The following is a 56,191-nucleotide window of genomic DNA, read 5'->3' as shown; positions in this document are numbered from 1 at the left end:
CGTACTGCAGCGACGTGCCGTGCAGCGTGTCGCGCACCAGGAAGACCTCGACGACGTTGGTCGCCTCGCCGACGACGATGTAGGCCATCAGCGTCATGAAGACCGGCCACAGCAGGACGTCGGCCTTCACGACCCGCAGCCCGTCCAGCAGGTGGGGGCGGACGTCGTCCGTGCGCGTCGCGACGTCGTGCCGTCCCGCGCGGCGCGTGCGGACGGCGAACCCGGCCACCACCAGCAGGGCGAAGCTCGTGGCGTCGGCCAGCAGGGGCAGCCGCTGGCCGCCGAGGCCGCTGAGCAGCCCGCCGAGCGGGGCACCCGCCACGGCGGCCAGGGTGCTGAGCGCCTGGGTGGCGCCGATCGCGCGGCCGACCTCGGCCTCGCCGACGATGCGCGGCACCAGGGCCTGCCAGGTCGGGTTGGCGACGGCCTGCCCGGCCTGCAGCGCCACGACGAGCGCGTAGACCAGCCACAGCGGGCCGGCGAAGGCCAGCGCCACGCAGACCAGGGCCTGCACGGCCGCCGACGACACGACGAGCACGCGCGAGTCGACCCGGTCGGCCAGCCGCCCGGCCCACGGCGCGAGCAGGAACGTCGGCAGCGCGGCGGCCACGAGCAGCGTCGTGATGCCGCGAGCGCCCCCGCCGAGGTCGTGCACGTGCAGCAGCAGGGCGATCAGCGCGATCTCGTCGCCGAGGACGCTGAGCGCTCGTCCGGGACCGGCGATGCGCAGGTCGCGGTGCCGCCACACCGAGGTGCGGAGCGAGTTCTGAAATATGTGCTTCACAAATCGTGAAGGTACTCTTTCAGATCTGTCGCCGCAACCCCTACGCTGGTGTCGTGCCCACCCGCCGCCCGCTGCCGCACCCGGACGACGACCACCTGGTCCTCACCGACCCCCACGCCCTGCGCGCGCTGGCCCACCCGGCGCGCGCCGCCGTGGTCGACGAGCTCTACCAGGGCAAGGTGCGCACCTCGAGCCAGCTGGCCGAGCTCACCGGGCTGACGCCCAGCGCGATGAGCTACCACCTGCGGGCGCTCGAGAAGTGGGGCATCGTCGCGCGGGCCGACTCGGTCGACGGCCGCGAGCGTCCGTGGAAGGCCGCCGCGCGCGGCTTCTCGTGGGCCGGGCGCGACCGCGGCAGCTCGGCGTCCGACGTCGTGATGGACCTCTACCTCGACCGGCTCGGTCGCGACCTCGCGGCCTGGCGCCGCGCCGAGCCCGACGAGGGCGACGCGTGGCACGACGTCTCGACCGTGCACCGCGGGTTCCCGTTCCTCACCGCCGATGAGCTGCGCGAGCTCAACGAGGGCGTCTACGACCTGGTTAAGCGGCTGGTCGGACGGCGCGACGAGTCCGACCACCCGGACGACGCCCGCCGCGTCGCGTTCTTCTTCGCCTCGGCCCCCCTGGTCGACGACGCCCCGGACCCCTCCGCGTGAGCGAGTGGCTCAGCCAGCTGCTGCACCCCGACCTGGCGCACCTCACGGCAGGCGGGATCTACACCGTGCTGTTCGTGCTGGTGTTCGTCGAGTCCGGGCTGCTGGTGGGCTTCTTCCTGCCCGGCGACACCGTGCTGTTCACGGCTGGACTGCTCGCGGCCCGGCCGTCGTCCACTCTGTCGCTGCCCCTGCTGGCGGGCGGCGTCGCGGTGGCCGCGGTGGCCGGCGACGCGGTCGGCTACTGGTGCGGACGTCGGCTCGGCCGGCCCTGGGTTGAGCGGCGGGCCGCGCGGATGGCGGCGCACCTGCCACGCGCCGAGGAGTTCTTCGAGCGGTGGGGCTGGGGCGCGGTCGTCGTCGCGCGGTTCGTCCCGTGGCTGCGCACCTTCACGCCGATCGTCGCCGGCACCGCTGCCATGCCGTACCCGCGGTTCTTGTCGGCGAACGTCGTGGGCGCGCTGGGCTGGGGCACCGGGCTGGTGCTCGTCGGCTACGTGGCGTACTCGGTGCCGTGGGTGCGGTACGCGGCGTACGCGGTGGCCGGGGTGTCGGTGCTGGCGACGTTGGTCGGGCCGGTGGTCGCGCGGGTGCGCTCCCGCCGCCGCTCGCGCTCCTGAGCCTGCGGCGCCTCCACCGACGGTGCTCTCCAACGGTTGCGAGTGCTTGTCACGGGTTGCAGCCCTTGGAGAGCAGGGCTACCCCTGCACTACGTGATCAACTGCTGGGCGGGGTGTCCTGGGGGGCCGGCGGGGCCTGGGGCGCGGGGGGTGCCGGCGGAGCCGGAGCCGCCGGAGCGGCCGGGGCGGCGGGCGGCGGCGGGGTGGCGGCCGACGTCCCGAACGAGACGGACGGCGCCTCGCGGACGGCGGGGTCGTCGGCCTCGAAGTACTCGGCCGTCTTGATGCCGAACATGCCGGCGACGACGTTGGACGGCACCGTCTCGACCTTGGTGTTCAGCGCTCGCACGTTGGCGTTGTAGAAGCGACGGGCGGCGGCGACGCGGTCCTCGGTGTCGGTGAGGTCGCGCTGCAGCTGCAGGAAGTTCTGGTTCGCCTTGAGGTCGGGGTAGGCCTCGGCCACGGCGAAGAGCCGGCCCAGCGCGGCGGTCAGCACGTTCTCCTGCTGCGCCTGCTCGGCGGGCGAGGCGCCCGGCGAGGCGGCGGCGGCGCGGGCGTTGGTGACCGCCTGCAGCGTCTCGCGCTCGTGGGCCGCGTAGCCCTTGACCGTCTCGACCAGGTTGGGGATCAGGTCGTGCCGGCGGTGCAGCTCGACGTCGATCTGGCGCCACGACTCCTGCACGACGTTGCGCAGCTTGACCAGGCCGTTGTAGAGCCCGACCCCGACCAGCAGGAGCAGGACGACGACCACGACGAGCACGAGGACAGCGACGATGCCACCGGACATGAGATCCCCTTCCGAGGGTGCAGCGTGGATGCTACCGGTCGTCCGACGAGCGAGCGGCCCCCTCGGTTCCGCCGCAGCCGGCTGCAGTTGATCACGTCATGCAGGTGTAGGCACGCTTTCCCAGGGCTGCAGCCCTTGGAAAGCACACGCAACCCTCGACAAGCTCGCCGACGAGGGCGCCCCCGCCCCTTCCCCGCCGGCGCGCCGCGTGCCACGGTGGGCCATGGCCGAACCGCCGCCCCCGAGCTCGAGCCCGCTGCGCGACCTGGCCGAGGCCGCCGCCCGCGAGCTGTCGTCCGCCGCCGGGAAGCTCGAGCAGATCTACCGCGACGCGTTCGTCGACACGGCCTCGAGCACCGTGCACGGCGTGCGGCGCGGCACCGTCGTCGAGGCGGTCGACCCGTTGCTGCGCGGCCGAGTCCTGGTGCTCGTGCCGACGGTGTCGACCAACCCGACGTGGGCCGAACGACCGCTCGCACCCGACGGCTCGCTCCCGGCCGCGCTCGCACCGGGCGCCGGGGTCTGGGTCGCGTTCGAGGACGGCGACCCCGCGCTGCCCGTCGTCCTCGGTGGGACGGCGGGCTGACGGGTCACATCTGCGGGAACCCCTTGAACGACGCTCGCAGGGTGGTGCGCAGCAGTCTCCCCTTCTGCCGCAACCTCTCTCGCGCCTCCGGGTCGAGCTCGGCCTCGGCGTCGGGGGCGGCGGCCACGGCGTCCTCGATGGCCTGCTGGAAGGCGAAGTACGCGTCGCGCGAGGTGTCGGACAGGAACATCCCGCCCTCGCTGAAGTACCAGTGCCGCAACGCGATCGAGAGCGCCGTCATCGAGGCGTAGGTCTGCCGTTCGGTCGCGCTGAACCCGTAGCGGGCCAACGGTTCCGACAGCGCCCAGAGCTTCTTGAACGCGGCCAGCCGCTGGCTGCGCAGCTCGACCTCGAGCTCGCGCCGCTGCTGCCAGCGCGCCGACCGGTAGCCGAGCAGGCCGGTCACGACCGCGACGACGACCCCGGTGCCGGCCGTGACCAGCGTGGCCACGAGCGCGTCGGACATGGCGGCTCCTGTCAGAGGTCGAGCTCGGCCTTCCCGTAGGCGAACCGGTACTCCAGGCCCGCCTCGCGGACCTTCTCGGCCGCGCCGGTGTCGCGGTCGACGATGACGGCCACGGCGACGACGTCCGCGCCGGCCGCGCGCAGCGCCTCGACGGCGGTGAGCGCCGAGCCACCGGTGGTGGAGGTGTCCTCGACGGCCAGCACCCGACGTCCGGCGACGTCCGGCCCCTCGATCTGGCGCTGCAGGCCGTGCGCCTTGCCCTCCTTGCGCACCACGAACGCGTCGAGCTCGCGCCCGCGCGCGGCCGCGGCGTGCAGCATGGCCGTGCCGACCGGGTCGGCGCCCATGGTCAGGCCGCCGACGGCGTCGAAGTCGAGGTCGTCGACGAGGTCGAGCATGACCTGGCCGACCAGCGGCGCCGCGGCGCCGTCGAGGGTGATGCGGCGCAGGTCGACGTAGTAGTCGGCCTCCTTGCCGCTCGAGAGCGTGACCTTGCCGCGCACGACCGCGGACTCGGTGATGTGGTCGAGCAGGGCGGCGCGGACGTCGGTCACGACGCCGAGGTTAGCGGACCGCGCGCGGGCTCCGTCAGACCTGGGTGCGGCGGCGGTGGACCGCCCCGGAGGCCTTGCGCACCAACGACCGCGGCGCGTGCCGCGACAGCGCCACGACCGTCTTGAACCGCTTGCTCGGCACGCTGACGACCTTGCCCCGGGCGAGGTCGGCGAGCGCGTCGCGCACGACGTCGTCGGCGTCCAGCCACCCGGCGTCCGGCAGGGCCGACATGTTGATCCGGCCGCGCGCGTGGAACTCCGTGCGCACGAAACCGGGGCACAGCGCCATGACGTGCACGCCGTGCGGCGCGAGCTCGACCGCCACCGCCTCGCTGAACGCCGTCGACCACGCCTTGGCCGCCGAGTACGTGCCCATCGTCGCGAAGCCGGCCACCGACGAGACGTTGACGACCGACCCGGAGCCGCGCTCGCGCATCGGGCCGGCGGCGGCGTGCGTCAGCACGAGCACCGCGCGGCAGTGGATGTCGACGAGCCGCTCCTGGTCGGACACCTCGCTGGCCAGGAACCCGCGGCCGAGCCCGAAGCCCGCGTTGTTGACCAGCAGCTCGACCGGGCGGGAGCGGTCGGCCAGGCGGTCGGCGACGCGCTGCAGCTGGTCGCGCTCGACCAGGTCGGCCGAGATCGTCTCGACCTCGCGGCCGTAGGCGGTGCGCAGCTCGTCGGCGACCTGCGCCAGCCGTTCGGCGCCCCGGGCGACCAGCACCAGGTCGTGGCCGTCGGCCGCCAGGTGACGCGCGAACGACAGCCCCAGCCCGGACGTCGCGCCGGTGACGAGTGCGGTGCTCATGGACGCCGACCCTAGCCGCCGGCCACCCGGGGGCGGACGGCCCTGTCGGCAGCGGCGGGTAGGTTCGGCCCGTGCGCATCGCGACCTGGAACGTCAACTCCGCCCGTGCCCGGCTCGACCGCGTGCTCGCCTGGGTCGAGCGCAGCGACGTCGACGTCGTCGCGCTGCAGGAGACCAAGTGCAAGGACGACCAGTTCCCCACCGACCGGTTCGAGGCGCTCGGCTACGAGGTGGCCCACCACGGCCTGTCGCAGTGGAACGGCGTGGCCGTGCTCTCGCGCGTCGGCCTGGCGGACGTCGAGGTGGGCTTTCCCGGCCAGCCGGGCTGGGGCGAGCCCCTGGCCGCCGAGGCGCGGGCGCTCGGCGCGACGTGCGGCGGGGTGCGGGTGTGGAGCCTGTACGTCCCGAACGGCCGCCAGCTCGGCGACCCGCACCTGGACTACAAGATCGACTGGCTGGGGCGGCTGCGCGACGCCGGTGCCGGCTGGCTCGAGGAGGACCCGCAGGCGCAGGTGGCCCTGGTGGGCGACTGGAACGTCGCCCCGCAGGACGACGATGTGTGGGACATGGCGGTCTTCCAGCACTCCACGCACGTCTCGCCGCCCGAGCGCGCGGCCTTCCAGGCCGTCGTCGACGCGGGGTTCGCGGACGTCGTCCGGCCCTACACCGAGGGCCAGTTCACCTACTGGGACTACACGCAGCTGCGCTTCCCCAAGAAGCAGGGCATGCGGATCGACTTCGTGCTCGCCTCCCCTGCGCTGGCCGCGCGCGTGTCTGGCGCGATGATCGACCGCGAGGAGCGCAAGGGCAAGGGCGCCAGCGACCACGCCCCGGTGGTCGTCGACCTCAGCTGACGTCGGGCGCGTGCTGCGCAGGCTGCTGGGCCGCCTCGGCCTCCGTGCGCAGGATGCAGAACTCGTTGCCCTCGGGGTCCGCGAGCACCATCCACCCACTGCCCGGACCCCACGTGCCGCGGGTGTCGAGCACCTCGGTGGCCCCGTGCTCGAGCAGCCGGGCCAGCTCCTCGTCGCGCGTGCCCTCGCGCGGTCGCAGGTCGAGGTGCACGCGGTTCTTGACCTGCTTGACGTCGGGCACCTCGATGAACAGCAGCCGGTGGCCGGTCTCGGGGTCGCGGATCATGCACTCCTCGTGCCCCGGCAGGTTGGGGTCGCCGTCGATGTCGACGTAGCCGAGCACCGGCTTCCACCACTCGGAGAGCTCGTAGGCGTTCGCGCAGTCGATCGTGGTGTGCGAGACGAAGGAGGTCATGGGGCCAGTCCACCGCGCGCGGGCGGCCGGGGTCCACCGAGTTTGGGGCCGCGGGACGAGGCCTCAGCCGGACGACGGCGCGAGCAGCCCGGGCCACAGGGCCTCGAGCACGACCTGCGCAGCGCGGTCGGCGCTGAGCGGCTCGTCCAGGCCGGAACGCCAGACGGCGACCCGCTCGCACGCACCCGTGACCATCTCGGCCCGCAGCTGCAGCTCGAGCGCCCCCACGCCCCGGGCGCCCGGCATGCTCGCGAGCAGCGCCTGGGTGTAGTCGCTCTGCTGGCGGCGGATCTCCTCGATCTCGCCGGCGCCGGGACCCGTGGTGAGCATCGCCTCGCTCTGCAGCACCGACCAGGCGGCGGCGTGGTCGTCGACGAACCCGAAGAACGCCCGCACCGCTCGCAACATCACCTCGCGCGGCTCGCCGCCCGCCTGCACCGCCGCGACCGTGGCGTCGTGCAGCTGCTGCCGGGCCCGGCCGAGGCACGCCCGCAGCAGGCCGTCCTTGCTGCCGAAGTACTCGTAGAGCATCGGCTTGGTCACGCCGACCCTTGCCGCGATCTCGTCCATGGACGTCGCCTGGTACCCGCGCTCGGCGAAGACCTCCTCGGCGGCCTCGAGCATCTGCCGCTCGCGCTCGGCCCTCGGGACCCGGGTGCGGGGACGGGTGGGGGTCTTCACAGCGACACCCTACCTCGGGTAACTTACTGCGGGTAAGTTCTTCCCCCGCCCCAGGAGCCCGCGTGACCACCACCCGTCCGGACGTCGTCCCGCCCCACCGGCTGACCGTGCTCGCGCCGGACGGCGCCCGGCTGGCCACCTGGGTGAGCGAGCCGCCGCCGTCCGCCCCGGGCAGCGCGCCGTCGGCTCCTCCGGTGACCGTGGTGCTCGCCCACGGCTGGACGCTGACCCACGACGCGTGGGCCAGCGTGCTGCCGCTGGTGCAGGCCCAGACCGCGGTGCGCCTGGTGACGTACGACCAGCGGGGGCACGGCAGCTCGTCGTCCGGACGTCGGCACCGCCCGAGCGTCCGCGCGCTGGGCGACGACCTGGCGGCCGTCGTCGAGGCCGTCGCCCCGACCGGGCCGCTCGTCCTGGGCGGCCACTCGATGGGCGGCATGACGGTCATGGCGTTCGCGGGCACGCACGCCGCCGCCGTGCGCGAGCGGGTGCGCGGCGTCCTGCTGGTCAGCACCTCGGCCGGCGAGCTGAACCGCGGCCGACCGCGCGGAGAGACCCTGATGATGCGCGCGATCTCGCGCGTCCCCGGGCTGCGCGCCGGGCGCGCCATCACGTCGTCCGGGCAGCGGGCGCTGCTGTTCGGGCTGGACGCCAACCCCGCCGACGTCGACGCGACGCGCACGATGGTGCGCGGCACGCGGCTGCGCACCATCGGCGGCTACTACGCCGCGCTGGGCCGTCACGACGAGGCCGAGGCGCTCGCCCACCTCGCCGACGTGCCGACCCGGGTGGTCGTCGGGTCGCTCGACCGGCTCACCCCGGTGGAGCACGCCCGGCGGCTCGCCGAGCTCGTCCCGCACGCCCGGCTGGACGTGCGCCCGGGCAAGGGGCACATGCTGGGGTTCGAAGCACCCCAGGTGGTCGCCGACCACCTGGTCGCCCTCGTCGAGGAGGCAGCATGACCGCGACCGCTCCCGAGGCCGTCCACGAGGCGGTCGTCGTCGGCACCGGCTTCGGCGGGCTGGCCGCCGCGATCGAGCTCGCCCGCCAGGGCGTCCGCGACGTCGTGCTGCTCGAGAAGGCCGACGACCTCGGCGGCACCTGGCGCGACAACCGCTACCCGGGCTGCGCCTGCGACGTGCCGTCGCACCTGTACTCCTTCTCGTTCGCGCCGTCGGCCCGCTGGTCTCGGGCCTTCGCGCAGCAGCCCGAGATCTGGGACTACCTGCGCCGGGTGGCCGACGAGTTCGGTGTGGCGCAACGGATCCGGTACAGCGAGGAGCTCGTCGATGCGACCTACGACGACGGCACCTGGTCGCTCGCGACCGCGCGCGGCACGCGGCTGCGCGCGCGCTCGCTGGTGCTCGCCACCGGCGCGCTGAGCGAGCCGTCGATCCCGGACGTCGAGGGGCTGGACTCGTTCTCCGGCACCGTGTTCCACACCGCGCAGTGGCCGGACGACGACGCCGCCGCGATCGACGGACGGCAGGTCGTGGTGATGGGCACCGGCGCCAGCGCGGTGCAGGCCGTGCCGCAGCTCGCACCCCGCGCCGAGCACCTGACGGTGCTGCAGCGCACGCCGTCCTGGATCATCCCCAAGGGCGACCGCGAGATCGGCCGGCGCGAGCAGGACTGGCTCGAGCGCGTGCCGCTCCTCAACCGGCTCGTGCGCGCGGGCGTCTACTGGCGCAACGAGTCTCGGGTGCTGGCGTTCACGTCCAAGCCCGGGATGATGAAGGCGCTCGAGGCGTTCAGCCGCTGGCACGTCCGCCGCCAGGTCACCGACCCGGCGACCCGCAAGGCCCTCACGCCGACGTACCGCATGGGCTGCAAGCGGATCCTCATCTCCAACGACTACCTGCCGACGTTCAACCGTCCGGACGTCACCCTCGTGACCGACCCGGTCGTGCGGGTCGAGCCGGACGCCGTCGTGACGGCCGACGGACGACGGCACCGCGCCGACACCATCGTCATGAGCACCGGCTTCAAGGTGACCGACCCCTACGAGCGCCTCACGGTGCGCGGGCTCGGCGGCCGCACGCTGCGCGAGGCGTGGGCCGAGGGCATGAAGGCGCACCTCGGCGTGACGGTCGCCGGCTTCCCGAACCTGTTCTTCGTCGTCGGCCCGAACTCCGGGCTCGGCCACAACTCGATGGTCTTCATGATCGAGGCGCAGAGCCGCTACCTGGCGCAGTGCGTCGCGCTGCGCGACGAGGCAGGCGCCCGGTCGGTGCAGGTGCCCCAGCACGTGCAGGACGCCTTCAACGCCGAGCTCGAGGAGCGCAGCCGCCACACGGTGTGGGCCAGCGGCTGCCGCAGCTGGTACCTCGACAAGTTCGGCAACAACCGCACGCTGTGGCCGTCGTCCACGGTCGACTTCTGGCGGCGCACCCGGCGCGTCGACCCGGCGCACGTGGCGCTCGACGCCGACGCGCTCGCGACGCCAGCCGGCTCCGAGCGGGTGCCGGCGTGAAGCGGCAGGTCGCGCTCGTCACGGGCGGCGCCTCGGGGATCGGGCGCTCGATCGTGGCCGCGCTGTCGCGGCGCGGTCATGTCGTCGTCGTGGCCGACGTCGACGAGGGGGCCGCGAAGGACGCCGCAGCCGAGCTCGGGGCGGCTGCGGCGTCCGCCGGCGGCGTGGTCGAGGCCGTGCACCTCGACGTCACCGACCGGGCGGCGTTCGCGGCGGTGGCGCAGCAGGTGGCGCGCGACCACGGCTCGCTCGACCTGCTGTTCAACAACGCCGGCATCGGGGTGGGCGGGCTGGTCGACGAGCTCGGCGACGAGCACTGGGACCGCACGCTGGCCGTCAACCTGCACGGGGTCGTGCACGGCGTCCAGGCCGTCACGCCGATCATGACGGCGCAGGGGTCGGGCCACATCGTCAACACGGCCTCGATGGCCGGGCTCATGACCGTGCCGATGATGCTGCCGTACACGACGACCAAGCACGCGGTGGTCGCCCTGAGCCGCGCGCTGCGGGCCGAGCTCAAGCCGGTGGGCGTGAAGGTCACGGCGGTGTGCCCGGCGTTCATCTCGACGCCGCTGCTCGACAACCTCAACCCCGGCATGGCGCCCACGGACGCCACGACCGGCGTGCGCCAGATGGCCTCGCACCTGCAGCCCCGCGGGCTGCCCGGCCCGGACGAGCTGGCGGAGCACGTGCTGCGCGGCATCGCGGCGAACAAGGCGCTGGTGGTGTTCCCGCGCTACCAGTGGCTCGTCGTCCTGGCGCAGCGCTGGGCGCCGTCGCTGGTGCACGCGGTCATCGACCGCGAGGTCGTCGCCTACCGCGCCACGCGCCGCACCCCCTGACGTTTCCGCCACCAGAGCCGCTTTGCGCCATCAGGTGGCGGCTCCGGTGGCGCAAAGCGGTCTGGGTGGCGGAAGGGGTCAGGCGCGGGTGACGGTGAGGCCGTCGGCGTCAGGGGCGTCCGGGCGGTCGACCCGCACGGTGTCGCCGTCGCGCACCTCGCCGCCGAGCAGCGCCCGGGCGAGCCGGTCGCCGATCTCCTTGGCCACCAGGCGTCGCAGCGGTCGCGCCCCGTACGCCGGGTCGTACCCGGTGAGCGCCAACCACTCCCGCGCTGCGGGCGAGACGTCGAGCGTGAGCCGACGCTCGGCCAGCCGGGCGCCCAGCCGCGCGACCTGCAGGTCGACGATGTGCGTCAGCTCGTCGATCGACAGGGCGTCGAAGACCACGACGTCGTCGAGCCGGTTGAGGAACTCGGGCTTGAACGCCGCCTGCACCGCACCCATCACCGCGTCGTGCTTGGCCCGGTCGTCGAGGTTCGGGTCGACCAGGTAGGCCGACCCGAGGTTCGACGTCAGCACCAGGATCACGTTGCGGAAGTCGACGGTGCGGCCCTGGCCGTCGGTGAGCCGGCCGTCGTCCAGCACCTGCAGCAGCACGTCGAACACGTCGGGGTGCGCCTTCTCGACCTCGTCGAGCAGCACGACCGAGTACGGACGACGGCGCACGGCCTCGGTCAGCTGGCCGCCCTCGTCGTAGCCGACGTAGCCGGGCGGGGCGCCCACCAGCCGCGAGACGGTGTGCTTCTCGCCGTACTCGCTCATGTCGATGCGCACCATGGCGCGCTCGTCGTCGAACAGGAAGTCCGCGAGCGCCTTGGCCAGCTCGGTCTTGCCCACGCCGGTGGGGCCGAGGAACAGGAACGAGCCGGTCGGCCGGTCGGGGTCGCTGATACCCGCGCGCGAACGGCGGACGGCGTCGCTGACGGCCTCGACCGCGGCGCGCTGGCCGATCAGCCGCGCGCCGAGCACCTCCTCCATCCGCAGCAGCTTCTCGGTCTCGCCCTCGAGCAGCCGGCCGGCGGGGATGCCGGTCCAGGCCGCGACGACGTCGGCGACGTCGTCCGGGCCGACCTCGTCCTTGACCATCGGGTCGACCGCCCCGGCGTCGGCCTCGGCGGCCTGCGCCTGCGCGAGCTCGCGCTCGATCTCGGGGATCCGCCCGTACATCAGGGCCGACGCCGCGCCGAGGTCGCCCTCGCGCTGCAGCCGCTCGGCCTGCGACCGGACGTCGTCGAGCTGGCTCTTGAGGTCGCCGACCCGGTTGAGACCGGCCTTCTCGTGCTCCCACCGCGCGGTGAGGGCGGCGAGCTGCTCGCTGCGGTCGGCGAGGTCCTTGCGCAGCCGGGCCAGGCGCTCCTGCGAGGCGGCGTCGTCCTCGCGCTCGAGGGCGAGCTCCTCCATGCGCAGCCGGTCGACCGCGCGGCGCAGCTCGTCGATCTCGACCGGCGAGGAGTCGATCTCCATGCGCAGCCGCGAGGCCGCCTCGTCGACGAGATCGATCGCCTTGTCGGGCAGCTGGCGGCCGGTGATGTACCGGTCGCTCAGGCTGGCCGCGGCGACGAGCGCGCTGTCGGCGATGGCGACCTTGTGGTGCGCCTCGTAGCGCTCCTTGAGCCCGCGCAGGATCGCGACGGTGTCGGCCACCGACGGCTCGCCGACGAAGACCTGCTGGAACCGGCGCTCGAGCGCGGGGTCCTTCTCGATCCGCTCGCGGTACTCGTCGAGCGTGGTGGCGCCGACGAGCCGCAGCTCGCCGCGGGCCAGCATGGGCTTGAGCATGTTGCCGGCGTCCATGGCGCCCTCGCCGGACGCGCCTGCGCCGACGACGGTGTGCAGCTCGTCGATGAACGTGACGACCTGCCCGGCCGAGCCCTTGATCTCCTCGAGCACGGCCTTGAGCCGCTCCTCGAACTCGCCGCGGTACTTCGCGCCGGCGACCATCGCGCCGAGGTCGAGCGAGATCAACCGCTTGCCGCGCAACGACTCCGGGACGTCGCCGTCGACGATCCGCTGGGCCAGCCCCTCGACGACAGCGGTCTTGCCGACGCCGGGCTCGCCGATCAGCACCGGGTTGTTCTTGGTGCGCCGGCTCAGCACCTGCACCACGCGGCGGATCTCGGAGTCGCGGCCGATCACCGGGTCGAGCCGCCCCTCGCGCGCGGCCTCGGTGAGGTCGACGCCGTACTTGGTGAGCGCGTCGTACGTGCCCTCGGGGTCGGGGCTGGTGACCCGGGCGCCGCCACGGATCTGGGGCAAGGCGTCGAGCACGCCGTCGCGGGTCACGCCGGACGACGTCAGGGCCCGTCCCAGCGGGCCCGCGTCGCGCGCCAGGCCCATCAGCAGGTGCTCGGTCGAGACGTACTGGTCGCCCAGCGCGTCCGCCTCCTCCTTCGCCGCCTCCAGCACCGTCAGGGCCCCGCGCGACAGCGACGGCGCGCTCACGGTGGCGCCGCTGGCCGAAGGCAGCCCGGACAGCACGGCGTCGACCTGCTGCGCGAGCGCGGCCGGGTCGGCGCCGACGGCCTGCACCAGCGGGCGGGTCGTGCCCTCGCGCTGCCCCAGCAGGGCGGCGGCGAGGTGGGCCGGCTCGACGTGGGGGTGGCCGGCGGCGGCCGCGGCCCGGACGGCGTCCGAGAGCGCCTCCTGGCTGCGGGTCGTGAGGGCGAGGTCCATGCGGGCTCCTGGTCGTACGGGGTGGGGTGTCCACTCGGTGCAACGCGCGCGAAGTTGAGTGTGTTCCGCTCAACTCCGTGCTGGATCCTACCGCTCCTGATGCGCGAGGTGGCCCGGGACGTCGGTCCCGCCACAATGGGCCCATGGACCTCGAGGCGGTGGTGGACGAGCTCTACGGCCTGCCCGGCGCCGACTTCACCGCCCGGCGCGACGAGGTGGTCGCGCAGGCCCGCGCCGCCAAGGACACGGCGCTGGTGAAGGCCGTGCGCGAGCTGCGCAAGCCGACCGCCTCGGCCGCCCTGGTCAACCGGCTCGCCCGCGAGGCGGCCGACGTGCTCGAGGACTACCTCGACCTGGGCGAGCGGCTGCGCGCGGCGCAGTCGCGACTGGCCGGCGACCAGCTGCGCGCGCTCGGCCAGGAGCGCCAGCGGGCAGCCGCGGCGCTGGTCAAGCGCGCGGTGGCTCTGGCAGGCGGCTCCGTGAGCGCGACGGTGCAGAACGAGGTCGACGCCACCCTGCGGGCCGCCGTGGCCGACCCCGCCGCGGCGCAGGCGGTGGCCTCGGGACGGCTCACCCGCGGGCTGTCGTACGCCGGGCTGGGCGAGGTCGACATCACCGCGGCCACGGCCACGCCGGTGACCTCCCGTCCGCGGCCGGCACCCGAGCCGGAGCCGGACGAGCCGGACGACGACGACACGGGCGGCCAGGCGGCGGACGACGAGCCCGTGCCCGAGCCGGAGCCCGAGCCGGAACCGGCCCGACGACGTCCGGCCCGCGGCGACGGCGTGACGGTGCTGGCCCAGCGGCGCGACCGTGCCGAGCACGAGCTCGACCAGGCCCAGGCCGACGTCCGGGCGGCCCGCGAGGCGGCCGAGCTCGCGGCCTCGGCGGCGCAGGAGGCCGTGGCCACCCAGCGCGACGCCGAGCAGGAGGTCGACGACCTGCGCGAGCGCCTGGCCCAGGCCCGCTTCGCGGTGCGCCAGGCCCAGCAGGAGGTCGCCTCGACCCAGGCCGCGCGGCAGAGCGCCGAGCGGGCGGTGACGGCGGCCGAGAAGGCGTACGGCAAGGCCAAGCACCGCCGCGACCTGCTCGGCGACGACTCGTGAAGGACGACTCGTGAAGGACGACTCGTGAAGGACGACGGATGACCCCGCCCCTGCGCATGGACGACCGCCCGCCGACGACCTCTGCGGTGCGCGGCGAGGACTGGTACGCCCGCGACCTCACCGGCGAGCGGCACGAGCAGGTGCTGCTCGTCGACGTCGACCTGAGCGAGGCCACCGCCGACGGAGCCGTGTTCGACGAGTGCACGTTCCGCGGCGTGCGGTTCAACGTCGCGCGGCTGACCGAGGTCGCGTTCACCAACTGCACCTTCGTGCGCTGCTCGTTCTTCGACGCCGAGCTCGTCGGCTGCAAGCTCACCGGCAGCGTGTTCGACGGCTGCGACTTCGGACCGGTGAAGGTCGAGCGCGGCGACTGGTCGTTCGTCGGGCTCGAGCGTGCCGACCTGCGCGCCGTGACGTTCACCGACGTCCGGCTGCGCGAGGCCGACCTCAGCGGCGTGCGCCTGGACGACGGCACGTTGCGCGACTGCGACACGTCGGGGGCGTCGTGGGGTCGGGCGAACCTGCAGCGGTGCGACCTGCGCGGCAGCGACCTCAGCTCGCTCGACCCGCAGACGGTCGAGCTCGAGGGCGCCCAGGTCAGCATCGACCAGGCGGTCGCGATCGCCGAGGCGCTCGGGCTCGACGTCCGCCCCGACTGAGAGCGCGTCCGCCGCGGAGGATCCTTCCCGCTCAGCGGGCGTGATCCTCCACGCTGCGAGCAGGGACGGCGGGCGGCAGGTGGCGGGCGAGCAGCTGGGCCAGGTGCTCGCCGCGCACCGCCGCGAGGTCGTCGAGCTGCGTGCGGCACGAGAAGCCGTCGGCGAGCAACAGCCCGCCGTCGTCCAGGTCGCGCACGGCCGGCAGCAGCGCCGTCTCGGCCACGGCCACCGACACGTCGTGGTGGCCGCGCTCGACGCCGAAGTTCCCGGCCAGCCCGCAGCAGCCGCCGAGCCGCTGCACCTGCGCGCCGCCCTCGGCGAGCAGCGCGGCGTCGGCCGCCCACCCCATCACGGCGTGGTGGTGGCAGTGCGGCTGCGCGATCCCGCGCTCGTCCGACAGGTCGGGCGGTGACCATCCAGGCGTCGCGGTGAGCACCTCGGCCAGCGTGCGCGTCGCCGCCGCAACCTGCTGCGCCGCAACCAGATCGGCGTCGTCGAGCAGCTCGAGCGCGTCCGAGCGCAGCACGCCCGTGCACGACGGCTCGAGCCCGACCACCACCGCACCCCGCTCGACGTGCGGCAGCAGCGCCCGCACGGTCGCGCGAACCTGCCGCCGCGCGCCGTCCAGCTGACCGGTCGAGATCCAGGTGAGCCCGCAGCAGACCGGCTCACGGGTGACCGACACGCGGTAGCCGGCGGCCTCCAGCACCTCGACCGCCGCCCGACCGACCTCGGGCGCGAAGGCGTCGGTGAACGTGTCGACGAACACCAGCGCCTCGAGCGTCGTGGTGCCAGGATCGGTGTCGCGGTGGTCGAACCAGTCTCGGAACGTCTGCTGCGCGAATGTCGGCAGCCCGCGCCGGGCGTCGACACCAGCCGCCGCGGTCACCACCGGGTGCAGCACCCGCAGCCGCAGCAGCGCGTTCACCGCGCGGGCCAGCCCGGGCACCCGCCCGACCAGCCGCGCCCACCGCGGCAGCCACCCCAGCGCGTAGTGCGCGCGCGGTCGCAGCCGCCGGCGGTAGCGCTGGTGCAGCGCCTCGGCCTTGTACGCCGCCATGTCGATGCCGGTGGGGCAGTCCGACGAGCAGCCCTTGCACGACAGGCAGAGGTCGAGCGCGTCGTGCACCTCCGGCGACCGCCACGGGTCGCGACCGAGGTGCCCGGCGACGGCCTCCTGCAGCACCCGCGCCCGGCCGCGGGTCGAGTCCTTCTCGTCGCGCGTGGCCAGGAACGACGGGCACATCACCCCGCCGGACGTCGTCGTGTCGGCCCGGCACTTGCCCACCCCCGTGCAGCGGTGCACCGCCGTCGACAGGTCGCCGCGGTCGTGGCGGTAGGCGAGGCCGAGCGCCTGCCGGTAGGGCGGCGCCGCGGCCACGCGGACGTCGGCGTCGAACGGCGCGGGTCGCACCACCACCCCGGGGTTGAGCAGGTCGGCCGGGTCGAAGACGCCCTTGACCCGCTCGAACAGCGCGATCGCGGCCGGCGAGTACATCAGCGGCAGCAGCTCGCTGCGGGCCCGGCCGTCCCCGTGCTCGCCCGACATCGAGCCGCCGTGCGCGGCAGCCAGCCGCCCGGCGTCCAGCAGGAAGGACCGGAACACCGCGGTGCCGTCCGCGCGGTCGAAGGGGAAGTCGATCCGGATGTGCAGGCAGCCGTCGCCGAAGTGCCCGTAGGGCAGGCCGGTCAGCCGGTGCTCGGCCATCAGCGCGTCGAACTCGCGCAGGTAGGCGCCGAGCCGTTCCGGCGGGACGGCGGCGTCCTCCCAGCCGGCGTGGGCCGGGTCGCCCGCAGGGGTGCGACCCGACAGCCCTGCACCGTCCTCGCGGATCCGCCAGAGCGCCGCGGCCTGCGCCGGGTCGGTGACCACCTCGTGGGCGAGCGCGCCGGCGTCACGGGCCAGCGCCTCGGCCCGGGCCAGCACGTCCCCGGACGTCGTCCCGGTGAGCTCGGCGAAGAGCCAGCCCTCGCCTCGGGGCATGGGCGGCACCGCAGCCGGTCCGCGACGGGCCCGGACGACGTCCACGATCCGCGCGTCGAGCCCTTCGCACGCCACGGGTCCGTGCGGCAGCACCGCGGTGACGGCGTCGGCGGCCTCGGCCATGGACGGGTAGCCCAGCACCACCAGCACCCGCACCGGCTCGTCGCGCACCAGCCGCACCTCGGCCTGCAGCGTCAGCGCAAGGGTGCCCTCGCTGCCGACCAGCGCCCGCGCGACGTCGAAACCGTTCTCGGGCAGCAGGTGCTCGAGCGAGTAGCCCGACACCTGCCGGCCGAAGCGTCCCAGCTCCGTGCGCACCACGGCGAGGTTGGCGTCGACCACGCGGCGCAGCGCGTCGAGGGTGGCGGACGGCGGGTCGTCGGCGCGCCCGAGCGAGCCCAGTCGCAGCCGCTCGCCCGAGCCGGTGACGACGTCCAGGCCGTGCACGTTGTCGCTCGTCCGCCCGTAGCCCAGAGCCCTCGAGCCGCAGGCGTTGTTGCCGATCATGCCGCCGAGGGTGGCGCGGTTGTGGGTCGAGGGGTCGGGCCCGAAGCGCAGCCCGTGCGGAGCAGCCGCCCGCTGCAGCGACGCCTGCACGACGCCCGGCTCGACCCGTGCCGTGCCGCGCTCGGGGTCGAGCTCCAGCACGCGGTCGAGGTGGCGCGAGACGTCGACCACGACCCCCGGCCCGACGGCGTTGCCGGCGATCGAGGTCCCGGCGCCGCGCATCGTCAGCGGCACGCCCAGCTCTCGGCAGACGGCGGCGGCGGCGAGCACCTCGTCGGTGTCGCGCGGCACGACCACGGCCTGCGGCGGCACGCGGTAGAGCGAGGCGTCCGAGGCGTAGAGCGAGCGGCGCAGCCCGCTGTCGTCGGCGCTGGCGACCCCGGCGGCGCGCAGGGCCTCGACGAGCTCGCTCACCCGCCCGAGCCTACGGCCCGCGACGGCTCGCCTTGCTGGTGGTCCAGGGTTCGGGCAGGCTCGCGAGGTGGCCTCCGAGACGGTCTTCACCTACGCGGCACCGGGTCTGAAGTTCGGCGACGGCGCGAGCGACGAGGTGGGTCACGACCTGGCCCAGCTGGGTGTGACGCGCGTGCTGCTCGTCACCGACCCCGGGGTCGCCGCCACGGGTGCGCCCGACCGGCTGGCCGACGCGGTGCGCGCCGCCGGGCTGCAGGTCGAGGTCTACGCCGACGGCCACGTCGAGCCCACCGACGAGAGCCTGGCCGCGGCGGTCGAGGCGGCGCGGGCGCTCGGCCCCTTCGACGGCGTGCTGGCGGTCGGCGGCGGGTCGAGCATCGACACCGCCAAGGCGGTCGACCTGATGCTGACGTCGCCCGGCGAGCTCATGGACTACGTCAACGCGCCCATCGGCGGCGGCCGCGCACCCCAGGCCCCGCTGCTGCCCCTGGTCGCGGTGCCGACGACCACCGGCACCGGCGCGGAGTCGACCACCGTGTGCGTGCTGGACGTGCTGTCCCGCAAGGTGAAGACCGGGATCAGCCACGCCCGGCTTCGACCGACCCTCGCGGTCGTCGACCCCCGGCTCACGTGGAGCCAGCCGTCGGGCGTCACGGCGAGCGCGGGCATGGACATCCTGAGCCACGCGCTCGAGAGCTTCACGGCGCGCCCCTACGACTCCTTCGACCGCAAGCAGCCCGACCAGCGGGTGCCGTACTGCGGGTCCAACCCGGTGGCCGACATGTGGTCCGAGCGGGCGATGTCGTTGCTGTCCGGGGCTTTTCGCCGCGCGGTGCACGACGGCGACGACCGGGCCGCGCGCGCCGACATGGCGCTGGCCGCCACCTTCGCCGGGCTCGGCTTCGGCAACGCCGGCGTGCACATCCCCCACGCCAACGCCTACCCGGTCGCGGGGCGCGTCCGCGAGTACCGGCCGGACGACTACCCCGGCGACGGTCCGCTGGTGCCGCACGGCATGGCCGTGTCGATGACGGCTCCCGAGGCGTTCCGTTTCACCTTCGCCTCGTCGCCCGAGCGGCACCTGCGGGCGGCCGCGCTGCTGGCTCCCGACCAGTCGCACGAGGACGACGGGGCCTTGCCCTCGGTGCTCGTCGACCTGATGCGCGACATCGGCCTGCCGTCGGGGCTGGCCGAGCTCGGCTTCGACGACCACGACGTCGACGACCTGGTCGAGGGATCGCTGGCGCAGCAACGCCTCCTGGCGATCAGCCCGCGCGAGCCGACGTCCGACGACCTGGCCGGGATCGTCAGCCGCTCGATGCAGAACTGGTGACCGCGGCGGCTGCCGAGCGCACGACGTCCGGCACGGCGGTCGGACGTCGGGTGACCGGGTCGACGTACACGTGCACGAAGCGCCCCACGGCCGCCGGGCGCTCCTCGCCGTCCGCGAAGACCGCGAGGCGGTAGGTCACGCTGCTGCCGCCGACCCGCTCGACCGCCAGCCCGACGACGAGCTGGTCGGGGAATCCCACAGCGGCGTAGAAGCGGCACGACGTCTCGACGACGACGCCGATCGCGGGCAGCTCGCGGACGTCGGCACCGACCTCGCGCATCAGCCAGCCGTTCACGGCCGTGTCGAACCACGAGTAGTAGACGACGTTGTTGGCATGGCCGTACTGGTCGTTGTCGGCCCAGCGCGTCGGCATCGGCCAGTGCACGGGGAAGTCCGCGCGCGCCGACGGCTCGGGCGGCTCGGGCGGCTCGACGTCCGGCATGGCCCCACCCTGCCACGCGCGCGACACTGGGGTGGTGCCTGACCGGGCCACGCCGCCTGACGCCGTCGACCGGGCGTTCGCGGCCGCGCCGCGCACCGGCTTCCTGCCGCGCGCGCAGGTCAGCCACGCGCACGAGGACCACCCCCTCGCCATCGGTTACGGGCAGACGTCGTCGCAGCCCTCGACCGTGCGCACCATGCTGCGGCTGCTCGACGTCCGCGCGGGCCACCGGGTGCTGGACGTCGGCGCCGGGTCGGGTTGGACGACGGCGCTGCTGGCCCACCTGGTGGGGCCGCAGGGGTGCGTCGTGGGCGTCGAGCTCGAGCCCGACCTGGCGCTGTGGGCCGCGTCGAACCTCGCCGCCCAGGCCGTGCCGTGGGCGTCGGTGACCGCGGCCGACCCCGAGCGGCTGGGCCGGCCCGAGCTCGCGCCCTTCGACCGGGTCCTGGTCTCGGCCCAGGCTGCCACGCTTCCGGCCGCGCTCGTGCAGCAGCTCGCGGACGACGGGGTGATGGTTTGCCCGGTGGCCGGGCGCATGGCGCGGGTCGAGCGCGTGCCGGGGTGCGACGAGCCCGCGGTGCCCTGGCACGGCAGCTACCGGTTCGTCCCCCTGCGCGGCCCCGGCTGACCCTCGACGCCGGCAGGCCCGCGCGGCAGACTCGCCGCATGCAGCCGCTCGTGCTGGTGGTCTCGGCGGACGCGCGGGTCGAGCACGAGCTCTGCGCCGACCTGCGCCGACGTTTCGGGGCGGACTACGCCGTCGCGGGTGCCGGCTCGGCCGAGGGCGCCCTGACCGCGCTCGCCGCGCACGCACCCGACCCCGTCGCGCTCGTCGTCGCCGACGAGCACCTGGACGACCCCGGCGCGCTGGAGCTGCTGGCACGGGTGCGCGACGTCGCGCCGACCGCCAAGCGGGTGCTGCTGGTCGAGCGCGGCGACTGGTCGTCGGTGCACCCGGTGGTGGCAGCCACGGCCATGGGACGCGCGGACTTCCACCTGTACCAGCCGTGGCGGCCGCTCGAGCGCGTGCTCTACCCGGCGGTCGCCGAGATGCTCGCGGCATGGGACCGCACGCAGGAGGCCGCCGAGGTGCCGCTGCAGGTCGTGGCCGAGCCGGGCGACCCGTCGTCCCACGAGCTGCGCGACGCGATGACCCGGGTCGGCGTCCCGTTCTGGTTGCACGCGCCGGCGTCCGACGAGGGACGGCGGCTGCGCGGGGCCGCGGGGACGCAGGCGTTGCCGCTGCTGACGTTCTACGACGGCACCGTGCTGCCTGCGCCGTCGATGGCGCAGGTGTGGCAGGTGCTCGGCATGCGCACGTCGCCCCAGGCCACCGACTGCGACGTCGTGGTGGTCGGCGCCGGCCCGGCCGGCCTGGCCGCGGCCGTGTACGGCGCCTCCGAGGGACTCGACACGATGGTGCTGGAGCCGGCGGTGCCGGGCGGTCAGGCCGGCACGAGCTCGTTGATCCGCAACTACCTCGGGTTCCAGCGCGGTGTCAGCGGCGACGACCTGGCCAACCGCGCGGTCGAGCAGGCCTGGCTGTTCGGCACGGACTTCGTGCTGACCCAGGCCGCGACGGCGCTGGAGGTGGACGGCGCGCACCGGGTCGTCGTGACGTCGGACGGCTCGCGGGTGCGGGCGCGGGCGGTGGTGCTGGCGACCGGCGTCTCGTGGCGGCGGCTCGGCGTCCCCGCGCTGGAGGATCTGGTCGGCGCCGGCGTGTTCTACGGCGCGGCCGCCGCCGAGGCCCGGGCCCTGCAGGGGTCGGACGTCGTCGTGGTCGGCGCGGGCAACTCCGCGGGCCAGGCCGTCATGCACCTGTCGCGCTACGCCCGGTCGGTGACCATGGCGGTGCGCGGGAACTCGTTGCGCGCCAGCATGTCCGAGTACCTCGTGAGCGAGGTCGAGCAGACTCCGAACGTGCACGTGCGGCTGGGCACGGAGGTCGTCGACGGCCACGGCAGCGGTCGGCTCGAGGAGCTCACGCTGCGGCGGCGGTCCGACGGCGAGGAGGAGCGGCTGCCGGTCTCCGCGCTGTTCCTGCTGCTCGGCGCCGAGCCGCACACCGACTGGCTGGCGGGCGTGGTGGCCCGCGACGAGGGCGGGTTCCTGCTCACCGGCCACGACCTCACCGGCGCTGGACCCAAGGCCGGGTCGGCGGCCGCCTGGCCGCTGGAGCGGCCGCCGGTGCTGCTGGAGACCAGCGTCCCGGGCGTCTTCGCCGCGGGCGACGTCCGCCACGGGTCGGTCAAGCGGGTCGCCGGGGCGGCGGGCGAGGGCGCGACGGCCATCGCGCTCGTGCACGGCTACCTCGACGACCTGCGGCGCTCGCGCGCGGCCGACCGGGCATGATCGGACCATGAGCCCACGCATCGCGGTCACCGGCAGCACCGGCGCGATCGGCGGCCGCGTCGCCCGCGCCCTGAGCGGCCAGGGCGTGCCGGTGCGGCTGGTGGGCCGCGACCCGTCACGGCTGCCCGAGCTGCCGGGCGCCGAGCGCGCGCCGGCCGCCGAGTACCGCGACACGACCGCCATGACCCGCGCCCTCGAGGGCGTCGAGACGGTGTTCCTCGTGTCGGCGCGCGAGTCGGCCGACCGGCTGGTGGAGCACCGCAGCGCCGTCGACGCCGCCGTGGCGGCCGGGGTGCAGCGCGTGGTCTACCTGTCGTTCCTCGGCGCGGCCGCCGACTGCACCTTCACGTTCGGCCGCGACCACTGGCACACCGAGGAGGCGATCCGCGCGAGCGGGCTGCGGCACACCTTCTTGCGCGACAGCTTCTACAGCGACTTCCTGCCGTTCATGGCGGGGGACGACGGCGTGATCCGCGGGCCGGCCGGCGACGGCCGGGTCAGCGCCGTCGCGCAGGACGACGTCGCCGAGGTCGCGACCGCCGTCCTGCTCGGCATCGCGGACGACGGCACGAGCCCGCACGACGGCACGACCTACGACGTCACCGGACCCGAGGCGGTCAGCCTGCCCGAGGTGGCGCGCACGATCGGCGAGGTCACGGGCCGCGAGGTGCGGTTCGTCGACGAGACGGTCGAGGAGGCGTACGCCTCGCGCGCCCACTACGGCGCCCCGGCGTTCGAGGTCGACGGCTGGGTCACGACGTACCTGTCGATCGCGCGCGGGGAGGTCGAGCACGTGGGCGACGCGGTGCCGCGGCTCACCGGCCACCCGGCCCGCAGCCTGGCCGACGTGCTGCGGGCCGCCCGTGGCTGAGCTGGTCCGCCGCAGCTTCCACCACGCGCTCGGACCGGCCTGGCGGGCCCCGTCACCGACCGCGCTGCAGCGGGCGGTCGGCGGGCGCGTCGTCCTGGTGACGGGTGCGTCGTCCGGGATCGGCGAGGCGACGGCCCGGCTGCTGGGCGCCGCCGGGGCCACGGTGCTGGTCACCGCCCGCCGGGCCGAGGTGCTCGTCCCGCTGGCGGCAGAGGTGGGCGGGCAGGCCTACCCGGCCGACCTGCGCGAGATCGCGGAGGTCGACCGGCTGGTCGACGACGTCCTTCGCGACCACGGGCGCGTGGACGTCCTGGTGTGCAACGCCGGCCGCTCGATGCGCCGACCACTGCGGCGCGGGCTGGAGCGGTTCGACGACGTGCAGCGGGCGCAGGCCACCAACTACACCGGGCCGGTGCGGCTGCTGACCGGGCTGCTGCCGTCGATGCGCGAGCGCGGTGGCCACGTCGTGGTGTCGTCGACGGCGAGCGTCGACCTGCCGACCCCGCAGTGGTCCGCCTACACCGCGTCGAAGGCCGCCCTGGAGGCCTGGATCGACTGCGCCGCAGCCGAGATGCGGCGCGACGGGGTGCGGACGACGTCCGTGCACTGGCCGCTGGTGCACACGCCGATGAGCGCGCCCACCTACCCGGCGTGGGTCCCGGGGCTGTCGGCCGAGCAGGCGGCGCAGGTCGTCGCGGGCGTGCTCGTGCGCCGACCGCGACGGCTCGTGCCGTGGTGGGCGCGCGCGGCCGGCGTCGTGCCGCGCACCGCTCCCGGCCTCTACGACGCCGTGGCGGCACGGGTCGTGCGCCGATGAGCCGAGGGCTCGTCGCCGCGCGCGGGCTGCTGCACCTCGGCGGGGCGCTCGTGCCGTGGCGCCGGCTGCCCGCAACCCTGCCGGACGTCGTCCGCGCGGCGAGGGCGCACCGGCTGACGCTGGGCGGGCTGCTGGCGCTGGCGGCAGCTCGCGACCCCGACGCCGTGGCGCTGGACGACGACGCCGGGCGCGCCACCTACCGCGAGCTCGACGACGCCGCCACCACCCTCGCCGTACGGCTGCACCCGTTGGGGCGCAACGCCTCCCGTCCCCTCGTCGCCTCCGTCTGCCGCGACGCCCGGTCGGTGCTGGTGACCGTGGCGGCGGGCGGGCGCGTGGGAGCCGACGTCCTGCTGGTGCACCCGGACCTCCCGCTGATCGAGCTCGGGGCGGTGCTCGCCCGCGAGCGTCCGGCCGCGGTGGTGATCGACCACGACCTCCCGCTGCCGGACGACCTGCCCCGGGTCGACGTGCGCGAGCAGGGCCGGCAGCACCCGGTGACGACGCACCGGTTGCCCCGACCCCGCCGCCAGGGACGGCTGCTGCTCATGACCTCCGGCACCACCGGCCTGCCGAAGGGCGCCGACCGTGGCGCCGTGCGGCTGGCGCAGGCGCTGCCGATCGGCACGCTCGCCGGCCTGCTGCCGTGGCACCGCGGGACGCCTCTGCTCGTGACGGCACCGGCGTTCCACGGCTTCGGGCTCGGGTTCCTGGCGCTGGGCGTCGCGCTGGGAGCGCCGGTGGTCGTCCGCGCCCGGCTGGACGACGTCGCCGCCGTGCTCGAGCGCGGCGGAGCGCGCGTGCTGGTCGGCGTGCCGACGACGCTGAGCCGGGTCGAGCGCCGCGTCGGCCGGCCGGTGCCGCTCGACGCCGTCGTGAGCGGGGCCGGTCCGCTGCACCCGTCGGTGGTCGACCGGCTGCGGCAGCGGTTCGGCGACGTCGTGCACGACCTGTACGGCTCGACCGAGCAGGGCTGGACGACGGTCGCCACCCCGCGCGACCTCGCGGCGGCCCCGGGCACGGTCGGGCGGCCTGCCGCCGGCGTGCGCGTGGCCGTGCTGGACGACGACGGCCGACCGGTACCTGTCGGCACCACGGGCCAGGTCGCGGTCGGCAGCGTGCTGCGCTTCGCGGGCTACACCGACCTGCACCACGACCGGCCGCACCCGCGCGGCCTTCACGTCACCGGCGACCTGGGGCACCTCGACGCCGACGGACGGCTGCACCTGGCCGGCCGCGCCGACGACGTGGTGGTCGTGGGCGGCGAGAACGTGCTGCTGGGCAAGGTCGAGGCCGCGCTGCTGGAGTACCCGGCGGTGGTCGACGCCGCGGTCGAGGCCGCGCCGGACGCCGACCTGGGCCACCGGCTGCTCGCGCGGGTGGTCGTCGACGGCCCGGTGCCGGACGACGGGTGGCCCGTGGCCCTCGCGGCGCACCTGGCCCCGCGCCTGGCGCGGTTCGAGCGACCGCGCGAGCTGGTGGTCGTCGACGAGCTGCCGCGCCGCGCCACCGGGGCGCTGCCGCGCGACTAGGGCAGCGGACGCCAGACGACGAGCGCGGTGCTGAGGCCGAACGCCGAACGGTCCGGGCGACGTCCGGCCGCCATCGAGACCACCTCGCCACCCGGGCCGGCGGCGAAGACCCGACGGCTCGTGCCCGCCGCCCGCTGCGCCTGGTCGAGCTCGCCGACGAGCTCGGACACCTTGGCGCGCAACGCCTGCACCTGGGTCTCGAGCTCGAGGATGCGCTTGATGCCGGCCAGGCTGACGCCCTCGTCCTGCGAGAGCCGCTGCACCTCGCGCAGGGTCGCGACGTCGCGCGCGGAGTAGCGACGGCCACGGCCACGGGTGCGGTCGGGCTGCACCAGGCCGATCCGGTCGTACTGCCGCAACGTCTGCGGGTGCATGCCCGCCAGCTGCGCGGCCACCGAGATGACGAAGACGGGGGTGTCGTCGTCCAGGTCGAGCTCGGGACGCACGGCGTCCGGACGCCCGGACGACGACCGGCCGCTCACGTCAGTCCCCGGCCGTCGTGCCGGCAGGACGCACCGACCGGGCTCGGGCGAGCAGGTCGGCCCGCGGGTCGTCGTCGGCGGTCGCCGCGGCGTAGGCCTCGACGGCGGCCTGGGCGTCGTCCGAGAGCCGTTGCGGCACAGCGACCTGCACCTGCACCCGCAGGTCTCCGGTGCCCTTGCCGTGCTTCACGCCGCGACCCTTGACCCGCAGGGTGCGGCCCGACGGCGTGCCGGCCGGCACCTTGACCCGCACGGTCGACACCTGGCCGTCGGCGCCCAGCGTGGGCACCTCGACCTGCGCGCCGAGCGCGGCCTCGGCGAACGAGACCGGCACGGTCACCGTGAGGTCGTCGCCCTGCCGGCCGAACGCCGGGTCGGGCGACACCGTCACCTGGATCAGCAGGTCACCCGGAGCAGCGCCCTGGTCGCCCGCAGAACCCTTGCCGCGCAACCGGATCCTCTGCCCGTCGCGCACCCCCGCGGGGATGCGCGCCGTGACCGTGCGGCCCTCGGGCGTGCGCAGCGTGACCGTCGAGCCGACGACCGCGTCGCGGAACGGCAGGGTCGTGGTGGCGTTGACGTCGGCGCCCGGACGGGGACCGCGCGTGCCGAAGCCGAAGCCCCGACCCCCGCCGCCACCGCCGCCGCCCATGCCGCGCAGCAGCTCCTCGAGGTCGACGCCGCCGGCGCCGCCGCTCTGGAACCGCATCCGCTGCCCGGCACCGGCGCCCGCACCGCCCGCGCCGCCGAAGAGGCCGCCGAACAGGTCCTCGAACCCGCCCTGGCCGCCGCCCCCGGGCGCGAACCGCGCACCGCCGTGCGACATCTGCCGGATCGCGTCGTACTGCTGGCGCTGCTCGGGGTCGGAGAGCACCGCGTAGGCCTCGCCGATCTCCTTGAAGCGGGTGTCGTCGCCCTCGTTGGCGTCGGGGTGGTGCTGGCGGGCGAGCTTGCGGTACGCCTTCTTGATCGCGCCCGCGTCGGCGTCCTTGGCGACGCCGAGGGTCGCGTAGAAGTCCTTCTCGAACCAGTCCTGACCGGCCACCCGGCGCCTCCCTTCCTGCTCGCTCGTCGCTACTGCTGGTCGCCCTCGCCGGCCTCGCCGGCAGCGCCGGTCGGCTCGACCGGGTCGGCCACGGCCACGCGCGCGGCGCGCAGCACGCGCTCGCCCGCCTTGTAGCCCGGCTGCAGCACCTGCACCACGGTCGTGACGTCGGTGCCGGCGGCCAGCTCGGCCTGCACGTGCATCAACGCCTCGTGCAGCGCCGGGTCGAACGCCTCGCCCACCTCGCCGAAGCGGGTCAGGCCGGCGCGCGAGAGCACCGTCTCGAGCTTGTCGGCGATCGCGACGAACGGACCGCTCTCGAGGTCGCCGTGCTGGCGCGCGAGGTGCAGGTCGTCCATCACCGGCAGCAGGGACTCGAGCACGGACGCCGTCGCCAGGTCGCGCGCGACGTCGCGGTCGCGCTCGACCCGCTTGCGGTAGTTCACGTACTCGGCCTGCAGCCGCTGCAGGTCGGCCAGCCGCTCGGCGGCCAGGTCGAGCTCGGGCGCGGCCTTGCCGGCCGGCGTCTCCTCGACCTCGGTCTCGTTCGCCATCTCACCGCTCACGTCGGGGGCCGGCGCGGACGACGTCCCGGACGCCGGCTCGCGCACCTGGCCCGTGCTGGGGTCGACCCGGCGCTTGTCGCGGACGACGGGAGGCTCGCTCCCGTCGTCCGCGACCGGCCGTCCGCCCTGGGGGGCGTCGGTCATGCCTGCGCCTTGCCGTCGGTGCTCTCGGGCTCGTCGTCGACGACCTCGGCGTCGACCACGTCGTCGTCCGACGCATCAGCCGGGCCACCGGCGCCGGCGGAACCCGCGTCGTCCGCCGAGCCCTCGGCCGAGCCAGCCGCCTGCTCAGCGGCGTACATCGCCTGGCCGATGGCCTGGCTCGCGGTGGCGAGGGCCTCGGTCTTGGCCTTCAGGTCGTCGCTGGAGGCGTTGGACCCCAGCGCGTCCTTGAGGTCGGCGATGGCCTTCTCGACGTCGGCCTTGGGCTCGGCCGGCACCTTGTCCTCGTTGTCCTTGAGGAACTTCTCGGTCGACCAGACGAGCTGCTCGGCCTGGTTGCGGGTCTCGGCCTCCTCGCGACGCTTCTTGTCCTCGTCCGCGTGCGCCTCGGCGTCCTTGATCATGCGGTCGATCTCGTCCTTCGGCAGCGCGCTGCCGCCGGAGATCGTCATCGACTGCTCCTTGCCGGTGCCGCGGTCCTTGGCCGACACGTGCACGATGCCGTTGGCGTCGATGTCGAAGGTGACCTCGACCTGCGGCACGCCGCGCGGGGCGGGGGCGATGCCGGTGAGGTCGAAGGTGCCCAGCGGCTTGTTGTCGCGCGTCATCTCGCGCTCGCCCTGGAACACCTGGATCGTCACGGACGGCTGGTTGTCGGCCGCGGTCGTGAAGACCTCGCTGCGCTTGGTCGGGATGGCCGTGTTGCGCTCGATGAGCTTGGTCATCAGGCCGCCCTGGGTCTCGATGCCCAGCGACAGCGGCGTGACGTCGATCAGCAGGACGTCCTTGCGCTCGCCCTTCAGGACGCCGGCCTGCAGCGCCGCACCGACCGCCACGACCTCGTCCGGGTTGACGCCCTTGTTGGGGTCCTTGCCGGTGAGCTCCTTGACGAGCGCAGTGACGGCGGGCATGCGGGTCGAGCCGCCCACGAGGACGACGTGGTCGATCTGCGAGAGCTCGATGCCGGCGTCCGCGATGACCTGGTGGAACGGCGCCTTGGTGCGCTCGAGCAGGTCGGACGTCATCTGCTCGAACTGCGAGCGGCTGAGCTGCTCGTCCAGGTGGATCGGGCCGTTCTCGGTCATCGAGAGGTACTGCAGCGACAGGTTGGTGGACGTCGAGCTCGAGAGCTCCTTCTTCGCCTGCTCGGCCGCCTCGCGCAGGCGCTGCATGGCGATCTTGTCCTTGCCCAGGTCGATGCCGTAGCCCATCTTCACCTGCTGCAGCAGGTGGTCGACGATCCGCTGGTCCCAGTCGTCGCCGCCGAGGTCGTTGTGACCGCTGGTGGCGCGGACCTGGATGGTCGAGAAGTCGTCGTCGTCCTTGCCCACCTCGAGCAGGGAGACGTCGAAGGTGCCGCCGCCGAGGTCGAAGACGAGGATGAGCTCGTCCTCCTTGCCCTTCTCCAGCCCGTAGGCGAGGGCGGCCGCGGTGGGCTCGTTGATGATGCGCAGGACGTTCAGACCCGCGATCTCGCCGGCCTCCTTGGTGGCCTGGCGCTCGGAGTCGTTGAAGTACGCCGGCACGGTGATGACCGCGTCGGTGACGTCCTCGCCGAGGTAGCTCTCGGCGTCCCGCTTCAGCTTGCCCAGGATGCGAGCGCTGATCTCCTGCGGCGTGTAGGTCTTGCCGTCGATGTCGACATGCCAGTCCTTGCCCATGTGCCGCTTGACCGACCGGATGGTGCGGTCGACGTTCGTCACGGCCTGGCGCTTGGCGATCTCGCCGACGAGCACCTCGCCGTTCTTGGCGAACGCGACGACGGAGGGCGTGGTGCGCCCGCCCTCGGCGTTCGCGATGACGGTGGGCTCGCCACCCTCCAGGACGGCGACGACGGAGTTCGTCGTGCCGAGGTCGATGCCGACCGCTCGTGCCATCTCAAGGTCTCCTCGTGGTTCAGGTTGAGTCTGCTCGGCTCAAGTCTGCGACCGGCGTCCGACGGCTGTCAAATCGACCTGGCCGGACTTGAGCACACCAGGCTCAACCTGCACCATCCGTCCTGCATTCCCGCAGGTCAGGACCCCTCGGAGTCGCCGCGCCGCTCGTCGTCGCTGGTCGAGAAGACCGGCGTCCCGTCCTCGCACTCGGCCTCGACCTCGGACTCGCGCCCCCCGCCGGCGGCGGTCGTGAAGCGCACCTTGACCTGCTCCGGCCCGCGCAGCTCGACCTCCACGCGCCAGCCGTCGGACGGCGCCGCCGAGCGCAACGAGGCGTCGCGCCCGGTGCACCGCACCGTGACCCGTCCGCCGTCGACCTGCACCGAGCGGTCGACGGCCCCTTGCGTCGACGGGGGCGGGGCGCTGGTGGTGCGCGACGACGTCGGGCGGTGGGTCGAGGGGCGGGGTGCCGTCGGGCCGGACGTCGTCGACGGGCTCGGCCGGCCGGCCGGCGAGGTCGAGGTGCCGCCGGTCGGGCGGCTGCTCGGCCGGCTCGTCGACCCAGGACCGGACGTCGGCCCGATCGTCGTCGCCGGTGCCGACGTCGGGCTGGTCACCGGGTGCGGCGTGCCGGTCATGGCACCGGTGCGGGGGACGGCGCCGCCCGGCTCGGCCAGCACCGCGCGCCCGGCCCGGTCGATCGCGAGCCACGCCAGCACCGAGACCAGCACCACGACGGTGGTCCAGAGCGCGACCGCACCCGCGATCCCCTTGCGGCTCATGAGAAGAGCGTGACATCCGGGCGGCGCGGACCCTCGCAGGTCCGCGCGCGGCGTACGGTGCGACCGTGGCGAGCATCTTGGTCGTCGAGGACGACCCGGGCATCCGCACCGGGCTCGTCCGCGGGCTGCGCGAGCGCGGTCACGGCGTCGCCAGCGCCGACGGCGGCATGGCCGGTCTGCAGGCCGCCGTCGACGACCGGCCCGACCTGGTGCTGCTGGACCTGGGGCTGCCCGACCTCGACGGCCTGCAGGTGCTGGCGATGCTGCGGGCGGTGAGCGACGTCCCGGTCGTCGTGGTCACCGCACGGGACGACGACACCTCCGTCGTCCGCGCCCTCGACGCCGGCGCCGACGACTACGTGGCCAAGCCGTTCGGCATCGACCAGGTGGAGGCGCGCGTGCGCGCGGTGCTGCGTCGCGGCGGGCGCACGTCGGTCGAGCCCGCCATCACGGTCGGCGAGCTCACCATCGACGGACGCACCCGTCGCGTGACGCTGGCCGGCGCCCCGGTCGACCTGTCCCGCAAGGAGTTCGACCTGCTGCACACGCTGGCCGTGCGCTGCGGCGAGGTCGTCAGCAAGCGCGAGCTGCTGGCCGAGGTGTGGCGCCAGCCCTACGGCGGCGGTGACCGCACGATCGACGTCCACCTGTCGTGGTTGCGGCGCAAGCTCGGCGAGTCCGCCGCCAGCCCGCGCTACCTGCACAGCGTCCGCGGCGTCGGCGTGGTGCTGCAGGCGCCCGCGGACGACGGGGCCTGATGCGCCGGCAGATCGCGCTGCTGGTGGCCGCCACGACATCAGCGGTGGTCCTGGCGTTCGTCGTGCCGCTCGGCCTGCTGGTGCGCACGCTGGCCGAGGACCGCGCGCTCGCGAGCGCCCAGCAGGAGGCGCAGAGCGTCTCGGCCCTGGTCGCCGCCGTGCCCGCCGCGCAGCTCGAGGCGCTGGTGGGCCAGGTGGACGAGCGGTCGGCGTTCCTCACCACCGTGCGCCTGCCCGACGGCACGCTGGTGGGCGCCGACGTCGCGGGCGACGACGCCGCGCGGTGGCGCCGGGCGCAGGCCGGGAGCGCCTTCACCGTCGTGGAGGACGACCAGCCCGGCCGGGTCTACGTCCCGGTCGTGACCGACGGCGGCACCGCCGTCGTCCGGACGACGGTCCCGCCGGCCGAGCTGCACCGCGGGGCCACCACGGCGTGGGCGACGATCGCCGGGCTGGGGCTGCTGCTGCTCGCCCTCGCGCTGCTCACCGCCGACCGGTTGGGCCGGCGCACCGCGGCGCCGATCAGCGCGATGTCCCTGGTGGCGCACCGGTTGCGCAGCGGCGACCTCAGCGCGCGGGTGGACGTGGGCGGACCGGCCGAGGTAGCCGACCTGGGCGCCTCCATCAACCGCCTGGCCGACCGCGTGGGCGAGCTGCTGCGCACCGAGCGCGAGGCCGTCGCCGACCTCAGCCACCGCCTGCGCACCCCGGTGACGGCGCTGCGGCTGGACGTCGACGGCGTGCACCAGCCGGACGTCGCCGAGCGGCTGCGCGACCACGTGGACCAGCTGCAGCGCACGGTCGACGCGATCGTGAAGGACGCCCGCCGGCCGGTCGCCAGCTCGGTGGCGCGGTCCTGCGACGCGACGTCGGTCGTGCGCGAGCGGGTCGAGTTCTGGTCGGCGCTGGCGGCCGACCAGGGTCGCCCCCTGGACGTCGACCTGCCGCGCGGACCGCTGATGGCGGCGATCGAGGCCGGCGACCTGGCCGACGTCGTCGACGTCCTGGTCGACAACGTCTTCGCGCACACGCCCGAGGGCAGCGGCTTCGCCGTGGCGCTCTCCCGCGACAGCGCCGGGGGCGTCCGGCTCGAGGTCGTGGACGACGGCACCGGCCTGGCCGACCCGGCGCTCACCGAGCGCGGCGCGAGCGGGGCCGGGTCGACCGGGCTCGGTCTCGACATCGTGCGGCGCGCGGCCGCGGCCGCGGGCGGCGACCTCGTGGTGCGCCGCGCGGTCAGCGGCGGCACGGCGGTGTGCGTGACCCTCGGCCCAGCGGGCTGAGGCTCGCGGGCGACCGCCCTCAGCTGCCGGAGCCACCGTCGTCGTGACCGCCGTCGTCGCCCCCGTCGTCGTGGCCGTCCTCGTGGCCGTCGTCACCGTGGTCGTCGCCGTGGTCGTCACCGTGGTCGTCGGCCCGGTCGTCGGCCTGCTCGTCCGTCGCGTCGTCGGCGTCCTGCTCGCTCGAGGTCGTGGGCTCGTCGGCGTCCTCGTCCTGCGCGTCGGCGCGGTGGGTCGTGCGCGGCTGGGCGCTGTCCTGCGCCGAGACCCGGTGCGCCGGGGCGGCCGGAGCGGCCACGACGACGGTCTTGTCGACCGTGACCACGCACACCCCGTGGCGCAGCTCGGCCCGCCCGCGGCAGGACGGCGCGAGCGACGGCGTGACGGTGGTGGTCGCCGCCCGGGCGAGCACGGCGGACGCGGGCTGCTGCACCGGTGCGCCACCGGTGGCGGCCGCGTAGACGACGCCGGCGGACAGCAGGCCGGCAGCGGTGCCGACGACGGCAGCGGCGGCAGGACGGATCCTCATGGTGCTCCTTCGGGACGGGCGACTGCCGACGACGGTCGCGCACCGGTCCCTATGGCCGCGTCGTGGGAACCTCAAGCCTTCGTCAAGGCGCCGCATGACCTGCTCTTAACGTGCCCCTGAGGTCCCCTTGCCGACCGCCCGGCGACGGTGGAGGTCCACCGACCCGAGGACCGCCCCCATGCCGCACACCCCGCGCACCCGAGACCGGTCGCTGACGACCCTCGCGCTGCTGACCGGCACGGTCACCGCCGCCGCCGTCACCGCCACCGGCTGGACCGCCGCGCTCGCGGCGGGGACCACGCGGGAGCACGAGGCGGCCAAGGCCCGCGCCCAGGCCGAGGCGCTCGCCGCGGTGCCGGTGCCCGAGGTGACGGTGACGGCCCGACCCCGGCCGCGGCCGTTGCCCACCCGCACCGTCGTGCGGGAGCACGTCGTCCGGGCCGTCTCCGGACCCGGCGTCGCCCAGGTCGGCTCGTCGGGCGGGTCGGGGCGCTCGTCCGGCTCCGGGTCGTCCGGCTCGGGCTCAGGCTCCAGCGGCTCGTCAGGGTCGTCCGGCTCGGGCTCAGGCTCGTCGGGGTCCAGCGGCGGTGGCGCAGCGGCCGCCCCCGCCCCGGCGCCCGCTCCCCCGTCGCCGACCGCGCCGTCGAGCGGGTCCTGAGGTGCTCGACGTCCCCGCCCCGGGGGCGACCAGCCACTCCTGGCGGGCGCTCGGTACCTACGCCTGGCTCGCCACCCAGCCGGCCGACACCCTGCCTGAGGCCCTGGGCCTGGCCCGTCGGGTGCTCGACGAGGTCGACCGGGCGTGCAGCCGGTTCCGCGCGGACGCCGACCTGGTGCGCGCCAACGCCAACGCCGGACGACGCACCGTCGTGAGCCCGCTGCTGGCCGCCGCGGTGTCGGTCGCGCTCGAGGCGGCGCGCGAGACCGACGGGCTGGTGGACCCGACGCTGGGGCACGCCCTGGTGGCCGTGGGCTACGACCGCGACCTGGCCCTGCTGCCGGCCGCGGCGACCGACCCGGTCGCGCTGCCGGCGCAGGCCCGCACCGGCGGCTGGGCGGACGTCGTGGTCGACCTGGACGGCGCCATCACCGTGCCCGCCGGCTGCGCCCTGGACCTGGGGGCGACCGGCAAGGCCTGGGCCGCCGACCTCGTCGCCGCCACCGTCGCCGACGCGCTCCACGTCGACGTCGTCGTGAGCCTGGGCGGCGACGTCGCGGTGACCGGCAGCACGGTCTGGCCCGTCGCCGTCAGCGAGGTCGCCCCGGAGGACGGCCTGGACACCCTGCCCGGGGACGTCGAGGTGGTGCTGCTCGGCGCGGGCGGCCTGGCGACGTCCACCACCCGGGCCCGGCGCTGGGTGCGGGGCGGCCGGCAGCGCCACCACCTGCTCGACCCGCGCACCGGCGAGCCGACCGAGGGCCGCTGGCGCACGGCCACGGCGGCCGGCCGCTCGGCCGCCGCCGCCAACACCGCGTCGACCGCGGCGGTCGTGCTCGGTGCGGACGCCGAGAGCTGGCTCGAGCAGCGGCACGTGGCCGCCCGGCTGGTGGGTCGGGACGGGGCGGTCCACCGCACGGCCGCCTGGACCGACCGCGAGGAGCTGCCGTGAACGGTCCGACGCTCTGGTTCGTCAACCGCGGCACCGGCGTCGTGCTGCTGGCCGTCGTGACGGCGTCCATCGTGCTGGGGGTGCTCGCGACGACGCGCGCCGGCTCGCGCTGGTGGCCGCGCTTCCTCACCCAGGGGCTGCACCGCAACCTCGGCCTGCTCTCGGTCGTGCTGACGCTCGCGCACGCCGGCTCGGCGGTGGCCGACGAGTACGTGGACATCCGGTGGTGGCAGGCCCTGGTGCCGTTCGGCGCGACGTACCAGCCGTTCTGGCTCGCGCTCGGCACGCTGGCGTTCGACCTCACCGTGGCCGCCTCGCTCACCTCGTTGCTGCGCCACCGGATGCGGCACGGCGTCTGGCGCGCCGTGCACCTGACGACCTGGGCGGTCTTCGGGCTCGGCGTCGTGCACGGCCTCGGCATCGGCACCGACGCGGTCGAGCCGTGGAGCCTGGCCGTGACGACGACCTGCCTGGTGGCGGTGGGGCTCGCGGCGCTGCTGCGGCTGGTGACCGTGCAGCGGCCGGCCGACGACGCGAGCGAGCCGACCCTGGCGGTGCCGCGATGACCCGGCTGCAGACCCGCCAGCCGGCGGCGCCCGCAGCCGCCGTGGTGCCGCAGGTCATCGTGCGGCCCGGGCCGCTGCTGCTGGCGCACGTCGGGGCCGACCCGGGGCTCGCGGCGCACCGGGCGCGGGCCGGCGAGGTGCCCGGGCTCGACCTGGAGACGCTCGCCCGGGCCTGCGAGACGGTCGCCGTGCGGGGTCGCGGCGGGGCCGGGTTCCCGTTCGCGACCAAGCTGCGGACGGCGGCCGGCCGTCGTCCGGTCGTGGTCGTCAACGCTTCCGAGGGCGAGCCCGCGAGCCACAAGGACGCGGTGCTGATGACGCACGCGCCGCACCAGGTGCTGGACGGCGCCGCTCTCGCGGCCGGCGCCCTCGGCACGCGCGAGGTGCACGTCGTGGTCCCCGCCTCGCGGCCCGAGGTGGCCCGGGCCGCCGGCACCGCGATCGTCGAGCGGCATAAGGACGGCGACCGGCTTCGGTGGAAGATCCACCAGGCCGACGACCGGTTCGTCGCGGGGCAGGCCCGGGCCGTGCTCGAGCTGCTGGCCGGGCGCGACAACCGACCCGTGACGGCCTGGGCGCCCGAGGCGGTGTCCGGCCACCGGGGTCGCCCCACCCTGCTGTCGAACGCCGAGACGTTCGCGCACGTCGCGGCGCTCGGCCGCCTGGGCCCGCACCGGTACGCCGCGCACGGGCACCCGGGCACCCCCGGCACCGTGCTGCTGACGGTGGACGGCGACGGCCCGGCCCCAGAGGTCGTCGAGCTGCCCGGCGGCAGCCAGCTGGTCGAGGCGCTGGCCACCCGGTGGCTGCCCGGTCAGCCCGTGCTCCTCGGCGGATACCACGGCACGTGGCTGACCGGGGCCGAGGTGCAGCAGGCCCGGCTCGACCGGTCGGCGCTCGCCGCGGCCGGTCTGGCGCTGGGCGCGGGCGTGGTGCTGCCCCTCGAGGCCGGCACCTGCCCGGTGCTGCGGACCGCGCGGGTCGTGCGCTACCTGGCCGGCGAGACGGCCGGCCGGTGCGGTCCCTGCCGGTTCGGGCTGCCCGAGCTGTCGGCCGCGCTCGACCGGGTGGCCGTCGGGTCGGGCGCCCTCGACCGGGTGCTGGAGCTCGCCGGGCTGGTCGAGGGGCGCGGGGCCTGCGCCCACCCCGACGGGACCGCCCGCCTGGTGCGCTCGCTGGTGCAGCGGTTCGGCCCCGAGCTGGGCGCGCACGAGCGGGGCGGCTGCGCGTGGGACCGGGTCGACCGGTGAGCGGGGCGACGGTGCGGCTGCGGGTCGACTGGCCGCGGTGCGAGGCGCACGGCCTGTGCCACGAGCTGCTCCCCGAGGTCGTGGCGCTCGACGAGTGGGGCTACCCCCTGGTGGGCCGCGAGGGACCGGGCGAGGTGCCGCCCGAGCTGGCCGACCTGGCGCGCCAGGCGGTCAGCGCCTGCCCGACCATCGCGCTGCGGCTGGAACGGCGCTAGAGGGTCGGCGCAGGGGCTACCGGTCCCCCCGGGGCGGGGGCAGGCCCCGGGGGGACCGGCAGGTCCGTCGGCTGCGGGGGGACGCAGCTGACGGCGACGTCCGACGGGACCACGGGGGTGGGGGTGGTCGTGGCGCCGGTCTCGGACGTCGAGCTGGGGGTGGGCACAGCGGTGGGCAGAGCCGGTGTCGGGGTCGGGGTCGGGGCGGGCGTCGGCGCCGGCAGGGCGCCGAGCGGGTCCGCGCCGAGGGGCGCGCAGGACGGGACCTCCGGCCGCAGCGGCGGGGTCGTCGGCGTGGTCGTCGCCGGGGTGGTCGGCGGGCTCGGCGGGGTGCTGGGTGGCGGAGCCGGCGTCGTGCGGGCGGTGGTCGGTGAGGGGGCCGGGACCGGCCGAGGCCGGGTGGTGGCGGGGGTCGTGACCTGCGGAGCCGGGGGCACGGACGGTGCGGTCGTCGTCCGGACGCCGTCGACCGCGAACCGCTGCTGCCAGGCGAGCACCACGGCCAGGTAGGCGTCGGAGTGGTTGTACGAGAGCACGGCCGCGCGCAGGCCCGCGGCCGTGGCGAGGTCGCGGCCGCCGGCGCAGAGGTAGGTGGCAGCCGCTGCTGCGGCGTCGTCGACGTCCTGCGGGTCGGCGACGCCGTCGTGGTCGGCGTCCTGCCCGTACCGCGCCCAGGTGCCGGGGATGAACTGCATCGGGCCCACCGCGCGGTCCCAGCGGACGTCACCATCCAGCCGACCGCCGTCGCTGTCGCGGACCGCGGCCGTCCGCGACCCGTCGAGGACGGGTCCGAGGACGGGCGGGACCGCGCGGTGGGCCGCGTCCAGCGACCGGCCGGCCAGCGAGCCGGACTCGACCTGGCCGATGCCGGCGAGCAGGCTCACCGGCAGGTGGCACCCGGCCGGGGCGGCGGCCGCCGCAGCTCGGTACGCCGCCAGCAGGGCGGCGGGCAGGCGCAGGCCGCCGACGTCCAGTCGCTGCAGCCCGGCGAGACGGGGGGATGTCGGACCCACGCCGCTCCCCGAAGGAGGCGTCGCCCCGCCGGCCCAGCCCACCTGCGTCAGCGAGGCGGGCAACGGTCCGGTCGCCACGGGCGGCGGCGGGTCGGCGGCCGGCACCGGACCCAGCTGGCGGGAGACGACGGCGGCGGCTGCCCCTGCGGGCGCCATCGGGCTCGCCCCCAGAACCGCTGCGGCGGAAGGGATCTGGGCCAGCCGCGCGTGCGGCACGGGCGACCCCGGCACCCACGACCCGGCCAGCAGCACCACGACGGCGACGGACGACGTCCGGCTGCCCACCCGCTGCCGCTCGGGCTGTCGGGGCAGCACCGGCGCCTCGACGGGGCGCGCGGGACGCCGACGCGACCGCGGCACGCGAGGCACCCGCGGACGTCGACCACGCAGCTCGCGCAGCAACCGCCAGCAGAGCAGCAGCCCGGCAGCGGCGACGAGCAGCGCCGCGGGGGTGGTCAGCCGCGCCAGGCGCGTGCCGGGCGGCCCGTGCACCCCACCGCCGACCGTCCAGGGCAGCTCGGCCCGCACCACCGGGAGCCCGGGACGTTCGGCCGCCACCGCGACGGTCCAGCGGCGCTGCGCGGTGAGCTGCACGGGCAGGGTCCACGAGCCGTCGGGCTGGCGCACGGCGTCGCCGGACGGGCCGGCCTCGGCGCCGTCCCGCAGCTCGACGTGCACGGCGCGCACCGCGGCCGGCACCGGGCGGCGCGTCTGCAGCACGCCGACGCTGACGAAGGACTCACCCGGCCGGTTGGGCGTCAGGGCTACCTGCAGCTGGAGGTCGTCGGCCTGCAGCGAGACGAGCTTGCTCGGCCGGGTGCCCGGCGTCCACTGCGGGGAGTTGGCCGGGGCCGTCGCGGCGAGCACCCCGGCGGCCACGAGCAGCGCGACCAGCACCCCGCCCTCGACGGCCACGGCGCGGCGTCCGTTCGCCCCGACGGCACCCCCGGCTCGACGACCACGGCGGTGGTTGACCAGCGCGAGCACCAGCGCGGCGACGAGGAGCGCGCCCTTGACCAGGACGAAGCGGCCGTACTCCGAGCGCCACAGCGCCGTGGTGGTGGCCACGCCGTGGCCGGCGAGCACCAGTCCGCTGGCGACCGCCAGCACCGCGGCCGTGGCCGCGACCAGGGCGAACCCGCGCGCCGGCACGACCGGACGTCGTCCCGCACCCCGTACGTGCACGACCGCCAGCGCCACGACCGCTCCGGCCCACAGGGCGGCCGAGGTGGCGTGGACGACGTCCGCCACGACGAGCACCGGCGTGCCGGTGGACGCCAGGTGGCCGCGCAGGGCGGTCGTGGTCGGGACGGCGAGCAGCGCCAGGCCGACGAGCCCGAGGTGCCAGGGTGCGACGCGCCGCTCGGGACGCCGGCCGACCACGGACGGCGCGAGCGCCAGCAGCACCACGGCCGCCGCCACCCGGGCGCCCCATCCCAGCCCGATCTCGGTCACCTGGGCCGCGACCCAGGCGTCGCGCGGTGAACCGAGCTGCGCGACCGGCAGCAGCACGGCGGCCACCAGGGCGGCGGCCGACCCGGCCCGGGCCAGCTGCTCGAGCCGGCGGCGCCGCGGCCCGACCAGCGAGGTCCCGGCGAGAAGGCTGACGACGAGCGCGCCGAGCACGGCGGCGGTCGCCCCCCACAGCACCCAGCGCCCGGCGGCCTCGAGCAGGTCCGGGGCCTCGTCGACCGTGCCGGTGCCGCTCACGGCGACGCCGACGCCGAAGGTGAGGACCCCCTCGGTGCGGTGCAGGTCATCCGCCGACAGCGTGCGCCAGTGCACGCGGTACGTGCCCTGCGGCAGCGCCGGCAGATCGGCGACCAGTCGCACCGGGTCCTCGGTGTCGACCGGCTCGTCGGCCGGTGAGGACGAGCCGTCCGCCGCGTCACGGGCGATCCGCACCGTGCCGACCGGCAGGTGGTGCCCGCCGCCGTCCACGACGTCGACGGTCGTCGACCCGACGACGACGAGCTCGCTGAAGTCCAGCTGGAGCGCGGTGGGCGCCTGATGCACCGTCTGCCCGTCAGAGGGGTTGCTCGCGGTGAGGAAGGCGTGCGCCTGCGCCTGCTGCGCGGGCCCGAGCACCGCGAGCAGGGTCAGCGCCGCCGTGGCGAGCAGGCCGCCGGCGCGGCGGACGGACATCACAGCACCGGCACGTGCTCGAGCCGGTAACCCCCGTACGAGAACGTGATCCGCTCGTCGGGCCGGATCGCACCACCGGTGTTCTGGTAGACGAAGTAGTACGTCTGGCCGGCGCGCATGTTGTGCCCCTGCCGCATCACGGAGATGCGGCTGGTGCCGCCGTCCCGGACCTCGCTGCTCAGCCGCGGCGGGTGGTCCTTGTCGTACTGGAACTTGGTGGCCTTCTCGGGGTCGAGCGCCACGTACGACACCTCGACGAGGCCCCCGTCGCCGACGACGGCCACCCGCGAGACGCGGATGCCCAGCGCCGCCTCCATGGCCGCGCTCTGCGGCACCTTGCCGCCGGGCGGCTCGGCCGCCCGGGCGACGACGTTGCGGACGACGAGACCACCGCTGGCCACCACGGCCACCAGCAGCACCGCGACCGCCCACTGCACCGCGGACCAGGCCGCGAGCCGCGCACGCGCGGCGGAGAGCTTCGACATGGTGCGCCCCTTTCCCCTACCCCGGGGGACCCGTGGCCGCGCGGTGCGCGCGGCCACGGGTCCCCACCTCGATCACGGAATGGTGTTGCGCGTCGACACGAAGGAGTCGAAGTACATCGTCCCCGTCGTCGACGTGTTGAGCCCTGCCACAGCGCCCAGTCGTGCGGTCTCGATGCGCAGCGACGAGGTGTTGCCGTTCTGGGTCTGGACGGTGACCCCGTCGACCAGCAGCCGCAGGCTGCCGGCCGTCGCCGCCGTCCAGTCGACCCGCACGGTGCGTGCGCCGCTGGCGAGGTCGACCCAGCCGCCGGTCAGGGCCGCCTGGGTGGAGCGGCTCAACACGGTGCGCAGCTGTCGCGTCCCGCCGTTGTTCCGCAGCTGCACCGAGAACACGGTGCCGTTGGCGCTGGTGAGGGTCTGGAAGACCGTCACCGCCGACGTCGTGTTCGTGGTGAACGTGTTGCGGTTGAACGAGAACTGCGCGTGGTAGGTCGGCTCCGCCGTCGGGGTGCTGTCCTGGACGTAGCTGGCCGGGCGCGAGGTGCTGGTGATCGCCACCTGCAGCCCCTGGTTGCCGACGGTCGGCGGGATGCCGGCCGCGGGTGTCATCGACACGTTGCCCGTCCGCGACGACCAGGCCCACGTCGTCCCGTTGTCGAACCCGTCGGAGAAGATGCCGTTCGGCGGGATGACGTTGACCTGCACCGCGACCTTGTTGCTCCAGTTCCCGGCGCCGTCCATGACCCGCAGGTTGAACTGCTGGACGCCGCGCGGCACCGTCGTCAACGGGATGACCGCGTTGGCCGTGCCCGAGGCGACGCTGACCGGAACCGTGGTCGCCTTGCCGGCCCCCGGATCGGTGGTGCCGACCCAGAACTCGGCGCGGGCGATGGTGTTGGCCTCGGTCAGCGGGGCGGAGAGCGTCGTCGAGACGGCGCCGTTGGTCGGGTTGGGCGACGCGGTGAGCGTGCCCAGCACCGGTGCGGTCTTGTCGACCAGCAGGTCGACGGTGAACATGTCGCCCCACGTGCCCGCGCCGTCCTGGCCGCGGACCGCCACGTGGTGCATCCCGTTGCTCAGCGCCTTGACCTGCGACAGCGGGATCAACCCGTAGACCGCCTCCGTGGTCGAGCCCATCGACCCGTCGACCGCAACCAGCTGCAGGCCGGTACCTCCGGCCGGCACGCCGGTCGGGTCGAGGAAGGCCTCGGCGTCGGCGACCGTGCCGGCGACGCTCGTCGCGCCGTCACCCACGGGGTCGGTGATCTGCGCCGACACCAGCAGGTACCCGGGGTTGCCCTTGTCGCTCAGGACGGCGTTGGTCGGGTTCGGGCCGACGCTCGCGGCGTCCACCGTCGGACCGGCCAGGTCGACCGTGAGGTCGATCGAGAGCGGCGGACCCCACAGCCCCAACGAGTTCTTGCTGTGGACGAACACGTGGTGCACGCCGTCCCCGAGAGCGAGGACGTCGGCCGCCGCGATGGTGGCGGTCTCGGAGACCACGCTGGCCGTGCGGTTGCGGGCCATGGCCGTGCCGGAGCCGTCGGCGCCCACGGTGTCGACGAAGTACTCGGCCGCCGTGATGGTGCCTCCGGTCGCCCGGTCGTCGCCGGTGGCGCTGATGACGACGTCCTGAGTCCCGTTGGCGGGGACGTCGGCCGCGGAACCACCCGTGGTCTGCGGCCCGGTCTTGGGCAGGTTCAGGATCGCCGAGCCGACGACGCCCCAGTTGCCGGCGGAGTCCTGCGCCCGGACGAACACCTGGTGCTTGCCGGCCGCCAGCGCGTCGAGCGCCGCGACCGAGATCGTGCCCGTCGCCCCGGTGACGGTCACCGTGCCGAACGCGCCGCTCATGGCGGTGCCGAAGCCGGGAGCCGTGAGCACGGCGTCGTCGACGACGAGCTCGGCCTGGGCGACGTTCGACCCACCGGTGGTCGCGTCGCTCAGGTCAGCCGTGACGGTGACCGGCGCGAGGCCGTTGGAGGGGTTGGGCGACAACGAGATCTTGCTCGACACCGGACCGACGAGGTCGGAGCTGGGTGCCGGCGCGGCGGTGTCGACGAAGGTCATCATGCCGCCGAACGCGATGAGCTTCGGGTCGGCCATGCGCTGGCCGTCGTTGTCGAGCCGGCTCGCGGCCTCGAAGACCGTCAGCTTCGACTCCGGCCCCGAGGGGGTCGTCAGCAGGGTGTCGACGGTCTGGCCGGGGACGACGTTCTGCGTCACCGCGGTCTCGGCGTACTTCTTCGGGTGCCCGTCGTCCGCGACCTGCAGCTGGCTGCCGCCCAGCAGGGACATGGCGTGGCTCTGCGAGCCGAGGTTCACGTACCGCAGCAGCACCCGCCGTCCCTGGTCGGTGGCCACCGGGTCGGTCTCGGGGAACGGCTTGCCGTTGATCAACCGGTAGCGCGGCGCGAAGTCGCGCATGTCGAAGCCGGTCGGGTCGGCGTTGAGCCGCGGGTCGATCTCGCTGAGCGCGAGGACGGCCTCGTCCTGGTAGGAGGTGTCCGGCATGCCGCTCACGGCTCCGTACGCCGTGCCGTCGGACGGCAGGACGACGAGCGCGCCCGCCAGGCCCATGGCGACCTGGCGCGTGCCGTTGCCGGTGTGCCCGGCCTCGTACACGAAGGTGCCGGGACGGCTGGCCACGAACGAGTACGTGCGCGTCCCGCCCGAGGCGATCCCCGTCAGGTCGTCGCCCACGGCAGAGCCGACCGCCGCGTGGCGCTGCCCCGGGAAGGCGAGCGACAGCTGCTGGCCGGCGATGCCGTTGTGCAGCGTCACGGAGACCGTGACGCCCTGGGGGACGACGAGCAGGGGCCCGGGAGCCGTGGGCGCGGCGGCGCTGTCGGTCGAGAAGCCCCAGATGGGCAGGGTCCGACCGAGGAACGTCGTCGTGCCGGTGGAGGCGTACAGGTCGCAGGTGGCCGTCGCGCCGGACACCGTGCACCCGCGCGGGCTCAGCCGGCCCACGGGGGCGGCCGCCGACACCGCGGCACCCGCCGCGCGCACCTGGGTGCGCGGGGCGGCGTGCGCCGCGGTGGTCGGCAGGCCGAGGAGCACCAGCCCGGTGACGACGGCCGCCGGCAGGAGCCGGCCGGCGCGACGACGGCCCGTGGTCAGGTCAGGGTGAGTGGTCATCGCTCGTCCCTCAGTTCGCCGGGCAGCCGGCGGGCGGGTCGATGCGGAAGACCGTCATCATGCCGCCGAACGCTGCGCCGTAGTTGGTTGCCTGCTCGAGCGCGTGGCTGTGGGCGATGTGGTAGTACTCGCCGCACTCGTTGTTGGACGTGATGTTCGTCGGCAGGTCGCCCTTCTGGCCGAGGTACCCGCTCTCGCTGAACCACGTGTCCGGGCCGACGAGGTCCTGGTCGGTGATGACCGGCAGGGTGGTCGGCAGCGGGTTGGTGGCGACGTCCCACTGCTCGACGTCGCGCCAGTCCATCAGCACGTCCAGCGACTGCCCGGGGGCGACGTCCAGGTCGTACTTGAGGAACGACAGGTCCTGGTGGGCCGGCCCCTCCAAGGCGTGGCCGTCACGGTTCACGACGCGCTCGTCGCTGCCGTGGGGGTGGAACGGGTAGTTGACCGAGCCGGCGTTGAGGTAGCGGATCGCGGCCGGCAGCGGGTTGGTCGCCGCGTCGTACGGCTTGATGTGCACCAGCGCGCCGTACGGCTGCGTCGGCAACCAGCTGGCCCCGTTGGGCGCCAACGTGTCCGGCATGCTGCGACCGTTGATCATGAAGTACCGCGCCTTGTAGGCCGAGGGGTCCACCGCCTGGTCGCGCTCGACTGCGAGGTGCACGTCGGGAGCGATCTCGGACAGCAGGTACACGTAGTCCTTGGCCGGGTTGAACGCGGAGTCCGACCGGTCGTTGAGCCAGCTGCTGTGGCCCGCGGGGCGCACCACGAGCGCGCCGTACAGGCCCATCTGCACCTGCTTGTCGACGTCCGTGCCGCTCTTGTACAGGTAGGTGCCGGGGCTGCCGGCGGTGAAGGTGTACGTCACCGAGCCGCCGAGGGCCGAGGCCGCCTGCACCATCGAGGTCAGCGAGCCGCCGCCGTCCAGCTGCGGCTGCGCCGGGTTGCCGTTCGCCCTCACCCCGGTCTGCCCGGGGAAGATGATCGACGTCGCCTCCGGCAACGAGTTGTGCAGGACGACGGTCACGGCCTCGCCCGCGGTGACGCACAGCGTCGGGCCGGGCAGCTGGAAGCCGCGCTTGCTGTTGCCGTAGCTCCACATGTAGATCGAGTTGCCGTCCGGCGTCGAGACGTAGCCGCCGCTCGCGGTGAGCGAGAAGGTGTTGTTGGTCTCGGTGTCGCACGCGAGCCCTTCGGACGTCGCGGCCTGGGCGCCGGGCAGCGTGATCAGCGCGGTGCTCGCCATCACGGTGGCCAGCAGCCCCGTCAGCACGAGCCGCAACCGGGCGCGGGATGTGGTCCTCATCGTGTTCTCCTCCGTCCGGCCGCGGTCACGTGTTGGGGTTGGTCTGGCGCGGCAGGGTGCCCGCCGGGCGGACGACGATCTTGGTGAGCATGCCGCCGTAGCCCGGGCCGCCACCGTTCTGCAGGTACGAGTACTTGCGGTCGTAGAGCAGGTACTCGCCCGGCTCGGGCGCCACGAAGATGACGTCCCGGCTCTCGCCCGGGCCGACGTCCACGCTGTTGGTGGTGATGTAGTTCGTCGTGCCGTCCCGGCCGCGCAGCAGGCTGGCGTCCTTCGCCACGACGGTCAGGTCGATGTCGTCGACCGTCATCGAGTGGTTCTGGTACCCCAGGCTCGAGAGCCGCAGCAGCACGCGGTCACCGCTGTTGCACTGCACGAGCGAGGAGATCGGCTGGTACTGCAGGCGTCCCGCCGCGTCGCCGGCCGGCGGCACCATGGTCCCTCCCGCCCCGCGAGAGCCGTTGCCCGCCAACGTGTCCGGGTACGCGCGCCCGTTCAGGAGCCAGAAGCTCGGGTCGTAGTCGGTCCAGTCGTTCACCTGGATGTGGGCGTCGCGGAAGTGCGCTGCCGACCACAGCTCGGTGATCATGAACGCGAACTCGCGGTCGTAGGCCGTGCTGCCGTCGCCGTCGTTGTAGGCGTAGCGCTCGCCGGCGTGCAGGGGCGTCTTGTTCTGCTTGGGCCGCACGAAGACCATGCCGGTCATGCCCATCTGCACGTGCTCCACGTCCTCGAAGTGGCAGTGGTACATGTACGTGCCGGCGTCGTGCGGGCGGTAGAAGTAGGTCAGGTCGCGGCCGATCGGCACGGCGAGCGAGAGCTCGGGAACGCCGTCGAAGAGCGGGATCGCGTTGACGAACCCGTGCCAGTGCAAGGTGTGCCCGTCGAACAGGTCCGGCCGCTGCACCAGCCCGAGGTTGGTCAGCGTGAGGTAGATGTCGTCCTCCTCGTCGAAGGACAGCATCGGCGCGCTGATCTGCGCCTTGCCGCGCTGGGCGGCGACCTGCTGGGCGGTGAGCCCGGTGACATCGCGGAACCCGAACACGTAGGTGTCGAACGGGCTGGGCGCGTAGGAGTCGGGGAAGAAGGGCAGGTCCTCGGGTGATGCTCCCGGCATCGAGACCCACCCGTCGGTGCCCACCAGGTGCATGTCCTTGCGCGGGTGGGTGACCGCAGCCGCGACCGCCGTGCGGGCGGAGGCGTTGGCGACCTGGCCGCCGATCAGGCGGCTCCCGGCCACGGCCGCCACCAGGCCCGCCCCGCCGGTGAGCAGGGAGCGTCGGGTGAGGCCGGTGCGAGGCGTCGTGTCGTTCACGGTGTTCTCCCCGTGGTCGGTGCTGGTCATGGCAGGAGCTGGTCGGAGCCGGCGTCGTACCGCCGGGCCGGGGCGGGCGACGGACGGGCGTCGCCGTCGATGTCGCGGGTGGGAGCGGCGACGGTGTAGACCCAGCCCGAGGAGCCGGGACCCCAGCGCACCGAGGTGCTGGCCGAGCCGCGCCCGTAGGCCGCCGACGACGTCCCGGCGAGGTGGTAGTCACCCAGCAGGTTCGGCGGCAGGATCTCGGCCACGATCGCCGCCTGGCGGAACGCCGGGTAGCTGCGCGAGGCCAGGACGTCGACCGTCACGTCGAACGGCGACTTCAGCCCGGGGGTGTCGGTGACCGTGGTCGTGGTGCCCGGGTCGACGTTCGTCGTCGTCTGGACGACGGAGCTGACCGGGGTGAGCACCGCGGACGGGTCGTCGGCGACGCCCATGTCCCAGTTGTCGGTGGTGTTGTCGCTGCCGTCCGGCAGCTTGCCGCCGATCCCGTAGACGTAGCCTCCGCTGAAGCTGCCGGACCGGTTGTCCCAGAACACGTCGTCCAGCAGCGTGGGCTTGCTGAAGGTCGTCGCGCCGAGGGTCGCCGAGCCCGGGAACAGCGAGGTGTTCCGCAGCCGGGACTGCAGCAGATCGCTGTTGGTCGCCGTCGACAGGCCGGCCGGGTCGGCCGTCCCGTTGCTCGTGACCGCGGTCGCCGTGGTGAGGTTGCGCGCCACGGTGTTGCCGACCACGTTCACGAACGCCGCGTCGTCCAGGGCGATACCGCCGCCCTCGTGGGTCGAGACGTTGTTGGCGATGGTGTTGTTCGAGATGGTGATCGTCTCGGGGTTGGTCCGCGAGATGTGCGAGCCGCTCACCTGCAGCAGCCGGATGCCGCCGCCGTCGTCGTTCGCCAGGTTGGTCTGGATCTGGTTGGCGTCGATGGTGACCGGCCCGGTGCCCTCCGACAGCTGGGTGGGCAGCTCCGGCAGCTCGCCGGCGAGCATGATCCCGCCGCCCTCGTCGTAGGACTGGTTGAACCACACCCGGTTGTTGGTGATGCGGCCGCCGACGGAGTTGCCGACGAGCAGGCGCTCGAGGAGGGTCGAGCGGCTCTGGTAGCCGTAGGCGGTCATGGCGCCGCCGTACTCGGCGGAGAAGTTGCCGCAGATGGCGTTGCCGTCCACCTGGTAGCCGTCGCTGCCGTCGAAGATGCCGATGCCGCCGGCGAGGTTGGTCCCGCCGTTGTCACGGATCTGGTTGCGGGAGAGCACGAACCCGTAGTTGCGCAGGTTCCCGGCGTAGGGGGTGCCGACGCGCACGCCGCCCCCGTACGACCCGCCGTTGCCCCGGATGACGTTGTCGGTCACCCGCAGGTTCACAACCCCGGAGTGGACGAACACGCCGCCGCCCTGGGTGACGAGCGCACCGTTGGCGCCGTACGGCGTCTTGATGCCGCCGTTGACCTCGTTGATGCTCGTCGGGAAGTCGCTCTGCGCGCCCCCACGGATCGTGAAGCCGTCGATCGCCGGGTAGTAGCTGACCGGCACGACGCCCACCTTGGTCGGGTCGTTGAGCACGGTCACCACCGCGGCGTCCGGCACCGCGGCCGGCCCGCTGTAGGTCAGCCCGCTGAGCAGCGCGATCCAGTCGGTGCCGCTGGGGTTGTCCGGGTTGAAGCCGGAGCCGTCGATGATCGAGCCCGGCACGAAGGTGCCCGCCGAGTCGAAGCCGCCCGGCCCGACCCCCTGGATCCGCACCTGGTGGTGGACGATGACGTTCTCGGTGTACTCACCCTGCGGGTTCGCCGTCGTCCGGGCGTTCGGCCAGACGACCACCAGCCAGTAGCGGCGCGAGGTCGTCGGGTTGGCGGCCTCGAGCGCGGCCTGGACCGTCGCGTAGGGCTTGCCCGGACCGACCTCGGCCAACCGGGGGTTGGTCGGCGTGAGGCCGAGCGTGGCGTTGTTCGTCGGGTCGAGCACCTGCACGGTCAGCCCGTTGACGCTGCGCTGGCCGTTGCCCGCGCGGATCGCCAGGGTCTGCGGCCCCGACGCGATCGAGCTGGGCACGGTCGCCACGATCTGCTTGTCGTTCCAGGTCGTGGTGGTGAGCACCGTGCTGCCGAGGGTCACCTGACCGGTTCCCTTCGTCGCTCCGAACCCGCTGCCGGTGACGGTCAGCGTCTGGTTGGCACCGTTCTTGCGCAGGTACGGCTTGTCGACCGCCAGCGGCTGCGGCTGTGCCGCGTCGAGGTCGCACATGGTGGCGTTGGCCTGGGTCGAGCCGGGCGACAGCGCCGTCGTGGCCACCTGGGTGGGGGCGGTGTCGGTCACCGTGTAGAGCCCCGGCCAGGCCTGGAAGTTGGTCGCGATGGTGCGGAACCGCGGGTTGTAGTCCGCGTTGGGGTGGTCCGGCGTGCCGGGGTCGTTCCCCACGAAGCGGTACATGCCCGGGCAGGGACCGGCCGGCAACGGGCAGTTGTACGTCGACGTCGAGGGCTCGAGCGCCTCGTACATGCCGTTGAAGTCGGTGTGCACGGTGTCCATCAGCCGCCCGGTCCAGTCGTACAGACCCATCGGCACGTCCGGCAGACCCTGCGCCTCGCCGTAGTTGATGCTGCGCCGGTCGAGCGAGAGCCCGAGGTCGTTGATCGTCAGGCCCCAGAAGTAGGTCGGCAGGGGCACGGGGGTGAAGAGGTTGAAGTTCGGCGCGGTCGCCTGGTTGCTGCGCACCGTGACGAGCTTGTCGGCGCACGACGGGCGCATCTGGCCCTCGAACGGGCTGCCGCCGCCGTCGATGAAGTTCTGGTTGGTGACGTGGACCTGGTGCAGGTCACCGACGCAGTCGGAGACGATGCCACCGGTCTGGGACGGGTCCTGCGACGGCGGGGTCGGGTCGGCCGGGGGCGGCCCGGGGACGTCGTTCGCCTGCGCCACCGTCGGCGGGTAGTTCTCCTGCGGCAGGTACCCGTCGCCGTCGAAGACGTTGACGTCCTCCTCGCGCGTCACCTGGTACATGTCGCCGCCGCCCACCGGGTTCTGCGGCATCTCGACCGAGACGATGTAGTCGGTCGCCCGCAGCGGCTGCTCGTCGTAGCCGGCCGCAGCCAGGTCCGCGTACAGCGGCAGGCTCAGGTCAGGAGCGGGGTTGTTCGGGTTGCCCGGCGGGTAGAGGTTCAACTTGGAGGTGCCGAACCCGTAGTTGCCGTTGACCTCCTGGCTGAAGCCGTCGGGGCCGTTCTCCATGGCGCCGGTCTGGAACCCCATCATCGGCGACTCGACGCACTTGCGGTTCGCGGCGGCGCCGAACTCCGGCAACGCCTGCTGCCCGGTGAGCGGCTGCCCGTTGTACATCCGGGCGGTGCAGCCGCGCGGCGGCTGCCAGGTCTCGGACGTGTAGGCGTCCTGGATCTCCGGACCCTTCAGGAGCGCACCGGTCGTCCCGTCGATCTGGTAGCCCTGGCGGCAGAGGTCGGCCGGCGTCGACTCCTCGCACGGCACCGGCACGTACAGGTGCACCGGGATCCCGGAGACGCCCGGCTGGTAGGACTCGGTGGCCGCGTCGGCCGGGTCGAGCTCGTTGCGGGTCGTGTCGTACGTGACGGTGCCGACGATGCCGCCGTTGGTCCCGTTGTCGTAGGGCTGCACGCCCCAGTCGACCCGACCGCCGAGCCCGATGACGTCGAGCACGTTGATGTCGACCGCGCTGCCGAGCAGCGTCGTCGGCTTGGGGTCGTTCTCCGCCTGGTAGGTGATGCCGGTGCTCTGGTACCGGGTGTTGAATCCCTCCAGTACCAGCCACCGGCTCAGCGGGTACGCCTCACGGATGTCGTACACGCCGGCGTCGTCGGTGACGACGGTGTTCGTGTACTGGTCCATCAGGGAGTTGTCGCGCTCGCGCAGGGTCAGCGCGAAACCGGGCACCGCGCCTTCACCGTTGTCGCGCTTGCCGTTGCCGTTGTCGTCGACGAAGACGGTGCCGTGGATGTGCGTGAACCAGCCGACGAGCATCTTGTTGCCGACGTCGACCATCTCGCCGTCGTGGACCTCGACCTGGAACGACCACAGGATGTAGTCCTGGTCGTCGTCCCAGACGGTCAGGGAGTACGTGCCGTCCGGCACGTGCTGGATGTCGAAGCTGCCGTCCGCGTTGCCGCGCCCGACGTAGACGGCGGCGTCACCGGCGTCCAGGTCCGACAGCGCGATCCACGGGCTCTTGATCGGCCCGCCGACCTTGGCCCCGGCGAAGCCGGTCTCGGGAACGACCTGGCCGTTCTGACCACCGACGTAGGGCAGGCCGGCCACGGCCACGCCCTTGATCTCGCCGGTCGGGGTGGTGCGGGTCAGCGCACGGGTCCGCACGAACCCGAAGTGCACGTACGGCACGAGCTCGGCGCCCTTGGTCTGCTCGGTGTCGAAGCCGGTCTCGCCCTCCTGCTGCCAGATGTCGTGGTCGTGACCGCCCTCGAGGGTCGTCGTCTGCACCCAGCGCTGGCCACCGGTCAGCACCGGAGGCGAGACCGTCGCCGCGTACCGGTCCGGGCCGAGGTTCGGGATGATGATCTGGCCGGACGAGTTGCTGCGGCAGATGCCGGTCGACCGGGCCGTGTCCACCACCGGCTTGTCGTTGCTGTCGAACACGATCGGGTTGCCCTGCACGCCCCCGACGTGGCGGTAGATCGTGCAGAGCGGGTTGCCGTAGTAGTCGGTGCTGACCGGTCCGAGGACGTCGGTGAGGTTGGCGGTGAAGCCGCTCAGCCCCTGCTCGGCGTCGACCTCGTACGTGCCGTCGACCGGCGCCATGTCGTTGAAGACCTGCAGCCGGATGGTCTGCAGCGGCATCGGCGACGGCTGCATCTCGACCAGCACCCGCTGGGACGAGCCGGCGGCGACGGTGAAGTGCGCGCCGTCGATCTTGAAGCCGTCGGCGGTCACCGAGATCAGGTACTTGCCGACCGGCAGGCCGGTCAGGGCCGTGCCGTCGTCCAGGGTCGCCTGGTCGCCCTGCGCGACCACGGGCGCGACGCCCGCCGTCGTGCGCAGCGACGGCCAGTCGCAGGTGTCGGCCCAGTCAGGGTCCGAGGCCAGGCCTGGCAGGCAGTGCTCGGGCGCGTCCTTCGGGTTGCCGGTGGGATCGGCGTTGACCATCCAGTGGTACTCGCCGATCGCGTCCCCGGCGTGCACGAAGCCGGGCCCGCTGTTGACCGAGCGGGCGCTCTGCACGTGCAGCGTGATGCTGCCCGGCGCTCCCGGATCGGCCGCGCGGGCCTGCTGCACCAGTCGAGGAAGCGTCAGCTGCGCTGCCACGACCGCGAGCACCGCGGCCACGACGACGAGCACCCGCACTCGCAGAACTGCAACACCCATGACGACCTCCAGCTGTGAGCCCTGTCGCAGAGCGTCACGCCCCGGGCGGCGCGTCGCGGCGCGAAGGACGGCCCGATCACGTAACGTTCATCGGACGCCATGCCGCGGTCATCCCGGCTCATGCAGCCGTCACGATCCGTGAGCCGCCTGTCATCCGGCGGTCATCCTGGGGCCGCCCATTCACGGCAAATCCCACGAACCGCTCGGCGTCCGGACGACGTTTCGCCATTTCGGTGGCGAGCCGCACCGGGGCGACCCCATGCTGACCGAGCCGGGAGGCACAGGACCTAGGGGAAGCCGTATGGCCAAGGTGATGGTCGTGGACGACGAGCCACGGATCCGCACGTACCTGAGCCGATCGCTGTCGGCCCAGGGCCACACCGTGTACGAGTCCCCGGACGGCCAGGACGCGCTGGACCAGCTGGAGCAGCACGACGTCGACCTGCTGCTGCTCGACCTCGTCATGCCGCGCGTCGGCGGGCTCGGGGTGCTGCAGGCGCTGGGCCAGCGCGAGAGCGCGCCGCCCGTCATCGTCCTGTCGGCCGTCACCGACATCTCCGCGCGCATCCAGGCGCTCGACGGCGGGGCGGTGGACGTCATCGCCAAGCCGTTCTCGTCGGCCGAGCTCGCGGCGCGGATCCGCCGGCACCTGCACCACCAGGCGCCGCCGTCGACCGGCGAGCAGCGGTACCTGGAGGCGGGCGGGGTGCGGCTGGACCTGCACCGCCGGCGCGCGGTCACCGCGGGCGGCGCGGTGGTGCTCAGCGAGCGCGAGTTCGCGCTGCTGGCCCACCTGATGCGACGCGCGGGCGACGTCTGCTCGCGCGAGGAGCTGCTCCACGACATCTGGGACCTGGACTTCGACCCGGGCAGCAACGTCGTCGACGTCTGCGTCCGGCGGTTGCGCGGCAAGCTGAGGCCGGACCCCCCGATCGAGACGGTGCGCGGTGCTGGGTACTGCTTCTACGACCGCTGAGGCGGTCGAGGCCGCCCGCCGGGTGCGGCCCACGCCCGACCGGCCCCTCCTGCTGCTGGGGTGGACGGTCTGGGGAGCGGCCTGCGCCGTCGCGATGTACGTGCTGCCGGGCGAGGAGACGATCCCCTACCACCTGGGCTGGGCCGGCTTCGCCCTGGCGTTCGGCCTCAGCGCCTGGCGGCGCTGGCAGCTGGTGACCGCACTGGCCGGCTACACCGTGCTCACCGGCGTGGTCCTGTGCCGCAGCGCGTGGCAGGGGAACATCGGGTGGGAGGAGACCACCGAGATCCCGCTGATGTTCCTGCTGGCGCAGCTGATGGTCTGGCACTTCTACCGGCGGCAGAAGGCGTTGCAACAGGCCACCTTGCTGGCCGAGCGCGACATCCAGGCGTCGCGCGACCGCGAGCGGCTGATGCGCCTGACCTCGCACGAGATGCGCACGCCGCTCACCATCGCCCGCGGCTACGTCGACCTGCTGCGCGAGCGCGCGGCCGACCTGGAGGACCAGCAGGACCTCGACGTCGCCGCCGACGAGCTGAACCGCCTGTCGCGCGTGAGCGACCGGCTGATCCGGATGATCCGGCTGCAGGACGAGTTCGGGTCGGAGGTCGTGGACCTCGACGACGTGATGCGCCAGGCGGTCGAGCGGTGGCGCGTCGTCGTCGACCGCCGGTGGGTGCTCGAGGCCGACGCCGGCCGCGCCCTGGTGACGCCCGAACGCGTGCGGACCTGCCTGGACACGTTGATCGAGAACGCGATCCGCTACACGGCCGTGGGCGACACTATCCGTCTGGTCGGCACGCGCCAGCAGCTGCACGTGGTGGTCGCGGTGCTCGACTCGGGCGTCGGCCTGACCGACGGCCAGATCATGGCGATCAACGCCGGCGAGCCCAGCACGGCCGCGCTGGAGCCCGTGGTCGACCCGTTGGCCGGCACGGGCCTCGGGCTCGGGATCGTCCGCGAGATCGCGCACGCGCGGGGCGGGACGCTGCACGCCTCCCGAGCCCCCGAGGGCGGGGCGGCCTTCACCCTGATGCTGCCGCTGCGGCCCCCGGCGCGCGCGCCGCGCCTGAAGGTGCCGCACGGCTCGAGCTACGCGCCCGTCGTCCCCTCCCTGCCGCCGGTCGAGCTCGAGCGCCCGGCCCCTGCGGCCCTCCCCCGACCGCGGGTCAGCTGAGGAGCAGCTGCCAGGTGCCGGCCGCGACGCCGGCGGCGATCGCGACGGCCGTGAGCACCAGCGCGCCGAGCACCACGACGGCGTCCGCCGGACGCAGTCGGCTCGGCCGGGCCCAGGTGCGCGGCAGGCCGGTGCCGAAGCCGCGCGACTCCATGGTGGTGGCGAGGGTCGCGGCGCGTCGGATCGCGAGCACCAGCAGCGCGAAGACCTGGCCGAGGGCCGCCCGCACCGCGCCGACGAGCCCGTCGCCGCCGAGGCCGCGCGCCCGCCGGGCCAGCGTCATCGAGCGCCAGTCGGCCGCCATCACGCCGAACATCCGGGTCGCGGCCAGCGCCGCCAGCACGAACCGCGCCGGCAGCCGCAGCACCTGCGCCAGCCCGTCGGCCAGGTCGGTGGGGTCGGTGGTCGACAGCAGGACGACGCCCGGGACGCCGATCGCCAGCACCCGCAGCGCGATCGCGGTGCCCGAGGTCAGCGAACCGGTCGTGATGCTGAACGGACCGAGCCCCGCCAGCACCGAGCCGGAGTCCTCGCCGAACAGCGTGGCGGCCAGCCCGGCAGGGACCGCGCCCACGACCAGCACCACCCCGCGACGCGCCAGCGCGCGCCACCGCACCCCGGCCAGCGGCAGCAGCGCCAGCTCGAGCAGCAGCGCGACACCGGCGGTGACCACGTCGACGCTCAGCAGCAGGCCGAGCGCGACGACGGTCGAGGCCGCGAGCTTGGCGACCGGGTTGGCGCGCGCCAGCGGGGCCGTCAGGTCGAGCCCGGCGTCGGTGCGCGGGTCGGCGAGGACGCTCATGCCGGCACCGGCTCGCGGGCCGGACGTCGGGGCGCCGGCCCGTCGAGGGCCAGGACGTCGTCCGCGAGCGCCGCGACGAGCGCGCGGTCGTGCGTCACCGCCAGGACGCCGGTGCCGTCGGCGACGAGCTCGCGCAGCAGCCGCACCAGCTCGGCCCAGGTGCGGGCGTCCTGCCCGAAGGTCGGCTCGTCGAGCACCAGCAGCGACGGCGCGGTGGCGAGCGCGGTGGCGACCGAGAGCCGGCGCTGCTCGCCCCCGCTGAGCGTGAACGGGTTGGCGCGCGCGAGGTGGTCGAGCCGCAGGCGCTCGAGCAGCTCGTCGACGCGTGCCGCGACCAGCGCCGGGTCGCGCCGGGCCTGCTGCGGGCCGACCGCCAGCTCGTCGCGCACCGTCGAGGCGACGAACTGGTGCTGCGGCTCCTGGAACACCGTGCCGATCCGGGTCACGAGCTGACGGGCCCGCCACCGCGACGGCGTCGGCCCGGCGCCGCGGGCCAGCGCCGGCTCGGCCACCAGCTGGCCGGCCGCAGGACCCACCAACCCGGCCAGCACGTGCGCGAGCGTCGACTTGCCCGCGCCGTTCGGACCGACGAGGCAGGTGGCCCGCCCGGCGTGCAGCGCGAGGTCCAGGTCGCGGACGACGGGCAGCGACCGCGGCGGCGCCACCGCCAGGCCACGCCCGGTGAGCAGCGGCGCGCCCGCGGGGGTCGGCGCTCCTGCGGCCCGGGCCGGCCCGACGTCCCGGCGCGCACCGTGCTCGTCGAACACGGACGGCACCCAGATCCCCTGCGCGGCAAGGGAATCGCCGTACCGGTCGAGGACGTCGGCAGGTGCCCCGTCAGCGACCACGCCGCCCCCGGGCTCCAGCACGACCACGCGGTCGACGTCGTCCAGCCAGTCCACGACGCGGTGCTCGACGACGACGAGCGTGGCACCGGTGGCGGCCACGACGCGTCGGACGCTCTCGCGCAGCAGGGCGGCGCCGTCCGGGTCGAGCATGGCGGTGGGCTCGTCGAGCAGCAGCAGCCCCGGCCGCATGGCGAGCACGCCGGCCAGCGCGAGCCGCTGCCGCTCACCGCCCGACAGGTGCGACGTCGGGTGCGAGCGCCCGTACGGGAACCCGACGAGCTCGAGCGCCTCGTCGACCCGCGGCCAGATCTCGGCCGGCGGCACCGCGAGGTTCTCGAGCCCGAAGGCCGCGTCGTCGCCGCAGCGGGCGAGCACGGTTTGGGCGTCGGGGTCCTGGAGCAGCAGGCCAGCACGGGCCTGGCCTCCGGCGCGCGCCGAGGCCGCGGGCACGCCGCCCAGCAGCAGGGCGCCCTCGGACTCCCCGCCGTTCTCGTGCTCGCGCACGCCGTCGGGCCGGGTGAGCTGCGGCTCGCCGAGCAGGCCCGCCGCGCCCGCGAGCAGCGTCGACTTGCCCGCCCCGCTGGGTCCGAGCAGCAGCACGCGCTCGCCGGGTGCGACGTCCAGGTCGACGCCGCGCACCGCCCAGGCCTGGCGTCCGGCGTGCCGCCAGCCCCACCCGCGGGCGGCGAGGCCCACGGGCGGGGTGGTGCGGTCGAGGACCACGACGACGTCCGGGGTCAGACGCGCGCGGCCGTGCGCCCGGACGCGAGCGGTGCGAGCACGCCGGTGCCGGCGAGCGCGCGGGTGAGCGCCCACGAGCCGCCGCCGGCGACCACCGCGCCCGACAGCGCGAGCAGGCCGGCGTACACGAGGTTCCACGTCGCCGACTGCGTCGTGTAGTACAGCGTGAGGTCGCAGGTCGAGATGACCAGGCCGGCCACCGCGCCGGACGCCACCGCGGTGGGCAGGCCGAAGCGGCGGTACAGCAGCAGGGCCAGGACGATCTCGGCGCCCAGGCCCTCCACCAGCCCGTACCAGACGACCGAGAAGCCCCACTGGCTGCCGATCAGCGCCGACACCACGGCGGCGACGAGCTCGACGAACGTGGCCGCGCCCGGACGACGGACCACCAGCCCGCCCAGCACGCCGGGCAGCAGCCAGACGCCGCCGAGCAGCGCCACCGCAGGGGTCGCGCCGAAGGGCGCCGCCAGCGTGGCGTTGTTGGCGTTCCAGACGGCGAACAGCAGGCCGCCGGCCACGCCGAGGACGCTGGCCACGACGATGTCGACGACCC

General features: G+C 74.6%; 49 protein-coding genes (2 of these 49 running past the window's edge). 24 read left to right on the top strand and 25 right to left on the bottom strand.

The window, feature by feature from the left end:
• Window positions 1-784 carry the 5' portion of an MFS transporter gene (locus tag ACYVJ4_RS01600; protein ID WP_460458356.1) on the bottom strand. It extends 530 nt beyond the left edge of the window, so the window shows 784 of its 1,314 coding nt (coding positions 1-784); it begins with the start codon at window positions 782-784; its stop codon lies off the left edge, out of view.
• Between the two features lie 53 nt (window positions 785-837).
• Here ACYVJ4_RS01600 and ACYVJ4_RS01595 point away from each other — a divergent pair, with 53 nt between their 5' ends.
• Both ACYVJ4_RS01595 and ACYVJ4_RS01590 read left to right on the top strand, forming a co-directional pair.
• The gene (locus ACYVJ4_RS01595) at window positions 838-1,440 is read left to right on the top strand and encodes an ArsR/SmtB family transcription factor (RefSeq protein WP_460458355.1); all 603 of its coding nucleotides are present in this window, start codon (window positions 838-840) and stop codon (window positions 1,438-1,440) included.
• Window positions 1,437-2,057: a DedA family protein gene (locus ACYVJ4_RS01590; protein WP_460458354.1), complete on the top strand. Its 621-nt coding sequence runs from the start codon at window positions 1,437-1,439 to the stop codon at window positions 2,055-2,057. Before ACYVJ4_RS01595 ends, ACYVJ4_RS01590 begins: the two co-directional genes overlap by 4 nt.
• 97 nt (window positions 2,058-2,154) lie before the next feature.
• On the opposite strand, the gene ACYVJ4_RS01585 is transcribed toward ACYVJ4_RS01590, so the two are convergent.
• Complete coding sequence (locus ACYVJ4_RS01585; RefSeq protein WP_460458353.1) at window positions 2,155-2,844, bottom strand: LemA family protein; 690 nt, start codon at window positions 2,842-2,844, stop codon at window positions 2,155-2,157.
• Between the two features lie 223 nt (window positions 2,845-3,067).
• On the opposite strand from ACYVJ4_RS01585, the gene ACYVJ4_RS01580 reads away from it, so the two are divergent.
• Window positions 3,068-3,430: a phage baseplate assembly protein V gene (locus ACYVJ4_RS01580; protein ID WP_460458352.1), complete on the top strand. Its 363-nt coding sequence runs from the start codon at window positions 3,068-3,070 to the stop codon at window positions 3,428-3,430.
• Window positions 3,431-3,434: 4 nt separating this feature from the next.
• On the opposite strand, the gene ACYVJ4_RS01575 is transcribed toward ACYVJ4_RS01580, so the two are convergent.
• Genes ACYVJ4_RS01575 through ACYVJ4_RS01565 form a run of 3 tightly spaced genes read right to left on the bottom strand, consistent with a single transcriptional unit; the run spans window position 3,435 to window position 5,258 of the window.
• Window positions 3,435-3,896 carry a hypothetical protein gene (locus tag ACYVJ4_RS01575; RefSeq protein ID WP_460458351.1) on the bottom strand — a complete coding sequence of 154 codons (462 nt, stop codon included), beginning with the start codon at window positions 3,894-3,896 and terminating at the stop codon, window positions 3,435-3,437.
• An 11-nt stretch (window positions 3,897-3,907) separates the two neighbouring features.
• A complete protein-coding gene (gene pyrE, locus ACYVJ4_RS01570; RefSeq protein WP_460458350.1) occupies window positions 3,908-4,450 on the bottom strand; it encodes an orotate phosphoribosyltransferase in 543 nt (180 codons plus the stop codon).
• Between the two features lie 34 nt (window positions 4,451-4,484).
• Window positions 4,485-5,258 (bottom strand): SDR family NAD(P)-dependent oxidoreductase, encoded by a 774-nt coding sequence (locus ACYVJ4_RS01565; protein WP_460458349.1) that lies wholly within the window; start codon window positions 5,256-5,258, stop codon window positions 4,485-4,487.
• Between the two features lie 71 nt (window positions 5,259-5,329).
• Between ACYVJ4_RS01565 and ACYVJ4_RS01560 the strand changes: the two genes are divergently transcribed.
• Entirely contained in the window at window positions 5,330-6,112 is a 783-nt protein-coding gene (locus ACYVJ4_RS01560) for an exodeoxyribonuclease III (protein WP_460458348.1), read from the top strand.
• Here ACYVJ4_RS01560 and ACYVJ4_RS01555 read toward each other — a convergent pair.
• Both ACYVJ4_RS01555 and ACYVJ4_RS01550 read right to left on the bottom strand, forming a co-directional pair.
• The gene (locus tag ACYVJ4_RS01555) at window positions 6,105-6,527 is read right to left on the bottom strand and encodes a VOC family protein (RefSeq protein WP_460458347.1); all 423 of its coding nucleotides are present in this window, start codon (window positions 6,525-6,527) and stop codon (window positions 6,105-6,107) included. The genes ACYVJ4_RS01560 and ACYVJ4_RS01555 overlap by 8 nt on opposite strands.
• Before the next feature lie 63 nt (window positions 6,528-6,590).
• Entirely contained in the window at window positions 6,591-7,208 is a 618-nt protein-coding gene (locus tag ACYVJ4_RS01550) for a TetR/AcrR family transcriptional regulator (RefSeq protein WP_460458346.1), read from the bottom strand.
• 62 nt (window positions 7,209-7,270) lie between these two features.
• On the opposite strand from ACYVJ4_RS01550, the gene ACYVJ4_RS01545 reads away from it, so the two are divergent.
• Genes ACYVJ4_RS01545 through ACYVJ4_RS01535 form a run of 3 tightly spaced genes read left to right on the top strand, consistent with a single transcriptional unit; the run spans window position 7,271 to window position 10,523 of the window.
• Window positions 7,271-8,170, top strand: coding sequence for an alpha/beta fold hydrolase (locus ACYVJ4_RS01545; RefSeq protein WP_460458345.1), 900 nt, complete (start codon window positions 7,271-7,273; stop codon window positions 8,168-8,170).
• On the top strand, window positions 8,167-9,681 hold the full coding sequence (locus tag ACYVJ4_RS01540) for a flavin-containing monooxygenase (RefSeq protein WP_460458344.1): 1,515 nt from the start codon (window positions 8,167-8,169) through the stop codon (window positions 9,679-9,681). The genes ACYVJ4_RS01545 and ACYVJ4_RS01540 overlap by 4 nt, the downstream gene beginning before the upstream one ends.
• Entirely contained in the window at window positions 9,678-10,523 is an 846-nt protein-coding gene (locus ACYVJ4_RS01535; protein ID WP_460458343.1) for an SDR family NAD(P)-dependent oxidoreductase, read from the top strand. The genes ACYVJ4_RS01540 and ACYVJ4_RS01535 overlap by 4 nt, the downstream gene beginning before the upstream one ends.
• Before the next feature lie 78 nt (window positions 10,524-10,601).
• Here ACYVJ4_RS01535 and clpB read toward each other — a convergent pair whose 3' ends face one another.
• Complete coding sequence (clpB, locus tag ACYVJ4_RS01530; RefSeq protein ID WP_460458342.1) at window positions 10,602-13,196, bottom strand: ATP-dependent chaperone ClpB; 2,595 nt, start codon at window positions 13,194-13,196, stop codon at window positions 10,602-10,604.
• Window positions 13,197-13,339: 143 nt separating this feature from the next.
• On the opposite strand from clpB, the gene ACYVJ4_RS01525 reads away from it, so the two are divergent.
• Window positions 13,340-14,302: a hypothetical protein gene (locus tag ACYVJ4_RS01525; RefSeq protein WP_460458341.1), complete on the top strand. Its 963-nt coding sequence runs from the start codon at window positions 13,340-13,342 to the stop codon at window positions 14,300-14,302.
• A gap of 38 nt (window positions 14,303-14,340) precedes the next feature.
• Window positions 14,341-14,961 carry a pentapeptide repeat-containing protein gene (locus ACYVJ4_RS01520; protein ID WP_460458340.1) on the top strand — a complete coding sequence of 207 codons (621 nt, stop codon included), beginning with the start codon at window positions 14,341-14,343 and terminating at the stop codon, window positions 14,959-14,961.
• Window positions 14,962-14,992: 31 nt separating this feature from the next.
• On the opposite strand, the gene ACYVJ4_RS01515 is transcribed toward ACYVJ4_RS01520, so the two are convergent.
• Entirely contained in the window at window positions 14,993-17,866 is a 2,874-nt protein-coding gene (locus ACYVJ4_RS01515) for an FAD-binding and (Fe-S)-binding domain-containing protein (protein WP_460458339.1), read from the bottom strand.
• A 67-nt stretch (window positions 17,867-17,933) separates the two neighbouring features.
• Here ACYVJ4_RS01515 and ACYVJ4_RS01510 point away from each other — a divergent pair, with 67 nt between their 5' ends.
• Window positions 17,934-19,199, top strand: coding sequence for a hydroxyacid-oxoacid transhydrogenase (locus ACYVJ4_RS01510; RefSeq protein ID WP_460458338.1), 1,266 nt, complete (start codon window positions 17,934-17,936; stop codon window positions 19,197-19,199).
• On the opposite strand, the gene ACYVJ4_RS01505 is transcribed toward ACYVJ4_RS01510, so the two are convergent.
• A complete protein-coding gene (locus ACYVJ4_RS01505) occupies window positions 19,174-19,641 on the bottom strand; it encodes an acyl-CoA thioesterase (RefSeq protein ID WP_460458337.1) in 468 nt (155 codons plus the stop codon). The genes ACYVJ4_RS01510 and ACYVJ4_RS01505 overlap by 26 nt on opposite strands.
• 34 nt (window positions 19,642-19,675) lie before the next feature.
• Between ACYVJ4_RS01505 and ACYVJ4_RS01500 the strand changes: the two genes are divergently transcribed.
• From ACYVJ4_RS01500 to ACYVJ4_RS01480, 5 genes are read left to right on the top strand one after another with little or no spacing between them, the layout of a single operon-like run.
• Window positions 19,676-20,269, top strand: a complete 594-nt coding sequence (locus tag ACYVJ4_RS01500; RefSeq protein WP_460458336.1) for a protein-L-isoaspartate O-methyltransferase family protein — start codon at window positions 19,676-19,678, stop codon at window positions 20,267-20,269.
• A 38-nt stretch (window positions 20,270-20,307) separates the two neighbouring features.
• A complete protein-coding gene (locus ACYVJ4_RS01495) occupies window positions 20,308-21,996 on the top strand; it encodes an NAD(P)/FAD-dependent oxidoreductase (protein WP_460458335.1) in 1,689 nt (562 codons plus the stop codon).
• A 7-nt stretch (window positions 21,997-22,003) separates the two neighbouring features.
• Entirely contained in the window at window positions 22,004-22,867 is an 864-nt protein-coding gene (locus tag ACYVJ4_RS01490) for an NAD(P)H-binding protein (RefSeq protein WP_460458334.1), read from the top strand.
• Window positions 22,860-23,684 (top strand): SDR family NAD(P)-dependent oxidoreductase, encoded by an 825-nt coding sequence (locus ACYVJ4_RS01485; protein ID WP_460458333.1) that lies wholly within the window; start codon window positions 22,860-22,862, stop codon window positions 23,682-23,684. The genes ACYVJ4_RS01490 and ACYVJ4_RS01485 overlap by 8 nt, the downstream gene beginning before the upstream one ends.
• The gene (locus ACYVJ4_RS01480; RefSeq protein ID WP_460458332.1) at window positions 23,681-25,216 is read left to right on the top strand and encodes an AMP-binding protein; all 1,536 of its coding nucleotides are present in this window, start codon (window positions 23,681-23,683) and stop codon (window positions 25,214-25,216) included. The genes ACYVJ4_RS01485 and ACYVJ4_RS01480 overlap by 4 nt, the downstream gene beginning before the upstream one ends.
• On the opposite strand, the gene ACYVJ4_RS01475 is transcribed toward ACYVJ4_RS01480, so the two are convergent.
• From ACYVJ4_RS01475 to ACYVJ4_RS01455, 5 genes are all read right to left on the bottom strand, one after another.
• Window positions 25,213-25,590 (bottom strand): heat shock protein transcriptional repressor HspR, encoded by a 378-nt coding sequence (locus ACYVJ4_RS01475; protein ID WP_460458358.1) that lies wholly within the window; start codon window positions 25,588-25,590, stop codon window positions 25,213-25,215. The two genes, ACYVJ4_RS01480 and ACYVJ4_RS01475, sit on opposite strands and share 4 nt — an antisense overlap.
• A gap of 109 nt (window positions 25,591-25,699) precedes the next feature.
• On the bottom strand, window positions 25,700-26,743 hold the full coding sequence (locus ACYVJ4_RS01470) for a DnaJ C-terminal domain-containing protein (RefSeq protein ID WP_460458331.1): 1,044 nt from the start codon (window positions 26,741-26,743) through the stop codon (window positions 25,700-25,702).
• A 29-nt stretch (window positions 26,744-26,772) separates the two neighbouring features.
• A complete protein-coding gene (locus ACYVJ4_RS01465) occupies window positions 26,773-27,453 on the bottom strand; it encodes a nucleotide exchange factor GrpE (RefSeq protein ID WP_460458330.1) in 681 nt (226 codons plus the stop codon).
• Window positions 27,450-29,348, bottom strand: coding sequence for a molecular chaperone DnaK (gene dnaK, locus ACYVJ4_RS01460; protein WP_460458329.1), 1,899 nt, complete (start codon window positions 29,346-29,348; stop codon window positions 27,450-27,452). The genes ACYVJ4_RS01465 and dnaK overlap by 4 nt, the downstream gene beginning before the upstream one ends.
• A gap of 137 nt (window positions 29,349-29,485) precedes the next feature.
• Window positions 29,486-30,130, bottom strand: a complete 645-nt coding sequence (locus ACYVJ4_RS01455; protein ID WP_460458328.1) for a hypothetical protein — start codon at window positions 30,128-30,130, stop codon at window positions 29,486-29,488.
• A 65-nt stretch (window positions 30,131-30,195) separates the two neighbouring features.
• Here ACYVJ4_RS01455 and ACYVJ4_RS01450 point away from each other — a divergent pair, with 65 nt between their 5' ends.
• Window positions 30,196-30,888 carry a response regulator transcription factor gene (locus tag ACYVJ4_RS01450; RefSeq protein WP_460458327.1) on the top strand — a complete coding sequence of 231 codons (693 nt, stop codon included), beginning with the start codon at window positions 30,196-30,198 and terminating at the stop codon, window positions 30,886-30,888.
• Window positions 30,888-32,171, top strand: coding sequence for a sensor histidine kinase (locus tag ACYVJ4_RS01445; protein ID WP_460458326.1), 1,284 nt, complete (start codon window positions 30,888-30,890; stop codon window positions 32,169-32,171). The genes ACYVJ4_RS01450 and ACYVJ4_RS01445 overlap by 1 nt, the downstream gene beginning before the upstream one ends.
• Before the next feature lie 19 nt (window positions 32,172-32,190).
• Here ACYVJ4_RS01445 and ACYVJ4_RS01440 read toward each other — a convergent pair whose 3' ends face one another.
• Window positions 32,191-32,697 carry a hypothetical protein gene (locus ACYVJ4_RS01440; RefSeq protein WP_460458325.1) on the bottom strand — a complete coding sequence of 169 codons (507 nt, stop codon included), beginning with the start codon at window positions 32,695-32,697 and terminating at the stop codon, window positions 32,191-32,193.
• Between the two features lie 178 nt (window positions 32,698-32,875).
• On the opposite strand from ACYVJ4_RS01440, the gene ACYVJ4_RS01435 reads away from it, so the two are divergent.
• Genes ACYVJ4_RS01435 through ACYVJ4_RS01415 form a run of 5 tightly spaced genes read left to right on the top strand, consistent with a single transcriptional unit; the run spans window position 32,876 to window position 36,338 of the window.
• The gene (locus ACYVJ4_RS01435; protein WP_460458324.1) at window positions 32,876-33,355 is read left to right on the top strand and encodes a hypothetical protein; all 480 of its coding nucleotides are present in this window, start codon (window positions 32,876-32,878) and stop codon (window positions 33,353-33,355) included.
• Window position 33,356: 1 nt separating this feature from the next.
• Entirely contained in the window at window positions 33,357-34,307 is a 951-nt protein-coding gene (locus ACYVJ4_RS01430) for an FAD:protein FMN transferase (protein WP_460458323.1), read from the top strand.
• Entirely contained in the window at window positions 34,304-34,873 is a 570-nt protein-coding gene (locus tag ACYVJ4_RS01425; RefSeq protein ID WP_460458322.1) for a ferric reductase, read from the top strand. Before ACYVJ4_RS01430 ends, ACYVJ4_RS01425 begins: the two co-directional genes overlap by 4 nt.
• On the top strand, window positions 34,870-36,123 hold the full coding sequence (locus tag ACYVJ4_RS01420; RefSeq protein ID WP_460458321.1) for an NADH-ubiquinone oxidoreductase-F iron-sulfur binding region domain-containing protein: 1,254 nt from the start codon (window positions 34,870-34,872) through the stop codon (window positions 36,121-36,123). Before ACYVJ4_RS01425 ends, ACYVJ4_RS01420 begins: the two co-directional genes overlap by 4 nt.
• Window positions 36,120-36,338, top strand: a complete 219-nt coding sequence (locus ACYVJ4_RS01415) for a ferredoxin (RefSeq protein ID WP_460458320.1) — start codon at window positions 36,120-36,122, stop codon at window positions 36,336-36,338. The genes ACYVJ4_RS01420 and ACYVJ4_RS01415 overlap by 4 nt, the downstream gene beginning before the upstream one ends.
• Here ACYVJ4_RS01415 and ACYVJ4_RS01410 read toward each other — a convergent pair.
• From ACYVJ4_RS01410 to ACYVJ4_RS01385, 6 genes are all read right to left on the bottom strand, one after another.
• Window positions 36,335-39,496 carry a copper resistance protein CopC gene (locus ACYVJ4_RS01410; RefSeq protein WP_460458319.1) on the bottom strand — a complete coding sequence of 1,054 codons (3,162 nt, stop codon included), beginning with the start codon at window positions 39,494-39,496 and terminating at the stop codon, window positions 36,335-36,337. The genes ACYVJ4_RS01415 and ACYVJ4_RS01410 overlap by 4 nt on opposite strands.
• Window positions 39,496-39,981: a hypothetical protein gene (locus ACYVJ4_RS01405; protein WP_460458318.1), complete on the bottom strand. Its 486-nt coding sequence runs from the start codon at window positions 39,979-39,981 to the stop codon at window positions 39,496-39,498. The genes ACYVJ4_RS01410 and ACYVJ4_RS01405 overlap by 1 nt, the downstream gene beginning before the upstream one ends.
• Window positions 39,982-40,053: 72 nt before the next feature.
• Entirely contained in the window at window positions 40,054-43,122 is a 3,069-nt protein-coding gene (locus ACYVJ4_RS01400) for a multicopper oxidase domain-containing protein (protein ID WP_460458317.1), read from the bottom strand.
• A gap of 10 nt (window positions 43,123-43,132) precedes the next feature.
• Entirely contained in the window at window positions 43,133-44,428 is a 1,296-nt protein-coding gene (locus ACYVJ4_RS01395) for a multicopper oxidase domain-containing protein (RefSeq protein WP_460458316.1), read from the bottom strand.
• 25 nt (window positions 44,429-44,453) lie between these two features.
• The gene (locus ACYVJ4_RS01390) at window positions 44,454-45,773 is read right to left on the bottom strand and encodes a multicopper oxidase domain-containing protein (RefSeq protein ID WP_460458315.1); all 1,320 of its coding nucleotides are present in this window, start codon (window positions 45,771-45,773) and stop codon (window positions 44,454-44,456) included.
• Window positions 45,770-51,094 (bottom strand): IPT/TIG domain-containing protein, encoded by a 5,325-nt coding sequence (locus ACYVJ4_RS01385; protein WP_460458314.1) that lies wholly within the window; start codon window positions 51,092-51,094, stop codon window positions 45,770-45,772. The genes ACYVJ4_RS01390 and ACYVJ4_RS01385 overlap by 4 nt, the downstream gene beginning before the upstream one ends.
• 301 nt (window positions 51,095-51,395) lie before the next feature.
• On the opposite strand from ACYVJ4_RS01385, the gene ACYVJ4_RS01380 reads away from it, so the two are divergent.
• Window positions 51,396-52,070 (top strand): response regulator transcription factor, encoded by a 675-nt coding sequence (locus ACYVJ4_RS01380; RefSeq protein ID WP_460458313.1) that lies wholly within the window; start codon window positions 51,396-51,398, stop codon window positions 52,068-52,070.
• Window positions 52,042-53,247, top strand: a complete 1,206-nt coding sequence (locus ACYVJ4_RS01375; protein WP_460458312.1) for a sensor histidine kinase — start codon at window positions 52,042-52,044, stop codon at window positions 53,245-53,247. Before ACYVJ4_RS01380 ends, ACYVJ4_RS01375 begins: the two co-directional genes overlap by 29 nt.
• Here the strand turns inward: ACYVJ4_RS01375 and ACYVJ4_RS01370 are convergent.
• The 3 genes in view from ACYVJ4_RS01370 to ACYVJ4_RS01360 are tightly spaced (at most 14 nt apart) and all read right to left on the bottom strand, a layout consistent with a single transcriptional unit that may run on beyond the window.
• Window positions 53,240-54,049, bottom strand: a complete 810-nt coding sequence (locus tag ACYVJ4_RS01370) for an energy-coupling factor transporter transmembrane component T family protein (protein ID WP_460458311.1) — start codon at window positions 54,047-54,049, stop codon at window positions 53,240-53,242. The two genes, ACYVJ4_RS01375 and ACYVJ4_RS01370, sit on opposite strands and share 8 nt — an antisense overlap.
• Window positions 54,046-55,620 (bottom strand): ABC transporter ATP-binding protein, encoded by a 1,575-nt coding sequence (locus tag ACYVJ4_RS01365; protein ID WP_460458310.1) that lies wholly within the window; start codon window positions 55,618-55,620, stop codon window positions 54,046-54,048. Before ACYVJ4_RS01365 ends, ACYVJ4_RS01370 begins: the two co-directional genes overlap by 4 nt.
• 14 nt (window positions 55,621-55,634) lie before the next feature.
• Window positions 55,635-56,191 carry the 3' portion of an ECF transporter S component gene (locus ACYVJ4_RS01360; RefSeq protein WP_460458309.1) on the bottom strand. It continues 259 nt past the right edge of the window, so 557 of the gene's 816 nt are visible here — the last part of the coding sequence; its start codon lies off the right edge, out of view; the stop codon is at window positions 55,635-55,637.

The sequence above is a fragment of the Angustibacter peucedani genome, from assembly GCF_054779595.1.
This window is presented reverse-complemented; position numbering and strand designations above follow the sequence as displayed.

What these genes read in the sequence shown, in the direction of transcription:
- ACYVJ4_RS01405 (WP_460458318.1), bottom strand. Translation starts at nt 39,981, where the DNA reads ATGTCGAAGCTCTCCGCCGCGCGTGCGCGGCTCGCGGCCTGGTCCGCG.
- ACYVJ4_RS01465 (WP_460458330.1), bottom strand. Translation starts at nt 27,453, where the DNA reads ATGACCGACGCCCCCCAGGGCGGACGGCCGGTCGCGGACGACGGGAGC.
- ACYVJ4_RS01495 (WP_460458335.1), top strand. Translation starts at nt 20,308, where the DNA reads ATGCAGCCGCTCGTGCTGGTGGTCTCGGCGGACGCGCGGGTCGAGCAC.
- ACYVJ4_RS01380 (WP_460458313.1), top strand. Translation starts at nt 51,396, where the DNA reads ATGGCCAAGGTGATGGTCGTGGACGACGAGCCACGGATCCGCACGTAC.
- ACYVJ4_RS01565 (WP_460458349.1), bottom strand. Translation starts at nt 5,258, where the DNA reads ATGAGCACCGCACTCGTCACCGGCGCGACGTCCGGGCTGGGGCTGTCG.
- ACYVJ4_RS01445 (WP_460458326.1), top strand. Translation starts at nt 30,888, where the DNA reads ATGCGCCGGCAGATCGCGCTGCTGGTGGCCGCCACGACATCAGCGGTG.
- ACYVJ4_RS01575 (WP_460458351.1), bottom strand. Translation starts at nt 3,896, where the DNA reads ATGTCCGACGCGCTCGTGGCCACGCTGGTCACGGCCGGCACCGGGGTC.
- ACYVJ4_RS01435 (WP_460458324.1), top strand. Translation starts at nt 32,876, where the DNA reads ATGCCGCACACCCCGCGCACCCGAGACCGGTCGCTGACGACCCTCGCG.
- ACYVJ4_RS01390 (WP_460458315.1), bottom strand. Translation starts at nt 45,773, where the DNA reads ATGACCAGCACCGACCACGGGGAGAACACCGTGAACGACACGACGCCT.
- dnaK (WP_460458329.1), bottom strand. Translation starts at nt 29,348, where the DNA reads ATGGCACGAGCGGTCGGCATCGACCTCGGCACGACGAACTCCGTCGTC.
- ACYVJ4_RS01440 (WP_460458325.1), bottom strand. Translation starts at nt 32,697, where the DNA reads ATGAGGATCCGTCCTGCCGCCGCTGCCGTCGTCGGCACCGCTGCCGGC.
- ACYVJ4_RS01410 (WP_460458319.1), bottom strand. Translation starts at nt 39,496, where the DNA reads ATGTCCGTCCGCCGCGCCGGCGGCCTGCTCGCCACGGCGGCGCTGACC.
- ACYVJ4_RS01525 (WP_460458341.1), top strand. Translation starts at nt 13,340, where the DNA reads ATGGACCTCGAGGCGGTGGTGGACGAGCTCTACGGCCTGCCCGGCGCC.
- ACYVJ4_RS01555 (WP_460458347.1), bottom strand. Translation starts at nt 6,527, where the DNA reads ATGACCTCCTTCGTCTCGCACACCACGATCGACTGCGCGAACGCCTAC.
- ACYVJ4_RS01475 (WP_460458358.1), bottom strand. Translation starts at nt 25,590, where the DNA reads ATGCACCCGCAGACGTTGCGGCAGTACGACCGGATCGGCCTGGTGCAG.
- ACYVJ4_RS01370 (WP_460458311.1), bottom strand. Translation starts at nt 54,049, where the DNA reads ATGAGCGTCCTCGCCGACCCGCGCACCGACGCCGGGCTCGACCTGACG.
- ACYVJ4_RS01490 (WP_460458334.1), top strand. Translation starts at nt 22,004, where the DNA reads ATGAGCCCACGCATCGCGGTCACCGGCAGCACCGGCGCGATCGGCGGC.
- ACYVJ4_RS01540 (WP_460458344.1), top strand. Translation starts at nt 8,167, where the DNA reads ATGACCGCGACCGCTCCCGAGGCCGTCCACGAGGCGGTCGTCGTCGGC.
- ACYVJ4_RS01520 (WP_460458340.1), top strand. Translation starts at nt 14,341, where the DNA reads ATGACCCCGCCCCTGCGCATGGACGACCGCCCGCCGACGACCTCTGCG.
- ACYVJ4_RS01505 (WP_460458337.1), bottom strand. Translation starts at nt 19,641, where the DNA reads ATGCCGGACGTCGAGCCGCCCGAGCCGCCCGAGCCGTCGGCGCGCGCG.
- ACYVJ4_RS01585 (WP_460458353.1), bottom strand. Translation starts at nt 2,844, where the DNA reads ATGTCCGGTGGCATCGTCGCTGTCCTCGTGCTCGTCGTGGTCGTCGTC.
- ACYVJ4_RS01420 (WP_460458321.1), top strand. Translation starts at nt 34,870, where the DNA reads ATGACCCGGCTGCAGACCCGCCAGCCGGCGGCGCCCGCAGCCGCCGTG.
- ACYVJ4_RS01400 (WP_460458317.1), bottom strand. Translation starts at nt 43,122, where the DNA reads ATGACCACTCACCCTGACCTGACCACGGGCCGTCGTCGCGCCGGCCGG.
- clpB (WP_460458342.1), bottom strand. Translation starts at nt 13,196, where the DNA reads ATGGACCTCGCCCTCACGACCCGCAGCCAGGAGGCGCTCTCGGACGCC.
- ACYVJ4_RS01385 (WP_460458314.1), bottom strand. Translation starts at nt 51,094, where the DNA reads ATGGGTGTTGCAGTTCTGCGAGTGCGGGTGCTCGTCGTCGTGGCCGCG.
- ACYVJ4_RS01455 (WP_460458328.1), bottom strand. Translation starts at nt 30,130, where the DNA reads ATGAGCCGCAAGGGGATCGCGGGTGCGGTCGCGCTCTGGACCACCGTC.
- ACYVJ4_RS01480 (WP_460458332.1), top strand. Translation starts at nt 23,681, where the DNA reads ATGAGCCGAGGGCTCGTCGCCGCGCGCGGGCTGCTGCACCTCGGCGGG.
- ACYVJ4_RS01580 (WP_460458352.1), top strand. Translation starts at nt 3,068, where the DNA reads ATGGCCGAACCGCCGCCCCCGAGCTCGAGCCCGCTGCGCGACCTGGCC.
- ACYVJ4_RS01395 (WP_460458316.1), bottom strand. Translation starts at nt 44,428, where the DNA reads ATGAGGACCACATCCCGCGCCCGGTTGCGGCTCGTGCTGACGGGGCTG.